The sequence below is a fragment of the Pyxidicoccus xibeiensis genome, assembly GCF_024198175.1.
Classification (GTDB): Bacteria; Myxococcota; Myxococcia; order Myxococcales; family Myxococcaceae; genus Myxococcus; species Myxococcus xibeiensis.
In genome coordinates, this window is record NZ_JAJVKV010000021.1 from 115344 (window position 1) to 157128 (window position 41785).

Genomic DNA, 41785 nt, shown 5'->3' on the forward strand with positions numbered 1-41785 from the left:
GAGCAGTGGTCCGTGGTGGACAACCTCTCCAATGGCCGCGTGGGCCTGTCCGTGGCCACCGGCTGGCACGTGCAGGACTTCGCCTTCAACCCGGGCAGCTACGAGGACCGGCGCAACATCCTGCTGCGCCACCTGGAGACGCTGCGCGCGCTCTGGCGCGGAGAGAAGGTGCGGCGCCTCGCTGGCGGAGGTGTCACCGTGGAGGTGGGCCTGCGCCCGAAGCCGGTGCAGAAGGAGCTGCCGGTGTGGCTCACCGCAACGTCCAACCCGGAGACGTTCCGGATGGCGGGCGAGCTTGGCGCGGGGGTGCTCACGGGCCTGCTGGCGCACTCCCTGGAGGAGCTGAAGCCGAAGGTGGCGCTGTACCGCGAGGCGTGGCGCCGCAACGGCCACCCGGGCCGGGGCCACATCACGTGCATGGTGCACACCTTCATCGGCGATGACGAGCAGGAGGTGCTGCGCACGGTGCGCAAGCCGCTGCTGAGCTACTTCCGTGGCTCGGCGGACATCATCGCCAGCCTGCTGTCGGCGCAGGGCTACAAGGGCGAGATCGACAAGCTCTCCGAAGACGACATCAACGCGATGTTGGAGCACTCGTTCGAGAACTACGCGCTGGCGACGGGGCTCATCGGCACGGTGGAGAGCGGCCTGAAGCGGATGCGCGACATGCGCGAGGCCGACATCGACGAAGCCGCGTGCCTCATCGACTTCGGCGTGGACGTACCGGTGGTGCTGGAGAGCCTGAAGCGGCTGGCCGCGCTGCGCGAGCGGATGGAGGCCGAGGCGTCCGTCCAGCGCGAGCAGGTGCGGGCGGAGGGGGAGCTGGGCGTGGGCGGGCTGCTGGAGCTGGCGCGCCAGTCGGGCGCCGTGCTCCTGCACACCTCCGCACGGCTGGCGCGCACGCTGGCGGAGCTGCCCCAGGCGCGCGAGTCCCTGGGGCCGGTGGGAGCCCTGGTCCTCGAAGGCGCGTCACCGGAGCTGGCCACCGTCCTGAACCGGGTCGCGGGCGTGGAGGTGCTGCTGGCGGGAGGCGCCGCCGAGGGAGCGCTGCTGCCGCGAACCCCGGAGGAGCGTGTACCGGCGGGCCTCCAGGCGTGGGTGCTGGACATGGCGGGACTGCCCGTGCCCGCGGGCGTCGTGGGCGAGCTGGCCTTCGAAGGGCCCGGCGTGCCGTGGGGCCTGTGGCGTGCCGCCGAGGAGGAGCGTCGGCGGCTGGTGCCTCACCCCCTGGAGGGCTCGGCGCGGCTCTACCGCTCGGGCCGTCATGCCCGCCTGCGCGCTGATGGTCGCGTGGAGCCGGTGAAGCTGCCCGCCGCGGACAAGGCCCCCGCCCTGCCCGCGCCGAAGCCGCGCGTCGACGTGCCCAGGCCGGCGACGGCGGCGGCGCCGCAGGGACCGCCGGCCATCCCCCGCGCGCCGAGGGACCAGCCGCTGCCGCTGTCCTTCGCGCAGCAGCGGCACTGGTACCTGCAGCAGATGGAGCCGAGCAGCACCGCGTACAACAACCCGTCCAACCTCCGCCTCGTTGGAGCGCTGGACCCGAAGGCGCTCCAGGCCGCACTGGACGAACTGGTCCGCCGTCACGAGGTGCTGCGCACCACGTACACGCTGTCGGACAGCGGCGCCGCCGTGCAGCTCATCCATCCGGGCGGCAGCCTGCCCATGCCCGTGGAGGAGGTGCCCGGCGCCACGCCCGAGGAGCGCGAGGCCCACATGGTCCGCCGCTGCCAGGAGCACGCCGCCCTGCCCTTCGACCTGGAGAAGGGGCCCGTGGTGCGCGCGCTGCTGCTGCGCCTGGGCGAGGACGAGCACGTCCTCAGCCTCATCCTCCACCACGCCGTCTCCGACGCGTGGTGCAACATGATTCTCGCGCGCGAGCTGACCCTCTTCTACGCCTGCTTCGGCGCGGGCCAGCCGTCGCCCCTGCCGCCGCTGCCCGTGCAGTACGCGGACTACGCGCTGTGGCAGCGCAAGTACCTGGAAGGCGCGGTGCTGGAGGAGCAGCTGCGCTGGTGGAAGGACCAGCTCACCGGCGTCCCCGTGCTGGAGCTGCCCACGGACCGGCCACGTCCCGCGGTGCAGTCGTACGCGGGCGACCTGCTCGCCCTCCAGTGGCCACGCGAGCTGTCCGAGCCGCTGCTGGCGCTGGGCCGCCGTGAAGGCGCCACGTCCTTCATGGTGATGATGGCGCTGTACCAGCTGCTGCTGAGCCGCTACTCGGGACAGGAGGACTTCGCGATTGGTACGCCCATCGCAGGCCGCACGCGGCCCGAGGTGGAGGGGCTCATCGGCTGCTTCCTCAACACGCTGGCCTTCCGCTCGCGGCTGGGCGGGGCGCCCACGTTCCGGGAGCTGCTCGGCCGGGTGAAGCAGCAGGCCCTGGGCGCCTATACGCGCCAGGACGCGCCCTTCGAGCGCCTGATGGAGCTGCTCCAGGTGCCCAGAGACCTGAGCCGCACGCCGGTGTTCCAGGTCATCCTCAACGTGCTGAACACGCCGGAGGCGGACACGTCCCCGGCCCCGCTCAAGATTGGTCAGGTGGACGTGTCCGCGGGCACGGCCAAGTTCGACCTGGGCCTGGAGGTCTGGGAGCGCCGCGAGGGGATGATCGTCCGCTTCGAGTACTCCACGAGCCTGTTCGACCGGGCCACCGTGGAGCGGATGGCCGAGCACCTCGTCGTGCTGGCGCGCGCCGTGGTGGCCTCGCCCGACCTGCCGATATCGCTCCTGCCGCTGCTCACCGAGGACGAGCGGCGCCAGGCGCTGGTGGAGTGGAACGCCACCGCATCGGACTACCCGCGCGAGGCGACCATCCAGGCCCTCTTCGAGCAGCAGGCCACCCTGCGTCCGGAGGCGACCGCGCTGGAGTTCGGAGAGCAGCGCCTCACGTACTCTCAGCTCGACACGCGTGCCAACCAGCTCGCGCACCTGCTGCGGTCGCACGGCGTGGGCCCGGATGCCCTGGTGGCCGTGTGCCTGGAGCGCTCGGTGGAGCTCATCGTCTCCCTGCTGGCCATCCTCAAGGCCGGTGGCGCCTACCTGCCGCTGGATGCGTCCTACCCCGCCCGGCGGCTGGCCTTCATGCTGGAGGACGCTCCGCCCCGCCTGCTCATCACCTCGCGCGAGCTGCGCCCGAGGCTGCCCGTGACCGAGGACGTCCCCTGTCTGTTCGTCCACGAGCTGCCGCTTCAAGTGCTGCCGCGCACGCGGCCGATGTCCGGCGCCACGTCGCGCCACCTCGCGTACGTGGACTTCACGTCGGGCAGCACCGGCCGGCCCAAGGGCGTCGCCGTGGAGCACCGGGGCGTGATGCGCCTGCTGCACGGCGCCCGCTACGCGCACCTGGGGCCCGAGGAGACGTTCCTCCTCATTGCCCCCGTCTCCTTCGACGCCTCCACACTGGAGCTCTGGGGGCCGCTGCTCTTCGGCGGCCGCCTCGTCATCTTCCCGCCCCAGTCCCCCAGTGATGTGGAGCTGCTGAGCAGCGTGCTCCAGCGCCACGGTGTCACCACGCTGCACCTGACCTCGGGCCTGTTCTCCCAGGTGGTGGACCTCAAGCCGGACAGCCTGCGCGGCGTGCGCCAGCTGCTCACCGGTGGCGACGTGGTGAGCGCGCCCCACGTGCGCAAGGTGGTGGAAGGAATGTTCATTCCGGTGACGGCCTGCTACGGCCCCACCGAGTCCACGCTGTTCACCTCCACGTACCGGATGACAGAGGCCGCCCAGGTGGGTGCCTCCATCCCCATCGGCACGCCCATCGCGAATACGCAGGTGTACGTGCTGGACGGGCACGGCCAGCCGGTGCCCCCTGGCATTCCCGGCGAGCTGTACATCGGCGGCGACGGTCTGGCGCGCGGCTACCTGTCCCGTCCGGACCTGACGGCGGAGCGCTTCATCCCCAACCCCTTCAGCGCCACTCCGGGCGAGCGCCTCTACCGCACCGGTGACACCGCACGCTGGCGGCGGGACGGAGTGCTGGAGTTCCTCGGCCGCGCGGACGCGCAGGTGAAGATCCGCGGGTACCGCATCGAGCTGGCCGAGGTCGAAGCCGCCCTGCTCATGCATCCCGAGGTGCGCGAGGCGGTGGTGCTCGCGCGCGAGGACGTGCCCGGAACGAAGCGCCTCGCCGGCTACGTCGTGGCTCCCGCCTCGCTCGACACCACCGCGCTGCGCACGTTCCTCCAGGAGCGGCTGCCCGAGTATATGGTGCCGTCGGCCCTGGTGCGCCTGGACGCCCTGCCGCTCACGGCCAACGCCAAGGTGGACCGCAAGGCCCTGCCCGCACCGGAGGCCGTGCGCACCACGGCGACGGAAGGCTTCGTGGCGCCTCGCAATGCCACCGAGGAAGCCCTGGCCGCGCTCTGGACCCAGGTGCTGCGCGTGCCGCGCGTGGGCATCCACGACAACTTCTTCCAGCTGGGTGGCGACTCCATCATGAGCCTCCAGCTCATCGCCCGCGCCCGGCAGGCCGGCCTGCACTTCACGCCCCGGCAGCTCTTCCAGCACCAGACCATCGCCACCCTGGCGCGCGAGGTGTCCACGCACCAGGGCGTCACCGCCGAGCAGACGCCCATTGTCGGCCCGGTGCCCCTCACCCCCATCCAGCTCGCCTTCCTGGAGGGGGGCAGCCCGGAGCCGCACCACTTCAACCAGGCGCTGATGCTGAGCCTGCGCGAGCCCGTGGAGCCCTCCGTGCTGGGGACGGCCCTGCGCAAGCTGGTGGAGCACCACGACGCCCTGCGCCTGCGCTTCGTCCAGGAGAATGGCGTCTGGAGCCAGCACAACGCCGGCCCCGAGCACGCCCCGTCGCTGCGACACGTCGACGTGTCCTCGCTCGCTCCCGCCGAGCGGGCTCGCAGGGTGGAAGCCGTGGCCACCGAGCTGCACTCCACCTTCCGCCTGGGCGAGCCGCTGCTGCTGCGCGCGGCCCTCTTCGACTTCGGCCCGGGAGCGCCGGCGCGCCTGCTGCTGGTGGCCCACCACTTCGTCGTGGACACCGTCTCCTGGCGCGTCCTGGTGGAGGACCTGGAGTCCATCTGCCGTCAGCTCCAGCGCGGCGGGCCTCCCGTCCTGCCTCCGAAGACCACGTCCTTCAAGGCCTGGGCGGAGAAGCTCCTCGCCTACGCCCGCTCGGAAGAGCTGGCGCGCGAGCTGCCCTACTGGCTGGACGAGGCCCGCACACTGTCGCGGCCCCTGCCCCGCGATAGGGCGGGGGGAGAGAACTCCGTCGCCTCGGCACGCACGCTCTCCACCCAACTGAACGCGGACGAGACGCGCCTGCTGCTGCGCGAGGTGCCCGCGGCCTACCGCGCCCGGCTCCAGGACGTGCTGCTGACGGCGCTCGGCCAGGCCCTGGCCGCGTGGTCGGGCCACCCGGGCTTCCTCGTGGACTCCGAGGGTCATGGTCGCGAGGACCTGTTCCCCGACGTGGACCTGTCCCGGACGGTGGGCTGGTTCACCGCCGTCCATCCGATGCTGCTTCAGGTGACTCCTGGCGCGAGCCCTGGCGACGCCCTGCGCAGCATCCGCGATGGACTGAAGACCCTGCCCGGAAACGGCCTGGGCTACGGCCTGCTGCGCTACCTTCGCCAGGACGAGGCCAGTGCCCGCTTGCGCGCGCAGCCCTCCGCGGAGGTGTCGTTCAACTACCTCGGGCAGGTCGACACCGCCGCGAGCGACGCCTCGCTGTTCACCCTCGCGTCGGAGTCCTCGGGGCCGCCCCTCAGCCCCCGTGCGCTCCGCGAGCACCTGCTCGACGTGACGGCCGTCATCCACGGCGGCCAGCTCCAGGTCGGCCTCACGTACAGCGAGAACCTCCACACGGAGGCCACGGCACGCACGCTGGCGGAGTCCTTCATGGACTCGCTGCGCGGGCTCATCGCCGGCAGGGCCTCGCCGGATGCGCTCCGGTACACCCCGGCGGACTTCCCGCTGGCACGCCTGGACGCGGCGGCGCTGGAGCGGGTGCTCCCCACGGGCCTGCCCGTGGAAGACGTCTACCCGCTGTCGCAGCTGCAGCAGGGCATGCTCTTCCACTCGCTGCTGGCACCCGGCTCGGGCGTCTACGTCACACAGCAGGCGTGGACGTTCGGCGCGGGCATCGACCTGGCCGCGTTCCGCCGCGCGTGGGAGACGGTGCTGGAGCGCCATGAGCCGCTGCGCACCTCCTTCGCCTGGGAGGGACTGGAAGAGCCCGTCCAGGTGGTGAGCCCACGCGCCGTGCTGCCCTGGGAGGAGCTCGACTGGCGCGGCCTCTCCGTGGCCGAGCAGCAGGCCCGCTTCGACGCGCTGATGGACAGCGACCGCGTCCGAGGCTTTGACCTCCACAAGGCGCCGCTGATGCGCCTGACGGTGATGAAGCTGGATGGCGGTGAGCACCGCGTCCTCTGGAGCTCGCACCACCTGCTGCTGGACGGCTGGAGCGTCGGCCTGCTGTTCAAGGAGCTGTTCGCCGCGTACGACGCCGCGGCCCGCGGCCAGCAGCCCGCGCTGGGAGCCGTGCCCACCTTCCGGAGCTTCATCGCATGGCTGCGCCAGCAGTCCGAGGAGCGCGCCGAGGCGTACTGGCGTCAGGCCCTCCGTGGCTTCACGTCGCCCACGCCGCTGCCAGGGGAGCTGCCCCCGCGCGCGGACCGCCCCTCGTCGCGCAAGGACATGCGGGCATTCCAGGTGGGCACGGCTACGACGCAAGCGCTCCAGGCCTTCGCCCGCCAGCACCAGCTCACCCTCAACACGGTGCTGCAGGGCGCATGGGCGCTGGTGCTCGCACGCCAGGTGGGCGAGGACGACGTCCTCTTCGGCGCCACCGTCTCGGGCCGCTCCGCGGACCTGCCCGGCATCGAGCAGATGGTGGGCCTGTTCATCAACACCCTGCCCATGCGCAGCCGCGTGGAGCCGGGGACGCCGGTGCTGACGTGGCTCGCCGCGCTCCACGCGGAGATGCTGGAGCTGCGCCAGTACGAGCACACCTCGCTGGCGCGCGTGCAGGGCTGGAGCGAGGTGCCGCGCGGCACGCCCCTGTTCGAGAGCCTGTACGTCTTCGAGAACTACCCCGTCGACGAGGCCGTGCGCTCGGGAGGCAATGTGCTCCCGATTCGCGACCTCACCACAGCCGAGCAGCCGGACGTGCCGCTCGTGGCTCTCAGCGCTCCCGGAGAGCGGGTGGAGCTGCGGCTGATGTACGACGCGGCGCGCTTCGACCCATCCGCCATGGAGCGGCTGCTGCGGCACTGGAACATGGCGCTGGAGTCCATGCTGGCCCGGCCCGATGCCCTGCTGGCCTCCGTGTCCCTGCTGTCGGAGGAGGAGCGTGAGCAGGTGCTCCGGCGGTGGAACGGCACCGACGTCGCGTACTCGCGCGAGGCGAGCGTCCACCAGCTCTTCTCGGCGCAGGCGGCTCGCACGCCGGACGCCATCGCGGTGGAGTCCGAGCAGGGCACCCTCACCTACCTGCAGCTCGACGAGCGCTCCAACCAGCTCGCGAACCACCTGCGCACGCTGGGCGTCACCCCCGGCATGCGCGTAGCGCTGTGCCTGGAGCGTGGCCTGGCGCTGCCAGTGGGCCTGCTGGGCATCCTCAAGGCCGGCGCCGCCTTCGTCCCGTTGGACCCGTCCTATCCGGCGGAGCGTCTGGACTCCATGCTCGCGCGGACCGCCGCCTCCGTCCTCGTGACGCAGCAGTCCCTGGCGGATGTCCTGCGTGGCCAGGTCTCCGCTCGAGTCCGGCTCGACTCGGAGTGGGAGCAGGTGGCCCGCCAGCCCGTGTCCGCGCCGCACGCCTTCGTCAGCGCCGACAGCCTCGCGTACGTGATGTTCACCTCGGGCTCTACCGGTGAGCCCAAGGGCGTTGCCATCCCCCATCGCGGCATCACCCGCCTGGTGATGAGCGGCACCTTCATCCACTTCGGGCCCGAGGAAACCTTCCTCCAGCTCGCACCCGTCTCCTTCGACGCGTCCACGCTCGAAATCTGGGGTGCGCTGCTGCACGGCGCGCGGCTGGTCCTCTTCCCGCCACACGCGCCTTCGCTCGAAGAACTGGGCGCCGCGCTGGTGCGCCACCGCGTCACCACGCTGTGGCTCACGGCGGCCCTGTTCGAGCAGATGGCCGTGCACCAGCCCGAAACCCTGGCCTCCGTGCGCCAGGTGCTGGCCGGTGGTGACGCCCTGCCCGCGCAGCGCGTGCGCGAGCACCTGTCACGCCTGGCTCCAGGCGCGGTGCTGGTCAACGGCTACGGCCCCACGGAGAACACCACCTTCACGACCTGTCACCGCATGGAGGCCGGCGCGTCGTTCCGCGCCTCCGTGCCCATCGGCCGGCCCATCTCCAACACCCGCGTCTACGTTCTGGACGCGCAATTGAAGCTGGTGGCGCCGGGCGTGTCCGGGGAGCTGTACACCGGTGGCGACGGCCTGGCCTGGGGCTACCTGGGCCGCCCGGACCTCACCGCCGAGCGCTTCGTCCCCAATCCCTTCGGCACGGGCGAGCGCCTGTACCGCACGGGCGACAAGGTGCGCTGGCGGGAGGACGGGACGCTGGAGTTCCTCGGCCGCGTCGACTTCCAGGTGAAGGTGCGTGGCTTCCGCATCGAGCCCGGAGAGGTGGAGAGCGTCCTGCGCCTGCACTCGCGCGTGCAGGAGGCCGTCGTCGTCGTGCGCGAGGACGCCCCCGGCGACAAGCGCCTGGTGGCCTACGCCGTCGCGTCCGACACGGACGCGGCGGACCTCAAGGACTTCCTGCGCCAGAAGCTGCCCGAGTACATGGTGCCCTCGGCACTCGTGTGCCTGGAGTCGCTGCCCCTCACGCCCAACGGCAAGATGGACAGGAAGGCCCTGCCCCCTCCGGACAGCGCCGCGGGGACAGCCGCCACCTGGGTGGCCCCGCGTACGCCGACGGAGCAGGTGCTGGCCGGATTGATGGCCCGGGTCCTGCGCGTCGAGCGCGTGGGCGCGGAGGACAACTTCTTCGCCCTCGGCGGTCACTCGCTGCTGGCCACCCAGCTCGTCTCTCAGGTGCGTTCCGAGCTGGGGGTGGAGCTCCCCCTGCGGGCCCTCTTCGAGGCCCCCACCGTGGCCGCGCTCGCCACACGCATCGACTCCGCGCAGGGAGCGACGCCGCGCTCCGTGGCACCTCCCATCACGCCCGTGCCGCGCACGGGTCCGCTGCCGCTGTCCTTCGCCCAACAGCGCCTGTGGTTCATCGATCGGCTCACGCCCGGCGGCGCCCAGTACAACATGCCCGCCTTCGTGCGCCTGGAGGGGCCGCTCGACCTGAGCGCCCTGAAGCGTGCGCTCGACGAGGTGGTGCAACGCCATGAGGCCCTGCGCACCACCTTCACCCGGCACGGAGACCAGCCCGTCCAGCTCATCGCTCCCGGCGTCGCGCTGCAGTTGGAGCGGGTGGACCTGAGCAGGCTGGACGCACAGGACGCCCCCGAGGAGCTGGAGCGCCGGCTGCGAGAGGAGCTGGTGCTCCCCTTCAACCTCGCCACCGGCCCGCTGCTGCGCGCGCTGCTGCTGAAGCTGGGGCCGGCCGACCACGTGCTGGCGCTCAACATGCACCACATCGTCTCGGACGGCTGGTCCATGGGCGTGCTGGTGCGCGAGCTGGCGGCGCTCTACGAGGCCTTCTCCCAGGACAGACCCTCTCCCCTCCCGCCCCTGCCCATCCAATACGCCGACTACGCCGTCTGGCAGCGCCAGTGGCTGCAGGGCACGGTGCTCGAGGAGCAGCTCGACTGGTGGCGCCAGTACCTCTCGGGCCTCGCCACCCTGGAGCTGCCCACGGACAGGCCTCGTCCGCCCGTGCAGACCTTCCATGGCGCGCGCGTCCCCGTCGCGCTGTCGCTCGCCACGTCCGGGAGGCTCAATGCCTTGTGCCAGCAGGAGGGGGCCACGCCCTTCATGGCCCTGCTGGCCGCCTTCCAGCTGCTGATGTCGCGCTACTCTGGCCAGCAGGACATCGCCATCGGCTCGCCCATCGCGGGACGCCAGCGCAGGGAGACGGAGGGGCTCATCGGCTTCTTCGTCAACACGCTCGTGCTGCGCGCCCGAGTGGATGACGGCGCCTCGTTCCGCCACCTGCTGCGTCAGGTGAAGGAGTCCGCGCTCGGCGCGTACACGCACCAGGACGTGCCCTTCGAGCGGCTGGTGGAGGAGCTGAGGCCCACGCGCGACCCGAGCCGCGGTCCGCTCGTCCAGGTCCTCTTCGCGCTGCAGAACGCGCCCATGCCCGAGCTGCGCACGCACCAGCTGGCGCTGCGCCCGGTGGAGCTCACGAGCCCCACGGTGAAGTTCGAGCTGGAGCTCGACCTCACGGACTCGCCCGAGGGCTACCTGGGCTCACTGAGCTACAACACGGACCTGTTCGAGCGCACCACCGCGCTGCGGATGGCGGAGCACTTCCTCTCGCTCGTGGAGCGCGTCGTCTCCCAGCCCGACGCGCCATTGGCCGCCGCCTCCCTGCCGACACCCGGGGAGCGGTAGCGGCCGCCTACGCCAGCGAGGCGGCCGCCTCGGCCAGCTTCTCCTGCGCTGCCTCCCACCGGGCATAGAGGCTCTCCAGCTCCTCCTTGCCCGCGCGGTGGGTGTCCATCAGCGGCTTGGCGCGCGCGAAGTCGTTGTAGAGGGCGGGGTCCGCCAGCTGGGCCTCGCGCGCCTTCTGCTCGGCCTCCACCGCGGCGATGCGCTCCTCCAGCTTCGCGATTTCCTTCTTGATGGGGCCCTCCACCACGCTGCGGCGCTGGCGCGCCTCGGCCTCCATGCGCTTGCGGTCCTTCTCCGTCACCGGCCCGCCCGTGGCCACCTTGTCGCCCCGGGCCACTGCCGCCGCCGTCTCCGCGGCCTGCCGGAGCTGTGACTGGTGGTACAGGTAGTCGTCCAGGTTGCCGGGGTGCGGCGTCAGCTTGCCCTCCGCCACCTCCCAGACGTGCGTGGACAGGCCGTTGATGAAGCTGCGGTTGTGGCTGACGAACAGCAGCGTGCCGCCGTAGCCCCGCAGCGCTTCAATCAGCATCTCGGACGAGTCCAGGTCCAGGTGGTTGGTGGGCTCGTCCATCAGCAGGAAATTGGAGGGCACCAGCAGCAGCTTGGCCAGCGCCACGCGCGCGCGCTCACCACCGCTGAGCACGCCAATGGGCTTCTCCACGTCGTCGCCGCTGAAGAGGAAGGCGCCGAGCACGCCGCGCACGTAGCTCTCCGGCTTGTCCGCCGCGAGGGGCTTCACCTCCTCGAGGATGGTGTTGTGCCGGTCCAGCTTGTCCGCGTGGTGCTGCGCGTAGTAGCCGACCACCACGTTGTGCCCGAGCTTCACGGTACCGGTGTCCGGTGCCAGCTCGCCCGCCACCATCTTCAGCAGCGTCGTCTTGCCCGCGCCGTTGGCGCCCACCACGGCGATGCGCTGCCCGCGCTCCAGGCGCGCGGAGAGGCCGTCGTAGACCGTCTGCGCCCCGTACTTCTTGGTGATGTTCTCCAGCGTCACCACGTCGCGGCCGCTCCGCTCCACCTCCGGGAAGCGGAAGCGCATGGTCGACCGCTCCTCCAGGACCTGCACCTTCTCCATCTTCTCCAGCATCTTGGCGCGGCTCTGGGCCTGCCGGGCCTTGGTGGCCTTGGCGCCGAAGCGGTCGATGAAGGCCTGCAGCTCCGCGCGGCGGGCCTCCACGCGCTCGGCGCGGGCCTTGAGCAGCTCCTTCTCCTCCGCGCGCAGGCGCTTGTAGTCGTCGTAGTTGCCGGCGTACTCGCGCACGCCCTCCAGCTCCAGCGACACCACGCGGTTGATCTGCCGGTTGAGGAAGTCCTTGTCGTGGGAGATGAGGACCAGCGCCTTGTTGGAGCGGCGCATGAAGTCGTCGAACCACGCCAGCGTGGGCACGTCCAGGTGGTTGGTGGGCTCGTCCAGCAGGAGCAGGTCCGGGTCCTGGAGCAGCAGGCCGGCCAGCGCCGCGCGCATGCGCCAGCCGCCGGACAGGGCGGAGGTGGGCTTGGCCAGGTCGGCGTCCTTGAAGCCCAGGCCCTTGAGGATGCGCTCGGCGTGGTGCCGGCCGTAGCGGTTCTCGAAGTCGTCCAGCTCCGCGTGCAGGTCCGACAGGGACTGGGCCAGTTCCAGCTGGTCCTCCTCGTCGGTGGCGGCGGCCAGGGCCCCCTCGGTTTCCCGCAGGCGGGCCTCCAGGGTGTCGCGGCCGGGGACGGTGCTCATCACCGCCTCCACCACGGTGCCCTCGGGCAGGCCGGCGATTTCCTGGGGCAGGTACCCCGCCCGGGCCCGGCGGCTGTACTGGACAGTCCCTGAGTCCGGGTGAACCACCCCGGCCAGGATCTTCATCAACGAGCTCTTGCCCGTCCCGTTGGCCCCGACCAGACCTACACGGTCCCTCGGTCCCAGAGTGAAGTTGTCGTTGTCGAAGAGGACCTTCTTCCCATAGGCGAGGCAGAGGTCCTGGGCGATGACGAGGCTCATGGCGGGCGGGGATGTAACAGCCCTGGGGGCCCTCGGGAACGTCAGATATGCCTGCTCGCCCGTCATGGGGCCTGGCAGGCCCTTTCCGGAACCAACCAGGGCCTGCCTATACTCCCGGCCACATGGCTGCCCCCTGCCCCCACTGTGGAAGCACCGACGGCGTCGACCACCTCTGCTCCGGCCAGAGCCTCCAGCTCCTCGGCCAGGTGCTCGACGGTCGTTACAAGATTGAAAGCGTCCTGGGCCAGGGCGGCATGGGCATGGTGTTCCGCGCCACGCAGACGTCCGTGCAGCGTCCGGTGGCGGTGAAGACGCTCAACCCGTCGCTGGCCGCCGCACCCCAGTTCTTCGAGCGCTTCCGCCGAGAGGCGGAGATTGCCAGCCGGCTGCGCCACCCGAACGTCATCACCATCTTCGACTTCGGCCGCGCGCCGGACGGCACCTGCTACTTCGTGATGGAGCTCCTGCAGGGCGAGAGCCTCAAGGAGATGGTGAAGCGCGAGGGGCCCATGTCCCTGCGCCGCGCGATAAGCCTCATCGAGCAGGCGACGCAGGGCCTGGCGCACGCGCACGCGGAGGGCTGCGTGCACCGCGACCTCAAGCCGCACAACATCATGGTGCAGCAGCTGAGCGGCAAGGACTTCGTCAAGGTCCTGGACTTCGGCCTCGTGAAGGCGATGGAGGCCGAGGAGGAGGAGCAGCTCACCTCCACCGGGCAGGTGCTGGGCACGCCGCAGTACATGCCGCCCGAGCAGGCCGGTGGCGAGGCGGTGGACCAGCGCTCGGACCTGTACTCCATGGCGGGCGTCCTCTACTTCTGCCTCACGGGCAGCTCGCCGTACGGCGCCAACACCGTGCGCAAGGCGCTCACCGCGTCGCTCACCCAGCCGGTGCCCCCGGTCAACAGCAAGCGCCAGGGCGCCCCGGTGCCGGCCGCGCTGGATGCGTTCTTCAAGAAGGCCCTGTCCCCCGAGAAGGAGGACCGCTACCAGAACGCGCAGGAGTTCACCGACGCGATGCTGGACACCGTCGCGGACCTGTCCGCCGAGGAGCTGGACGCCATGCCCAGCGGCGGCGCCTCCTCCGGAGCCAGCGAGCGCGGCAGTGGCAGCCGGAATGGCTCGGGCAGCCGCGCCGGCCGTCCTGGCGCCAGTGGCAGCGGAGTCCGCTCCTCGCGGGTGGGCGCGCCCTCGCTGGGCCGGGGCTCCACGCCCTCCAACGTCGTCGTCGCGCGCAGCCAGGCCGCGGCGGCGGGTGGCAGTGGCTCGTCCCCGAGCCGCGTGCGTCCCGCCGTCCCTCGCGCCGCGCCGCCTCCCCCGCCCCCGCCTCCCGAGCCGGAAGGCATGTCGATGGGCAAGAAGGTGGCCCTGGTCGCGGTGCCGCTGGTGCTGCTCGGCATCGGCGCCGCGGTGGTGCTGGGGAACCAGGGTGGCGGCACGCCCGCGAAGTCCAACGTGGTGGAGGTGCCGCGCGAGCAGCCCTCCACGCCGACGACGGTGTCCGGGACGGACCCGGGAAGCCAGGCCGCCGTGGCGCGGAACATCCTGGTGACGCTCAACTCGACGCCGGCCGGGGCCTCCATCTTCGAGGGCGAGGAGATGATTGGCACCACGCCCCTCACGCTCGAGCTGCCCCGCGACAAGGTGCACGCGCTCAGCTTCCGGCTCTCCGGCCACAAGAGCGCGGAGCGGACGCTCAACTTCAAGCGCATCGCCGGCGACAGCCAGACGGTGGACGTGGAGCTGGAGCCGGTGCGTACCGCCACGCCGACCCGTCCGGCGAAGCCGGCCAAGCAGGGCGGGCAGGACATCTCGGTCTTCGAGTAGCGGCAGCGCCCCGTCTGGAGTGCGAGGCCGCGTCCCGGGTGCGGGCGACGCGGCCCCTTCGCTCACATCAGCTTCGCGAGCTTCGGGAGCACCTCACCGCTCTTGCCGGTGACGTTGTATTCGAAGCGGCCGGAGTTCTCCGCCGGGTCCAGGTTGACGAGCCACGTCTCCCCGCCCGCCTCGCGCACCCGGTCGACGATGCCCGCGGCCGGGTACACGACGCCGGAGGTGCCCGCGGCGAGGAAGACGAACCGCCCGCCCGACGTGGAGCCCCGGTAGGCGAAGCTCTCTATCTTCTTCATGTCGGCGGGGTCCAGGTACTCGCCGAACCAGACGATGTGGGGCCGGAGGATTCCACCGCACTCGCGACACCCGGGCACCGTGCCCGCCGGGTACACGGTGGTGTCCTCGAAGGGTGCGCGCTGGCACTTGCTGCACCGCGTCTTGAACAGGGTGCCGTGCATCTCCACCACGCGCTCGCTGCCCGCGCGCCGGTGCAGGCCGTCCACGTTCTGCGTGGCCAGGAGGAAGCGGTCGCCCAGGTGGCGCTCCCAGGCCGCCAGCGCCGCATGGCCGGGGTTGGGCTGGACGCTGGCGGCGGCGGCCCGGCGCTGGGAGTAGAAGCGCCACACCAGGAGCGGGTCCTTCACGAAGCCCTGGGGCGAGGCCACGTCCTCGACGGGGTGGTTCTCCCACAGTCCGTCCATTCCACGGAAGGTCGGGACTCCACTCTCGGCGGAGACTCCCGCGCCCGTGAGGACGAGCAGCCAGGTATTCGAGTCGAGGATGAGCTGCTGCATGGGGCGCCTCTCGTGCGGCGGGAAATGATTCAGGGTATTGAGTGACGGCGACATCGCCCGGGCCTGACGTCCTGGCGACGCTCACCTTCGAGGTCCCCATCATGGCGGAAGTCACCCTGGATCTGCGTGGCATGCCGAAGGCAGAGGCCTACGCTGAACTGAAGCAGCACGTCCTGGCGGTGCTGGAAGGCATCGACGACGACATCGCGGGCATGGCCACCATGAGCTGCCTGCTGCACAACGCCTTCGGCCACCTGTGGACGGGCTTCTACCGGGTGGTGACGCCGGGCAAGCTGCTGCGCGTGGGCCCCTACCAGGGCACGCTCGGGTGCCTGGAGATCCACTTCGGCAAGGGCGTGTGCGGCACGTCCGCCGCGAAGGGCGAGACGGTGGTGGTGGCCGACGTGCACGCCTTCCCCGGCCACATCACCTGCGACGGGCGCTCGGCGTCGGAAATCGTCGTGCCGGTGTTCGGGAAGAACCGCGAGCTCATCGCCGTGCTGGACATCGACTCCGAGCACAAGGGCACGTTCGACGACGTGGACCGCCGCGCGCTGGAAGACCTGATGCGCTGGTTCCAGAAGTAGCGCGGCCCACGGCAGGCGGAGCCGGGTGGCTCCGCCGCTCCCCCCCTGCGTCAGGCCCGCCGGGCGTAGGCCACGGCGAGCTGGCCGGCGTAGCGGGAGTTGTTGGTGAGCAGCGCCAGGTTGGCCTTGAGCGTCTTGCCGCCGGTGCGCTTCGCCATCTCCGCCAGGAGGAAGGGCGTGACGGCCTTGCCGCGGATGCCCTGCCGGTCCGCCTCCGCGAGCGTGGAGGCGATGTGCAGCTCCACCTCGTTGCGAGGCAGGGCCGTCTCCTCGGGCGGGGGCACGGTGTAGAGCAGCCCGCCCTGGCCGAGCGTCTCGAAGCGGGCCCGGGCGATGCGCGCGGCGGTGTCCACGTCGTCCACGCGGTGGTCCAGCTTGAGGCCGGACGTCAGGCTGTAGAAGGACGGCAGCTCGTCGGTGCCCACGCCGATGACGGGCACGCCGGCGGTCTCCAGCAGCTCCATCGTCTTGGGCAGGTCCAGCACGGACTTGGCGCCCGCGCACACCACGGCGACGGGGTAGCGGGCGAGCGCGGCGATGTCCTGGGAGATGTCCCAGTGCTCGGAGGCCCCGCGGTGCACGCCGCCGATGCCGCCGGTGGCGAAGACGCGGATGCCGGCGGCGGCGGCCAGCTCGCAGGTGGCGCTCACGGTGGTGCCCCCGGAGGCGCGGGTGGCCACGGCAACGGCCAGGTCACGGGAGCTCAGCTTGAGCAGGCGCTCCTTGCCCTCGGCGAGCCGGCGCATGGCCGTCTCTTCCAGGCCGATGCACACCTCACCGTCCACCACGGCGATGGCGGCGGGGACGGCGCCGACGCGGCGGATGGCCTCCTCGCAGGCGCGAGCGGCGGCCAGGTTGTCCGGGTAGGGCAGTCCCTGGGCCACGACGCTCGTCTCCAGGGCCACGATGGGTTGCCCGGCGTCGCGAGCGCGCCGCACCTCGTCCGAAAATCGAAGGTCCATGGGCGCGCGTTTAACCCCGGGCGGGCATGCGGACAAGCGGGGCCGTGGGGGAAACGTCGGCTTGCACGCGCCAGCTCGGCGCCCTATGCCCTGTCCCGCCGTGTCCAGCTCCACCGCCTCCGCGTCTGCCCTCCCCGCCCGCTCCTTCTCCGCGTCCGACCTGGCCATCATCGGCGTGGTCATCGTCTGGGGCACCAACTACACGGTGGTGAAGGAGGCGCTGGGCACCATCCCCCCGCTCGCCTTCATGTCGCTTCGCTTCGCCATCGCCGCACTGGCCATGGGCGCGCTGCTGTGGGCGGTGGAGGGGTGGAAGCCGATGCCCCGGAAGGTGTTCCTCAAGCTGATGGCGCTCGGCCTGGTGGGCAACACCGTCTACCAGCTCTGCTTCATCCTCGGGCTGGCGCACACGACGGCGGCGAACAGCGGACTGCTGACGGCGGTGACGCCGGTGCTGGTGGCGGCGCTGGGAGCGCTGCTGGGCGTGGAGCGGCTGACGCGGCCGCTGGTGACGGGCCTGTCCCTGGCGGTGGCGGGCATGCTGCTGGTGGTGGGCGCGCGAGGCCCGGCCATGGGCGCGGCGACGTGGCTGGGCGACGGGCTCATCCTCGGGGGCTGCCTGTGCTGGGCCATCTACACCGTCGGCATCCGCTCGGTGGGCACGGAGGTGTCCGCGCTGCGCATCACCGCGACCACGATGCTGACGGGCGCGCCTGGCGTGGTGCTCGCGGGGGTGCCGGAAGTCCTCGCGCTGGAGCCCGCGAGCATCGGGTTCAACGCCTGGGCGGGCGTGGTGTACTCGGCGCTGGTGCCGCTGGTGCTCTCGTACTTCATCTGGGGACGCACGGTGCAGAAGGTGGGGAGCAGCCGCGCGGCGCTCTACAACACCGGCATCCCCGTGGTGGCCGCCCTCACCGCCTGGGCCGTGCGCGGCGAGCAGCCCACGGTGCTCCAGGCCGTGGGCGCGGGCCTCATCCTCACGGGCGTGGTGCTCAGCCGGAGGAAGTGACGGGCGCGCTCACCCGCGCCGGCCGCGCTCCACGGCGAGGCCGTACTCTTCAATCTTCTTGTCCAGCGTGGGCCGGCTGATGCCGAGCAGCGCCGCGGCGCGGACCTTCTTCCCTCCCGCCTCGCGAAGCGCCTCGGCGATGGCGTCGCGCTCCAGCCGCGCCAGGCGCTCCTGCAGTGTCTGGGGGCTGGAGGCCGCGCCGCCCTCCTGGATTTCCGGAGGCAGGTGCAGCGCCCCCACGCGGCTCCCGGCATAGAGCAGGCCGAGCCGCTCTCCCACCAGCTCCAGCTCGCGCACGTTCTGGGGCCATGCGTAGTCCACGAGCAACCGCCGTGCCTCCGGCCCCAGCGTCGGAGGCTCCTTGCGCGCCCGCCGCGCCGCGCGGGTGGTGAAGCCCTCCAGTAAGGTGAGCACGTCCGCCCGGCGCTCCCGGAGGGGTGGCACCTCCAGCTCGAAGCCCGCGAGGCCCCGGGCGAGCGCCGTCTCCACCTCTCCCCGGGTGGCCAGCAGCGGCAGGGGCGCTGGCGCGGTGGCCAGCACCCGCACGTCCACGGGCTCCTCACCGCCCTGCCTCGCGGGAGCGGACCTCCGGGCCAGCAGCCGCGCCAGCCGCTCCGCCGTGGGACGGGGCAGTGCCTGCACCTGCTGGAGCAGCAGCGAGCCCCCATCCGCGCGCAGCAGCGCGGAAGTCACCGGCGGCTGTCCGGGCGCACTCGCCTTGCCGAACAGCGCCTCCTCCACGGGCTCCTGGGGCAGGCGGCAGTCCACGATGACCAGCGGCCCCAGCGCCCGGGGCGAGTGCGCGTGGACCAGGCGCGCCAGCATCGTCTTCCCCGTCCCGGGCTCGCCGTGAATCACCACGGGGGCCGCGCTGGCCGCCGCGCGCTTCGCGCCGTCCACCAGCGCCTTGAGGGGCCGGGACGCGCCCGCCAGCGCCAGCGAGGAGGCCTCCGCCTCCACCCGCGAGCGCACCGCGGTGTACGCCTCGCCCCCCAGCCGCCCCAGCGCGGCCAGCAGCTGGCCCTCGCCATCGGTGAAGACCGGCTCGGCGCGAGCCACGTACAGCACGCCAAAGGGCCGGCCTCCCGAGGCCACCAGGGGCGTGCACAGCATGTCGTCGGCCTGGGTCAGCTCCTTGCGCTCTAGCGCGGCCTGGGCCAGCGAATGGGGCACGGCCAGCGCCTCCCCACCCACCACGGCCGCGGTGAGCAGGCCCGCACTGCTGCCCAGCAGCGCCGCCGCCCGGTCCGCGTTGAGGGCATGGGCCACCTCGTCCGCCAGCCGCCGCAGCACCATGGCCTCGCTGGTGGCGCCCATCAGGGCAATGCCCGCCGAGTACAGCGCCGCCGCCGTCCCCACGTGCGGCAGCACCTCCTCGATGGGCACATGGCCCGCGGACGTGGGCCCTCCCTCCACCAGCGTCACCGCCGGAGGCTCGAAGAGGGCCGTCGTGGTTCCCACACGCACACGGTCCCCGGGCTGCAGCACGACCTCGCCAGAGAGCCGCTCCCCGTTGACGAGCGTCCCGTTGCGCGAGCGGAGGTCGCGAATCCGCGCCTGCCCCTCCTGGAGGGTGATCAGCGCATGCCTGCGCGAGACCTGGTCATCCTCCAGCGGGATTTCACATGACGGGCTGCGACCGATTGTCGCTTCCGTCAGCACCTCGTAGCGGCGCCCCGCGGATGGACCGGTGAGCAGCAGGAGTGCGGGCATGGGTCGCGGAGCCTAGCGTTCCGCCGGACACGGGCAAGGACTCCCGGCCCGCCCCGTCCCGCTACATGGGCCTTTCGGCGTTGAGGAGCGCACGGATTTCGTGCTCGTCCAGCGTCCTGCCCTCACGGGCAATGGCCAGCGCGTTCACCTGGGTTTCCTCCACCTCCACGTGGGCACCCTTGCGCCACTCCGTGGTGTGCACCGCGCCATCCACCAGCTTGCCGACGACGCTGCCCTCGTCCCGGGCCATGACCTCCATCCACAGGTTCTCCACCACCGTGCTGCCATCCGGGTGGGTGTCGAAGGGGGCCCGCACCAGGAAGGTGAGCGGCTCCATCAGCCCCTTGCGCTGGAAGCGCGCGAGGAAGGACGGCAGCAGCGCCTGGGCCTCGCGGCGCATGGCCTGGGTCTGCTCCTCCGGCTCCTTCTCGAAGCGCTCGCGGTACGGCGACAGCAGCTCCGAGGTGTTGTGCCGCCCGCCCGGGGACACCACGGAGAGGAACAGCCCCTCGTGACCCTCGAACGTGTCCAGCGGCACGCCCAGCAGGTTGGTGCGGGCCTCCTCGGACGGCACCAGCATGAACGTCTGCCCCTCGCTGGTGCCCACCTGCGAGCGCAGCGCCGGCCCCTGCCCGAAGGCCAGGTCCGTGCACAGCTCGTGCAGGAAGCTCTCCGCCGCCAGCAGGTCGTCCTCCGCCAGGTGGAAGATCTCCAGGTCTCGCGCGCCGAACTTCTCCATCCCGTGCGAGTGGACCCACAGGGGCGTGTCACCCTCCGTGGCCTCCACCGCGTGCAGGTGGACGTGGTCCCGGATGTCGAAGTCCAGCTCGGTGATCTCCACCACGTCGTCGGGCTCGTGCAGCTTGAAGGCGGTGACGTCCACCAGCACGCCCTTGACGTGCTCCAGCAGCGTGCGCACGGCCCACAGCGCCTCGAACACCGGCAGCGTGGGCTGCGCGCCGCCCGGCTCCACCGACAGCCGGTAGAAGGCCTTGGAGCGCCCGAGCCGCTCGAAGGCCTCCGGGCTCCCGCTGAAGACCTCCTTGGAGAAGCGCGGCAGGTTCTCCGCGCCCACCGTCAGGCGCACCAGCACCTCCGAGTCGTCGCCCTTGACCTTGAAGCCCAGGCCGTCCTCGTCCGGAGTGAACTCCACCTCGTCCGTCGCGAAGGAGGCCCGCAGCGCGTCCAGCGGCGCGGGGCCCTCCTGCTCGGTTGCCAGCAGGTAGACCTCCATCACAGGTGCTTCTCGATCTGGCGAAAGAGGTCCACGCGGTCCACCAGGTTGGTCAGATAGTCGAGCTTGTCCGTGGCCAGCACGAGCACCGGCGACAGCCGGTAGCCGTCGAACCACTCCTCATACAGGGCATTGAGGCGCTGCAGATAACGGGTGGGGATGTCCTTTTCCATGGCGCGGCCGCGCAGGCGGATGCGCTCGCGCAGCGTCTGCACGGGGCAGCGCAGGTAGATCATGAGGTCCGGGGGCCGGAGCGACTCGGAGATGGTCTCGTAGAGCTCGCAGTACGTCTTCCAGTCGCGCTTGTCGATGAGCCGCTGCCGGTGGAGGTTCTTGGCGAAGATCTCCGCGTCCTCGTAGAGGGTCCGGTCCTGCAGGACGGTGCCCGTCGTCTTCTCCAGCTCCCGGTGCAGCCGGAACTTGTGCGTCAGGAAGAAGAGCTGCGAGCGGAACGCCCACGTCTTCATGTCCTTGTAGAAGTCGGCCAGATATGGGTTCTGGTCGTTGGGCTCGAAGGACGGGGTGAGCCCGTACTTCCGGCAGAGGAAGGACGTGAGCTCCGTCTTCCCGGCGCCGATGTTGCCCGCGATGGCGATGAACTTTTTCCTGGCCACGCTACCCCTGCTTGTAATCCCGCCGAGCAGCGCATACCAGAAACAAGGTGTGGGAGGCCGTGGTAGAAGAAGTGCATGCTCCGGCATCGTCCTGCCACCCCCACGCCCGGCGCGGCCATCCTCCGGGGTGTGCCTGCCTGCCCGGCCGCCCGGGAAGGGACGTGGGTGGGGCGTGCCCGAGGGCCCGGGCGCTCGCCGGCCCGACGCGTCGCCCCCATGGAGGGGGGCTGAGGGATGCGCAAGCTCTTCTGCATGCTCGTTGCTGGGGTGTGGTCCCCGATTTCCTTTGTGCTGGCCATCCTGGCCATGGTGGTGACACTGAACCCCGCGGCCTCGGTCTGGGTGGCCCGCAGGATCTGGTCGCCGGTGCTGCTGTGGGCGGGCGGCGCGACGCTGGAAGTCATTGGCGCGGAGAACGTGGACCCGAAGCGGCCCACCATCTACGTGGGCAACCACCAGTCCACCATCGACATCCCCGCGCACTTCCTGGCCGTCCCGGTCCCCTTCCGCTACGTGGCGAAGAGCCAGCTCAAGTGGGTGCCGTTCATCGGCTGGTATCTGGCACTCGCCGGCCACGTCTTCGTCAACCGCTCCAACCGCTCCAAGGCCATCGCCTCGCTGGATGCGGCCGCGGCGAAGATTCGCGCCGGGGTCAGCATCTTCCTCTACCCGGAGGGCACCCGCTCCCCGGACGGCCGCATCCTTCCCTTCAAGAAGGGGCCCTTCGCCCTGGCCCTCAAGTCCCGCGTTCCCGTCTGCCCCGTCACCATCGAGGGCTCAGGGAACCTGATGCCCAAGTCCACCTGGAACATCACCCCGGGCCCCATCCGCGTGAAGATTGGCAAGCCCATCGACACCACGCGCTTCGCCGAGAATGACCGCGAGGGGCTCGCCCGCGCCGTGCGTGAGGTCATCATCGCCGACAGCCTGTCGATGGGCGGCAAGGGCGGCGACGTGGACGACGCCGTCGCCGACGCGGGCGTCGAGGGTGTCGGCAAGGCGCGCGTTTCCTCCTCTACCTGAGACGTCCCCACCGTGAAGACGACCCGTCACCTCCGCTTCCGTCCCTGGGTCCGCGCCGCCGTGCTCGGCCTGGGCCTGCTGGCCACCGGCTGCTCCCACACCGCGCCCGCCACCGCGAGCAACCGCCCCGCGGACACCCGCGGCAAGGCCCGCGTCGTGCTGGACGAGAATCCGCCGGAGAAGGCGGTGGAGCTGCTCCGGGCGATGCAGCTGCAGACGCCGGATGACCTGGACGTGGCGCGCGCCCTCACCGAGGCCCACGTGAAGGCGGGCCGCACGGACGCGTGGATTGCCGAGCTGCAGGGCCGCATCGCCGCCCAGGAGCGCGCGGTGGACCAGTACATGCTCGGCCTGGCCCTCTTCTCGCGGGCGCGGGACGCGGGGGCGCCCACCGTGGCCGCCTTCGAGCGCGCCATCGCCCTGGCTCCGGAGACGGCCGAGTTCCACTACCGCCTCGGCGTCGCGCGCCTGGAGTCCGAGCAGTACGCCGCCGCCGTGGAGCCCCTGCGCCGCGCCACCACGCTGGCCCCGGAGCGCACCGCCTGGCGCCTGCCGCTGGCCAAGGCGCTGCACCGCACGGGGGACGCCCCTGGCGCGGTGGCGGCCCTGGGCTCCGTGGTGCGGGGCCGCCCGAGCCCCGGCGAGGTGACGACGGCGCGGGCGCTGATGGAGCAGATTGCCGACCCCTTCGCCGGCATCCCCAAGACGGCCGAGGCGAAGCTGGAGGAGGGCCTGCGCTACCTGAACGACCTGGACGCACCCCAGCACGCCATCCTCGCCTTCGAGGAGATCCTCCACGACTACCCGGACCTGGCGGTGGTGCACGCCCTGCTGGGCCTGGCCTACCAGCGCCTGGATGACGCCGGGCGCGCGGTGGACGAGTTCAAGCAGGCCATCGAGCGGGCTCCCCGGGACGGCAAGAACCACCTGTACCTGGGCGAGCTCTACCTCTCCCGCCAGCGCCCGGACGCGGCCCGTACGGCCTTCGAGCAGGCCGTGGCGCTCCATCCGCTGCTGGACGTGGCCTGGTTCCGCCTGGGCGACCTGCACCTGGAGCGGCGTGATTTGAACGCCGCCCGCGAGGCCTTCTCCGTGGCCGTGGCGCTGACGCCGGACGCGGTGCCTCCCCGGGGCAAGCTGGCGCTCGTGTACCAGCTCGAGGGGGACTACGCCGCCGCCGAGCGCGAGCTGCGGCACGTGGTCGAAAAGGACCCGGAGAACATGGAGTTCAGCCTGCGGCTGGGGCTGCTCTTCACCGAGCAGGCAATGAAGTCTTCACGCGCCGAGACGCGGAAGACAGCGTCCGGGGAGGCAGAGCGCTGGCTGGGCAAGGTGCTGGAGGCGCAGCCGGAGAACGCAGTGGCATCCCGGGCGCTCCAGCAACTCAAGGCGCAGTAGCCACCGCCGGGTCTGGGCCTCTACACTCAGCGTCCGATGAGCGACGGTCGCAAGCCTCCGAAGACAGCGCCCCCGACCTCCGCACCGCCGAGGACGCCGACGAGCCCGGGCATGCCCCGGGCGCCGTCCAATCCCGGCACGCTCCGGGTGATGTCCGCGGCGCGCTCCGAGCCCCTGCAGAAGGAGAAGGTGGAGGGCCCCATCGGCAAACGCCTCGCGGGCGAGGCCTCCAACCACGCGCTCAACGCGTTCTCCATCCTCAAGGAGCTGGTGGCGGACTTCCGCCAGCGGGACCGCTTCTTCAAGTACAAGGCCTCCATCGTCGCCGGCTGGCTGGCGATGACGGCGGCGAGCTTCGCCATCGCCTGCCCCGGCAGCTCCGTGGAGACGGGGGACATGGACGCGCGCCTGGTGCTCAGCGACAAGCTGGACCGGCCCTCCATAACCATCTTCAACGAGAGCGACGAGGCGTGGGAGGACATCACCGTCATCGTCAACGGGCAGTACCGCGGGGCTTCGCCGTCGGTGGCGCCCGGCGAGTTCATGACGATTACGCCCAAGCAGCTGATGGGCAGCAGCGGCGCCGCGCCGGCGGACCTGCGCTTCAACACGCTCGAGCTGCGCACACGCAGCGACAGCGCGGACCTCACCGAGCACCTCAAGGTGGAGTGGGAGCGTCTGCGCGGGCCGAAGCGCTAGCACCCCGTAGAAACACGAAGGGCGCCCTTCCTGGTGGGAAGAGCGCCCTCGCGTTGCCTCCGGCCCCTCCTCACGGAGGGGCGCGGAAAGCGGAACGGCTACTCAGCCTTCGTGGCGTCCGAGGCCGCGGCATCGCTGCCCTCGCCCTCGGTCTCGACGGGCGCGGCCTGCGTCGCGGGCCGGTCCACCAGCTCCAGCAGGGCCATCTCCGCGGCGTCACCGCGGCGGAAGCCCAGACGGATCAGGCGGGTGTAGCCACCGGGACGGGTCGCGTACCGGTCCTTGTACTCGCTGAAGACCTTCTGCAGCACGTCGCGGTCCTTCACCGTACGGGCCGCCAGACGCACGTTGGACAGGCCACCCTTCTTGCCGAGCGTGATGATGCGCTCCGCAATCTTCCGAGCCTCCTTCGCCTTCGGCACGGTGGTGCGGATGGCCTGGTGCTCGAGCAGCGAGGTGACCATGTTGTTGAGCATCGCGAGCCGGTGGCTCGTGCTGCGGTGAAGCTTCCTCTGTCCGACCTTATGACGCATCGTCGTGCTCCGGGCCCTCGTCGGGGCCCAACCACTCCGGCCGTATCAGGTACCGGGTGGGAAGGGCGGACCCGGCACGGGGCCCGCCACTGCCATTCGGGCCTGGAAGACGTCCCAGGCCCCCTCCCCTCACGCCGCTGACCGCCGTACCCGCGGACGCGTGGGGAGGTACTGCGAAACGACAGCTACGCCTTCGGCTGCGCGGGCGCGGGCGCCTGCTTCGGCGGCCAGTTCTCCAGCTTCATGCCCAGCGACAGGCCCATCTCCGCGAGGATCTCCTTGATCTCCTTCAGGGACTTGCGGCCGAAGTTCTTCGTCTTGAGCATCTCGGCCTCGGTGCGCTGCACCAGGTCGCCGATGCTCTTGATGTTCGCCTGCTGCAGGCAGTTGGCGGAACGGACCGACAGCTCCAGCTCGTCCACCGAGCGGAACAGGTTCTCGTTGAGCTTCGCCTCTTCCTTCGGCGCCTCGGCGACGACGGGCTCCTCCGTCTCGTCGAAGTTCACGAAGACGGTGAGCTGCTCCTTGATGATCTTCGCCGCGTACGCCACCGCGTCCTGGGGCGACACCGAGCCGTCCGTCCACACCTCGAGCGACAGCTTGTCGAAGTCGGTGACCTGGCCGACGCGCGCGTTGGTGACCTGGTAGTTCACCTTGCGGATGGGCGAGAACAGCGAGTCGATGGGGATGGTGCCGATGGGCGCACCCGCCACCTTGTTGGAGTTGGCCGGCGTGTAGCCACGGCCGCGGCGGCACGTCAGCTCCATGCGGAGCTTGCCGCCCTCGGAGATGGTGCAGATGTGGTGGCCCGGGTTGAGGATCTCCGTGTCCGGGTCGGTGATGATGTCACCGGCCTTGACCTCCTTGGGACCCTCCGCCTCGATGCGCAGCGTCTTCGTCTCGTTGGTGTGCATCCGAAGGAGGACTTCCTTCAGGTTCAGCACCACGTCCGTGACGTCCTCGGACACCTCGGGGATGGTCGTGAACTCGTGGTCCACGCCCTCGATCTTCACGGCGGTGATGGCCGCGCCCTGCAGCGAGGACAGGAGCACCCGGCGCAGCGAGTTGCCCAGCGTCGTCCCGAAGCCCCGCTCCAGCGGCTCGGCGACGAACTTGCCGTACGTCGGCGTCAGGCTGTCCTGGTCCACTTCCATGCGGCGCGGCTTGATGAGGTCACGCCAGTTCTTCGCAACGAACGTATCAGCCATGGTGTACGACTCCTCGTGACATGCGCCACCACCGACTTACCCACCAGGCTGGCGGGAGGATGGGCACGTGGGGACTGCCACTGCGACTGCGATAAAGCACGACGCCCCGGCCTCGTCGGCCAGGGCGTCCACTGCCACGTCCAAGCCCTGTGGGGCCGGCGCGGAGGCTACTTGGAGTAGAGCTCCACGATGAGCTGCTCCTGGATGGGCATGGTCAGGTCCTCGCGGTTCGGCGGGGTCGTGACGGTGCCCTTGAACGCCTTCTTGTCCAGGGAGATCCACTGCGGAACGCCACGGCGGTCCACCGTCTCCAGCGCCTCGGAGATGCGGAGCACCTTGCGGCTCTTCTCCACCACCTCCACCGCGCTGCCCGGCTTCACGGAGAAGGAGGGGATGTTCACCTTGCGGCCGTTCACCTGGAAGTGACCGTGGCGGACCAGCTGGCGCGCCTCGTTGCGCGTGTCCGCGAAGCCCATGCGGAACACCACGTTGTCCAGGCGGAGCTCCAGCTGCTGCAGGAGGTTCTCACCCGTCTTGCCCTTGGCGGCGGAGGCGCGGTGGTAGTAGCCGCGGAACTGGTTCTCCAGCAGGCCGTACATGCGCTTGACCTTCTGCTTCTCGCGCAGCTGCACGCCGTAGCCGGAGAACTTCACGCGACCCTGGCCGTGCTGGCCCGGGGGATAGGGGCGGCGCTCGATGGCGCACTTGTCCGTGTAGCAACGGTCGCCCTTGAGGTACATCTTCAGGTTTTCGCGCCGGCAGATGCGGCAGGCGCTGGCGGTGTAACGAGCCATTGACAGGTCCTTGAGGTGATCTGGAGCCGCCCCCACACCATGGCGGGAGGGCGGCCCGGACGAAGAGGTTAGACGCGGCGGCGCTTGGGCTGACGGCACCCGTTGTGCGGGATGGGCGTCACGTCGCGGATGAGGTTGATCTTCAGACCGGCGGCGGCCAGCGCGCGCAGCGCCGACTCGCGGCCCGCGCCCGGGCCCTTCACGAACACGGACACGTTCTTCAGGCCGTGCTCCATCGCCTTCGCCGCGGCATCACCCGCGGCCACCTGCGCCGCGAACGGCGTGGACTTGCGACTTCCCTTGAAGCCACGCGCCCCGGCCGACGACCAGGAGATCACGTTCCCGGAGATGTCCGTGATCGTGATGATGGTGTTGTTGAACGTGGACTGGATGTGGACCACGCCATTGAGGATGTTCTTCTTGCCCTTGCGCTTGGCCTTCTTCGCGGCAGGGGCTTCGGCACCCTCGGCGCCCGCGGGCGCCGCAGCCGAAGTATTGGTCTCGTCAGCCATGTGCGTTGCTGCTCCTGAGAGGAGGTGATCGACGCCGGCACCTTACGGGCCGGCGCTGCGGTTTACCGGGCCGGAGCGGCAGGCTTCGCCCGGACGATGCCACGCTTCGGACCCTTGCGGGTACGCGCGTTCGTATGGGTCCGCTGGCCACGCACCGGCAGGCCCTTGCGGTGACGGAGGCCGCGGTAGCAGCCCAGGTCCATCAGACGCTTGATGTTCATGGTGACCTCGCGACGCAGGTCACCCTCCACCTTGTAGCTGGCCTCGATGATCTCGCGGATCTTGCGGGCCTGCTCCTCGGTGAGGTCCTTGGTCCGCGTGGTGGGATCGATGCCCGCCGCGGCGATGATGTCTTGGGCGGACTTGTTGCCGATCCCGTAGATGTACTGGAGCGAGATCACCGCCCGCTTGTTGGGCGGCAGGTCGATGCCGGCGATACGAGCCATCTTCGATCTTCCTTACTTGAGTGGAGTTGGTCTGGAGCCAACGGCCGTCTGGCCGCTAGCCCTGGCGCTGCTTGTGACGCGGGTTGGAAGCGCAGATGACGCGCACGATACCCTTGCGACGAACGACCTTGCACTTGTCGCAGATCTTCTTGACGGACGCCCGAACCTTCATGGGAGCGAACTTCCTTCCTCAGCTAAAGAAATGCCCATCGGGCAGCCCGCCATTCCCCGGCGGGGCGCCCGGTCTACTTCGCCCGGTACGTGATCCGTCCGCGCGTCAGGTCGTAGGGAGACAGCTCGACCTTCACCTTGTCACCCGGGAGGATGCGGATGAAGTGCATCCTCATCTTGCCCGAAATGTGCGCGAGCACCTTGTGGCCGTTGTCCAGCACCACGCGGAACATCGCGTTGGGGAGGGGCTCCATCACGGTCCCCTCGACTTCGATGGAATCATCCTTCGGCAAGCGGCAGACTCTCTTCCCGGACCACGAACCTCTTGGAAGCGCGGCGGGATAGCACTTTGGTCCGCAAGTGGCAAGCGCCGCGCGATCTAAAACTTGGATTCCTACCAACCCCTCATAACAACACGCTATTTCACCCGCAGTCACGGCGGCCTTCAAGCCCTCCGGGTGAGCACCTCGGGGCCATGGTCCGTGATGAGGACGGTGTGCTCGAAGTGGGCGGAGAGCTTGCCGTCCATCGTCACCGCCGTCCAGTCATCCTCGAGGATGGCCACCTCGTCGCTCCCCTGGTTCACCATGGGCTCCACCGCCAGGACCATCCCCGCCCTCAGCTTCATGCCCGAGCCTGGCTGCCCGTGGTTCGGCACCGAGGGCTGCTCGTGCAGCTTGCGGCCAATCCCATGGCCGGTGAAGCCCCGGGCGACCGAGTAGCCCCGCGCCTCCACGTGATGCTGCACCGCGTGGCCGATATCCCCCAGCCGGTTGCCCGGCCGCATGGCCTGGATGCCCTTGTGAAGCGCCTCCCGCGTGGCCTCCAGCAGCGCCCGGGCCTCGGCGCTCACCTTCCCCACCGGCACCGTCCTCGCCGCGTCCCCGAACCACCCGCGGTACACCACCCCGAAGTCGAGCTTCATCAGGTCGCCTTCGGCCAGTTTCCGCCGCTTGCTGGGGATGCCGTGCACCACCTCCTCGTTGACGGAGGCGCACAGCACGCAGGGGAAGCCCAGATACCCCTTGAAGGCCGGCCGCGCGCCCTTCTCGGCCGTGAGCTTCGCGGCCAGGGCGTCCAACTCCCAGGTCGTGACGCCCGGCGCCACGGCCGCCTCGAGCGCGTCCAGGACCTCACAGACGATTCGCCCCGCCTGCCGCATCAGGGCAATCTCGTCCCGGCTCTTGAGTTCCACGGCCATGGGTGTCCCGGGCCCACCCGGGCCCCGGAAGAAGGGGTGGCCAGCAGGAGGGAGCGCCGCAAGCGCCCCCTCCCCGTCCGCCTGCCCGGGTTCCGCTCAGCCCTTCCCGGCCGCGGCCTTGATTTCCTCGTAGATGCCCTCGGGCGAGCCGACGCCATCCACGCTCTTGAGCACGCCCTTCTTCGCGTAGAAGTCCTTCAGCGGCGCCGTTTCGGCGTCGTACTTCTGAAGGCGCCTCTCGATGACCTCGGGCATGTCGTCCGGCCGCTGGACGAGCCCCGTGTTGCACTTGTCGCAGTAGCCCGCCCGCTTCGGGGGGCTCTGGTACACGTGGTACACGCTGCCGTCCGTCGGGCACACGCGCCGGCCCGAGCCGCGCTCCACCAGCTTCGCGTGCGGCACCTCCAGGGAGATGACCGCGTCGAGCTGCTTGCCCAGCCGCGCCAGCATCTTGTCCAGCGCATCCGCCTGGCCGGGCGTCCGGGGGAAGCCATCCAGCACGAAGCCCTTGGCCACGTCCGGCTGCTTCAGGCGCTCCTCGACGATGCCGATGACAACCTCGTCGGGCACGTACTGGCCCGAGGCCATCAGCGGACCCGCGACCTTCCCCAGCTCCGTTCCATCCGCGACCGCCTTGCGGAGGATGTCACCGGTGGAGATCTGCGGGATCTGGAAGTCCGCATACAGCTTCTTCGCCTGCGTGCCCTTCCCCGCGTTCGGCGGCCCCAACAGGATCAGGTTCATGTGCTCCTCTCAGCTCCGAAGGAAGGCACAGAGGTCATCGGACACAAACCTCCGAGCGCCCCCCGTGTGCACCACCGAATAACCCCAGAACGACATTACCCTGGAACGACGAGGCGCCCCTCCCCGCGACGGGGAGAGGCGCCCGGATGATACGAGCGGTGACTCAGGCCGCCACGCGCACCCGGCCGCGGATGCGCGGGCCGCGCGGACCGGCGAAGCCCTCGTAGTTGCGGCTGATGAGGTGGCCCTCGATCTGCTGCACCGTGTCCAGCGCCACGCCCACGACAATCAGCAGCGCCGTGCCGCCGAAGGTGAAGTTCACCCCCAGCAGGCCGCTGATGATGGACGGAATCACGCAGATGACGGCCAGGTAGATGGCGCCGCCGAACGTGAGCCGGTTGAGCACGCGCTCGATGTACTCCGCCGTCTGGCGGCCCGGGCGGATGCCGGGGATGTAGCCACCCTGCTTCTTGATGTTGTCCGCCACGTCATCCGGCCGGAACGTCAGCGCCGTGTAGAAGTACGCGAAGAAGATGACCATCAGGACGAACAGCCCGTTGTAGATCCACAGGTTGCCCTCGATGGCGCGCTGGAAGTCCTGGAGGAACGGGAACCAGGTGCCCAGCGTCGCGGGGAAGGACAGGACCGCGCCGGCGAAGATGGGCGGAATCACGCCCGAGGTGTTCACCTTCATCGGGAAGTACGTCGCCTGGCCCGCGAACATCCGCCGCCCGGCCATCCGCTTGGCGTACTGGATGGGGATGCGCCGCATGCCCCGCTCCACGTAGACCACCGCGCCGATGATGAGGAGCATGAACACCAGCAGGGCCAGCACCTCGGCCACTGCGATGACCTCCTGACGGGTCAGGTCCAGCAGCGTCTTGGCACCCGGCAGCACTCCGGCCACGATGCCCGCGAAGATGATGAGCGAGATGCCGTTGCCGATGCCGCGCTCGGTGATGCGCTCACCCAGCCACATGATGAAGGCCGTGCCGGCCGTGAGGCTGATGACCGTCATGAAGGTGAACCAGGCGCTGTCGTCCGGGACGACCACCTGGTTGAAGCCGCTCTGGCCCCCGTCGGAGCGGCCGAGCGAGGCCAGCCACCGGGAGATGCCGATGCCCTGGACGACGGACAGGACGATGGTGCCGTAGCGCGTGTACTGGTTGATCTTCTGCCGTCCGCCGGCGCCCTCCTTCTGGAGGCGCTCGAGGCTGGGCACGACCACGGCCAGCAGCTGCATGATGATGGAGGCGCTGACGTACGGCATGATGCCCAGACCGAAGATGGACATCTGCTCCAGCGCGCCGCCGGAGAAGAGGTTGAACAGCGACACGAGGCCGCCCGATTGCTTCTGGGCGTCCATGAACGCGTTCATCGCCGCACGGTCCACACCGGGCGTGTTGATGAAGATGCCGATGCGATAGACGGCGAGCAGCAGGAGCGTGTACGCAAGACGGCTGCGCAGCTCCGCGATACGGAAGACGTTGGCGAAGGCGTTCAGAGCCACGGGGTAGCCATCCTCTTCGTGAGGGTTCTGCCAGGACGACAAAACGCCCCTGTTCCACGGACGGGAAAGGGGCGCAGAAGCCTACACAAGCGAAATGGCGCGCACCACCATCAAGTGATGCGCGCCGGACACGCTCAGGCCTTGGGCTGCCGGGGCGCCTTGACGCCCTTGCCGGCGTGCGCCTTGGCGGCCGCTTCCGGCTTGTGGGCCATCAGCGGGAGCTCTTCCACCGCGCCACCCGCCTGCTGGACGGCCGACTTCGCCGCCTCGGAGGCCTTGTGGACGCGGATGGTGACCTTCTTCGTCAGCCCGCCCTGCGCCAGCAGCTTCACGCCGTGGTAACGGCCCTTCACCAGGCCCGCCTGCTTCAGCGTCGCCTCGTCCACCGTGGCGCCCGCGTCGAAGTGCTGCTCGACGTCGGCCAGGTTCACCACCGCGTAGATGGTGCGGTTGGGCGAGTTGAAGCCGAACTTCGGGAGCCGGCGCTGCAGGGGGCTCTGGCCGCCCTCGAAGCCCTCGAACCGCATGTTGCCGGAACGAGCCTTCTGGCCCTTGCCACCGCGGCCGGCCGTCTTGCCCAGGCCGCTGCCCTGGCCGCGGCCCACGCGCTTCTTGCGGTGCCACGAGCGCGACGGACGCTTCAGATTGTTCAGAGTGCTCATCGTCTCAGTCCTCTCGTGACTCAGGCCTTCGACTGCTTGGCCTGGTACGCGCGCGCCCGTTCCTTCAGAGCGACCTTGCGCGGCTTGCGACGCTTCGGCGCCGGAGCCTCGCCGGAAACCGTCTCCAGGGTGACCAGATGCTTCACCTTGAACACCATGCCGCGCACCGCCGGCGTGTCCTTCAGGAGCCGCTCCTCACCAAACTTCTTCAGGCCCAGCCCGCGGATGGTGTCCAGCATCTCGCCGGACGCACCCGAAAAGCTCTTGACCAGCTTCACCTTGAGCGCCATGGACTAGCCCCTCTGCTCGCCGGCCAGCTTGGCCGCTTCGACGTCCTTGCCACGCAGGCGCGACACCTGCTCCGCGCTGCGCAGCATCTTCAGGCCCGCGACCGTCGCCTTCAGCACGTTGTGCGGATTGCGCGACCCCTGGCTCTTGGTCAGGATGTTGCGGATGCCCGCCGCCTCCAGCACCGCGCGAACCGCGCCGCCGGCGATGACGCCCGTACCCTGGCTGGCCGGCTTCAGGAGCACCCACCCGGCGCCGAAGTGCCCGAGCACCTCATGCGGGATGGTGTGACCCATCAGGGGCACCCGGAACAGGTTCTTCTTCGCGTTCTCGCCACCCTTGCGGATGGCCTCGGGGACCTCGTTGGCCTTGCCCAGGCCGACGCCCACGTGTCCGGCGCCGTCCCCCACCACCACCAGGGCGGCGAACGAGAAACGACGGCCGCCCTTCACGACCTTGGCCACGCGGTTGATGTTCACCACGCGGTCGGTGAGGTCCAGATCGTTCGGATTGATCGGAGTTGCCACTTGGGGGATTCCTTTCGAATTCTTAGAACTTCAGCCCGGCCTCGCGCGCGGCGTCGGCCACGGCGGCGATGCGCCCGTGATAGGGGAAGCCGTTGCGGTCGAACACCACCGCCTCGACGTTGGCGGCCTTGCACTTCTGCGCAATCAGGGTGCCCACCCGCTTCGCATCCGCCTTCTTGTCGCCCTCGTCCTGACCCTTCAGGTCCTTGGACAGCGACGAAGCGTACGCGAGCGTGCGGCCCGTGGAGTCGTCCACCACCTGGGCGTAGATGTGCTTGAGGCTCTTGTAGACCGTGAGCCGCGGCCGTTCGGTCGTCCCGGACAGCTTCTTGCGGATGCGGTTCTTCCTCTTGAGGCGCTGATCGATCTTCGTAGGCATGGCTGCTTCCTTTTCCGTCCGGCGGCGATGCGGCCTTCCGCCACCGGATGATGCCGCCAGGCCCCGAGGGCCCGGCGAATTTTGGAACACTCAGGACAGCCGGGACGACTAGGTCGTACCGGTCTTGCCCTCCTTGCGGCGGATGCGCTCCTCGGAGTACTTGATGCCCTTGCCCTTGTAGGGCTCGGGCGGACGCAGCGAGCGGATGTTCACCGCCGTGGCGCCCAGCACTTCCTTGTCCGCGGAGCGGAGCGTCAGACCCACCGTGGGAAGGCTGTCCTCGGTACGGGGCGCCTTGTCGACCTCGGCCGTCACACCCTCGGGGAGGTTGAAGACCACCGGGTGCGAGTAGCCCAGCGAGAAGTGGATGGCCTTGCCCTTCACCTCGGCGCGGAAACCGACGCCACGGATGTCCAGCTTCTTCTCGAAGCCCGTGGACACGCCCTTGGCGGCGTTCGCGAGGATGGTGCGGGTCAGGCCGTGCAGGCTGCGCGCCTCGCGGGAGTCATCCTCGCGCAGCACGTTCACCTGGCCGTCCTTGACCTCCACCTTGACCTTGGCGGGAAGCTTCACCGACAGCTTGCCCTTGGGGCCCTCGAAGTTCACCTGCTGGCCGGCGACGACGGCCTTCGTCTTGTCGCCGAGCTTGATCGCCAGTTTTCCAATCCGACTCATGGTTGCCTCGGTCCTGTCTGCCCGGGGGGCGCACCCTCGCGGGGCGCCACTCCTGGGCGGCTGGCTAGTAGACGGTGCAGAGCAGCTCGCCGCCGACCTTCTGCTTGCGAGCCTCGGAGTCCACCATGATGCCGCGCGAGGTGGAGAGGATGGAGACGCCCAGGCCGCCGAGAACCTGCGGAATCTCGCGCACCGCGACATAGCGGCGCAGACCGGGCTTCGACACGCGGCGGATGCCGGTGATGGCGGGGGCACGGTCCGGGCCGTACTTCAGCCCGACGACGATGTTGTTCTGCGGCTGGAGCTCCTCGACGGAGTACTCGCCGATGTAGCCCTCGTCCTTGAGGACCTTGATGATCTCGAGCTTGAGCTTCGAGTGGGGAATGACGACCTTGTCGTGCCGCGCGCGGGAGGCGTTGCGCAGGCGGGTCAGCATGTCGCCGACGGGGTCATTGACCGGCATGGGATACCTTCTCAGAGGCAGGGCCCCGTCAGGGTGCCCCGCGTTCGCAACCGCTCCGCCTGCCGGGCCCATCCCGGGGGTTCGCAGCGGCTGCCACTTCGTACAGCGGAACTTCGAGCGCGTGCTTCCTTCCGGGAGCACGCCCAGGGCGCCCTGCCTGCCCTCACGGGCCTGCCAGGCGCCCTGCCCTTCCGGCTACCAGGACGACTTGGTCACGCCGGTGATCTCACCGCGCAGCGCGCGGTGACGGAGGCAGATGCGGCACATCTTGAACTTGCGCAGGAAGGCGCGCGGCCGGCCGCACAGCGGGCAGCGGTTGTACTGGCGCACGGCGAACTTCGGCTTGCGCTTTGCCTGGGCAATCTTGGAGAGCTTGGCCATGTGTCGTGGAGTCCTTGGCTCGAGGCTTACTGGCGGAACGGCATGCCGAAGTGACGCATCAGCGCCAACCCCTGCTCGTCGTTCGCCGCGGTGGTGACGAAGCTGATGTTGAGCCCCTTCACCTTCTCGATCTGGTCGTAGTTGATCTCAGGGAAGATGATCTGCTCGCGCACGCCGAGCGTGTAGTTGCCCTTCCCGTCGAACGCCTTCGGGGACACGCCCTTGAAGTCACGCACGCGCGGCAGCGCCACGGTGATGAGGCGGTCCATGAACTCGTACATGCGCTCGCCGCGCAGCGTGACGGCGGCGCCGATGGCCTGGCCCTGACGCAGCTTGAAGTTGGCGATGGACTTGCGGGCGCGGGTGACGATGGGCTTCTGGCCGGTGATCGCCGCGAGCTGGTCGACCGCCGACTCCAGGATCTTGTTGTTGGCGAGCGCCTCGCCCAGACCCATGTTGACGACGATCTTCTCCAGGCGGGGAACCTGCATCGGGTTCTTGAGGCTCAGCTCCTTCATCAGGGCGGGGACGCCCTCCTTGAAGAAGCGGAGCTTCATGCGCGCCGGCTTGGACTCGAGGCCCTCCTCGATGTTCGCCGCGAAGCCAACCTTCTTGGCCTCTTCCTTCTTGCCGCGCTTCGCCTTCTTTTCCTTCTGATCGGCCTTCTTCTCGTCAGCCATTGTCCTGTCCTCTGCTTCGGGGCGCCGTCGTGGACCCAGCGCGCCCGATCAGTCCTTCATATGGAATCTGGAAACACCGCGAAGGTCCCGGATGCTCCCCGGGCCCTCAGTGCCTGCACGCCCGCCTGCCCCTCCACCCGGGTGGGCAAAGGGCGCGCATACATGCACCAACGCGGACACCTAGTCAATCAGCGCGTCGCAGCTCTTGCAGAACCGCTTCTTCTTGCCCTCTTCACCCTCGGTACGGAAGCCGACGCGCGTCGGCTTGTCGCACTTGGCGCACACCACCTGCACATTGGCCAGGGCGATGGTGCCGGGCTTCTCGACGATGCCACCCTCCGGGCTCTGCGGCGTCTTCTTCATGTGCCGCTTCACCAGGCGCAGGCCCTCGACCGTGACGCGCTCGGCGTCGCGATCAATCTTCAGCACCTTGCCGCGCTTGGTCGCCGTGGTCTTCTCGGAGGCCTCGGCCCCGGCCATGACCTGGACCGTATCTCCTACCTTCAGCTTCTGCATGGCTTCCTCTCTCTGGCTGCTCGCCGTCCGGCCTGCCGTCCTCTCAGAGGACCTCGGGCGCCAGCGAGATGATCTTCATGAACTTACGGGCGCGGAGCTCACGGGCCACCGGCCCGAAGATGCGCGTACCAATGGGCTCCATGTCCTTGTTGATGAGGACCGCGGAGTTGCCATCGAACTTGATGTAGCTGCCGTCGGGGCGACCCACCTCGCGCTTGGTGCGGACGATGACGGCCTTGGCCACGTCACCCTTCTTCACCTTCGAGTTGGGCAGCGCCTCGCGCACGGACACGACGATGACATCGCCGATGGACGCGTACTTGCGCTTCGAACCGCCGAGCACCTTGATGCAGAACACCTTCTTCGCGCCCGAGTTGTCGGCAACGTCGAGCACGCTCGTCATCTGAATCATCTGGGAATCTCCTGTCGCCGGTGACCACCCCGCGCCGCCTCACGGCCGCGCGGGAGAGGCGTGCGTGCTAGACGTTCTTGCTCTTCTCCAGCACCTCGACCACCCGCCACCGCTTGTCCTTCGAGGCAGGCTTGGTCTCGGCGATCCGGACCCGATCACCCTCGTTGATGGTGATCTTCTTGGGGTAGTCGTGGTCCTCCACGTGCGCCTTGTACTTCTCGCGCAGGCTCATGATCTTCCCGTACTTCGGGTGCGGAGCACGGCGCTGGACGGTCACGACAACCGTCTTCTGCATCTTGTTCGAGGTGACGATACCCACGCGCGTCTTGGGACGGCCACGGGTAGAGGTCTCGGGAGCGGACGTCTCGGTCGCTTCAGCCATCTTCGGTCTCACTGTCTCTCATGCACCCGGGCCTTCACGGCCCGGATGGCCTCACGTGCCCACGCCTGGCGGGAGCACGCTCGGGGATTGGTTTCTTCAGCCCTGCTTGGCCGCCGAGACCTTCTGGGTCAGGACGGTCAGGACGCGAGCCAGGTCGCGACGGTGCTGGGTACGCTCGGCCGGGTTGTCCAGCGAGCCGGTGCGCCGCTTCAGCTGGTCCTGGAACAGCGTCTCGCGCAGCTCCGCCGCACGCCGCTTCAGGTCCTCCGCGGACAGTTCCTTCAGTTCCTTCGCAGTCGCCATTTCAGTCTCCACATGCGCGCGGGAGCCTTCCCGTGAGGGCCGGCCCCCGCCGCTCGGTGCCTACTAGAGGCTCAGGTCCGCGCGGGTCACAATCTTCGTGAGCACCGGCAGCTTCGCCTGCGCCAGCTTCAGCGCCCCGGTGGCCACCTCGCGCGTCATCCCCTCCATCTCGTAGAGGATGCGCCCGGGCTTCACCACCGCGACGTAGTACTCCACGCCGCCCTTGCCGGTACCCATTCGGGTCTCGGCCGGCTTCTTGGTGATGGGCTTGTCCGGGAAGATACGAATCCAGATCTTGCCGCCGCGCTTCACGTGGCGGGTCATCGCGATACGGGCCGCCTCGATCTGCCGGGAGGTGATCCACCCCGGCTGCAGGCTCACCAGACCGTACTCACCGTAGGTCATGTCGCTGCCACGGTGAGCCGCGCCAGGCGTGCGGCCCTTGTGCATCTTTCGGTACTTGGTACGAGCAGGCTGAAGCATCGTCGCTGTCCTTGGCCGCCCTGTGCCGGAAGTCCCTCTCGGGAGCCCCCGGCGCGGGTGGGCTGATTACCGGTTGGAGGGCATGGGGGCCTGGCCACCCTTGCCCGGGAGGACCTCGCCCTTGCAGACCCAGACCTTGCAGCCAATCTTGCCGTAGGTCGTCTTGGCCTCGGCGAAGCCGTAGTCGATGTCCGCACGCAGGGTGTGCAGGGGCACGCGGCCCTCGCGGTACCACTCGTAGCGCGCCATCTCCGCGCCACCGAGGCGGCCCGAGCATGCCACGCGGATGCCCTTGGCGCCGAACTTCATCGCCGTCTGCAGGGCCTTCTTCATGGCGCGGCGGAACGCGATGCGGCGCTCGAGCTGGGTGGCGATGTTCTCGGCCACCAGCTGCGCGTCCGTCTCGGCCTTGCGGACCTCGACGATGTTCAGGAAGACCTCGTTCTTGGTGAACTGCTGCAGGTCCTTCTTCACCGTCTCGATGCCCGCGCCACGCTTGCCGATGACGATGCCCGGCCGCGCGGTGTGGACGTTGACCTTGACCTTGTTGGCCGCGCGCTCGATCTCCACCTTGGACACGCCCGCGTGGTTCAGCGACTTCTTCACGAACTCGCGGATGCGGATGTCCTCATGAAGCCACTGCGCGTAGTTCTTGTGCTCGAACCACTTGGAGTCCCAGGTCTTGATGACGCCGAGCCGGAACCCGATCGGATGAACTTTCTGTCCCAACGTGAATCTCCTTGAAGCGTCCGGGCGGGGCCCGACGGGTCCTTACTTCTTCGCCTCGGCCAGCACCAGATGGATGTGGGCGGTCTTCTTCTTGATGGGGGTCGCCCGGCCCATGGCGCGAGGCATGAAGCGGCGCTGGGTGGGCCCCTGGTCCACGGAGATGGTCTTCACGTAGAGCGTGTCCACGTCGACCTGCCCCTTGGACTTGTCCGTCGCGTTGGCCACGGCGCTCTTGATGAGCTTCTCCACCGGCTTGGCCGCGGCGCGCTTGGTGAACTTCAGAATGTTGAGGGCAGCCTCGACAGGCTTGCCCCGGATGAGCGCCGCAACGGTGGAAATCTTGCGGGGGCTCATGCGCAGGAAACGCAGATGTGCAGTCGACTCCATGGTGCTCTCCTCAGGCTCTCAGGCAAACCGCCAGGCTACTTGCCCGGGGCCTTGGCGACCTTCTTCTCCGCCGAGTGACCGCCGAACGTACGCGTCGGGGCGAACTCGCCGAGCTTGTGGCCCACCATGTTCTCCGTGACGAACACCGGGATGAACTTCTTCCCGTTGTGCACCGCGAAGGTGTGACCGACGAACTCCGGCAGGATCGTGGAACGACGCGACCACGTCTTCACGACCGCCTTCTTGTTCGTCTTGATCATGTCCTCGATCTTCTTGACGAGGAAGTCGTCGACGAACGGACCCTTCTTGATCGAACGAGCCATGACTTGGGAATCCTCTTACTGGCTGCGGGCGCCCTGGCGCCGGCCGCTCACGATGAACTTGTCAGTACGCTTGTTGGTGCGCGTGGTGAGGCCCTTGGTCTTCTTGCCCCACGGCGACACCGGGTGCGGGTTACCCTGACCGGACTTGCCCTCGCCACCGCCGTGCGGGTGGTCGACGGGGTTCATCGCCAGACCGCGGACGGTGGGACGGATGCCCAGCCAGCGGCTCTTACCCGCCTTGCCGACGCGGATGATCTCGTGCTCGATGTTGCCGACCTGGCCCACGGTGGCGCGGCACTCGATGAGGACCATGCGGACGGTGCCGGAGGGCATGCGCACCTGCGCGTAGCGGCCCTCCTTCGCCATCAGCTGGCCGGACGTGCCGGCGGAGCGGATGACCTGGGCGCCACGGCCCGGCTTCAGCTCCACGTTGTGGATGACCGTACCCACCGGGATGTTCTGCAGCGGCAGGCTGTTGCCAGGCCGGATGTCCGCCGTCTCGCCGGCGAACACGGTGTCACCCACGCTCAGACCCACCGGAGCGAGGATGTAGCGCTTCTCGCCGTCCGCGTAGTGCAGCAGCGCGATGTTGGCGGTGCGGTTCGGGTCGTACTCGACGGCCGCGACCTTGGCAGGCACGCCATCCTTGTCCCGACGCTTGAAGTCGATGACGCGGTAGCGGCGCTTGTGACCACCACCCTGGTGCCGGCGGGTGATGTGCCCGTGAACGTTGCGGCCGCCCGAGCGCTTCAGCGGCTCGGTCAGACCCTTCTCGGGCGAGTCCTTGGTGATGTCCGCGAAGTCGGACACCGTCATCAGACGGCGGGCGGCGCTTGTCGGCTTGTACTTCTTGATGCCCATGGTGTGTTCCTCGTCAGGGAGGCTCGACGCCGTAGCGTCAGGCCGCCCCTCCCTCGAAGAGCTCGATCGAATCGCCCTGCTTGAGGGTCACGACCGCCTTCTTGAAGTTGGGCCGCTTGCCGATGCTCCGGCCCACCCGCTTGACCTTGCCGCGGACGACGTTGGTACGCACGCCCTCGACGGTGACCTTGAAGAGCGTCTCCACCGCGCGAGCCACGTCATGCTTGGTGGCCTTGCGGTCGACGATGAACGAGTACTGCCGGAACTTCTCGCGGGCCTTGTCCAGCTTCTCGGTGATGAGCGGGCCCTTGATGACGTCGGTGAGATTCATGACAGCGCCCCCTCGAGGGTCTTCGCCGCCGCGGAGGTCAGGACGATGTGCGAGTGCCGCAGGACGGACTCGAGGTTCAGGCCCTCGGGCGGCAGCACGTCGAACTTCGCCAGGTTCCGCACGCTGCGGTGCAGGTTGGTGTTGCCCTTGTCGTCAATCACCAGCGCGTTCTGCAGCTTCAGGCGCTTGGTGAGGACCTCGAAGGCCTGCTTGCTCTTCGGCGCGTCCAGCGAGAAGCCGCTCAGGATGATGAGCGTCTTCTCCTGGGCCCGGAGGGACAGCGCGGCCCGGAGGGCACCGCGGCGCACCTTGCGGGGCGGGCGGTAGAAGTAGTCGCGCGCCTTGGGAGCCATCGCCTTGCCGCCGCCCACCCAGTGGGAAGCGCGGATGGAGCCCTGACGGGCGCGGCCGGTGCCCTTCTGCTTCCAGGGCTTCTTGCCGCCGCCGCTGACCAGCGAGGTGTTCTTCACCCCCACCGTGCCGCGACGCCGGTTGATCTGCTGCATCTTCGCCACCTCGTAAAAGAGGTGGGTGTTCGGCTCGGCGCCGAACACGTCGTCGGAGAGCTCGATCTCCGACACCTTCTTCAAGTCAAGGTCGACAACGTCAAACTTCGCCATGGCACTTTCCTCGCGGGGGTCGGAGTGAAACCACTCGGACGCCCACCCGCTTCCTAGGACTTGATCTCGACGTCAACGCCGGCCGACAGATCCAGCTTCATGAGCGCATCCAGCGTCTGCTGCGTGGGCTCGAGGATGTCGAGCAGGCGCTTGTGCGTGCGGATCTCGAACTGCTCGCGGCTCTTCTTGTCCACGTGCGGCGACCGCAGCACCGTGAACTTGTTGATGCGCGTCGGCAGGGGGATCGGACCAGCCACCTTCGCGCCCGTGCGCTTGGCCGTCTCGACGATCTCCCCGGCACTCTGGTCCAGGAGCTTCGAGTCGTACGCCTTCAACCGGATGCGGATCTTCTGTGTCGCCATTCGCAAGAACCTCTTAGAACGAACCCTGCCTGTGCCTCGGGCGGCGCTACGACTTACGTCCCCTGGATTTCACAGAGCCGTTTCTTCGGAACGAAGGGGCGCGGTGATTACCATCCCGCGCCGGGGGGATGCAACTGGATTTCCTCCGGCTCCCTGAAAAATCCCCAGGATGGGGCCCCAGGGAGCCGGTAGGGGCACTGCTACTCGATGATCTCAGCCACGACGCCGGCGCCCACGGTACGACCGCCCTCACGGACGGCGAAGCGCAGCTCCTTCTCCATGGCCACCGGGGTGATGAGCTCCACCTCGATGGCGATGTTGTCGCCCGGCATCACCATCTCGACGTTGTCCGGCAGCTTCACCGTGCCCGTCACGTCCGTGGTGCGGAAGTAGAACTGCGGACGGTACCCCTTGAAGAACGGGGTGTGACGGCCGCCCTCTTCCTTCGACAGCACGTAAATCTGCGCCTTGAACTTGGTGTGCGGGGTGATGCTGCCCGGCTTGGCCAGCACCTGGCCGCGCTCCAGGTCCTCACGCTTCAGGCCACGCACCAGCGCGCCGATGTTGTCGCCCGCCATGCCCT

General features: G+C 69.4%; 43 protein-coding genes and 1 pseudogene (1 of these 44 running past the window's edge). 7 read left to right on the top strand and 37 right to left on the bottom strand.

Annotated elements, in window-relative coordinates; all coding sequences use genetic code 11:
• Window positions 1-10482, top strand: a pseudogene (locus LXT23_RS45440) (amino acid adenylation domain-containing protein); its annotated part reaches 4095 nt to the left of the window's first position; the annotation flags it as partial.
• A 7-nt stretch (window positions 10483-10489) separates the two neighbouring features.
• Here LXT23_RS45440 and LXT23_RS45445 read toward each other — a convergent pair.
• On the bottom strand, window positions 10490-12454 hold the full coding sequence (locus tag LXT23_RS45445) for an ABC-F family ATP-binding cassette domain-containing protein (protein ID WP_253986785.1): 1965 nt from the start codon (window positions 12452-12454) through the stop codon (window positions 10490-10492).
• Window positions 12455-12708: 254 nt separating this feature from the next.
• Here LXT23_RS45445 and LXT23_RS45450 point away from each other — a divergent pair, with 254 nt between their 5' ends.
• On the top strand, window positions 12709-14280 hold the full coding sequence (locus LXT23_RS45450; RefSeq protein ID WP_253986816.1) for a protein kinase domain-containing protein: 1572 nt from the start codon (window positions 12709-12711) through the stop codon (window positions 14278-14280).
• A 62-nt stretch (window positions 14281-14342) separates the two neighbouring features.
• Here LXT23_RS45450 and LXT23_RS45455 read toward each other — a convergent pair whose 3' ends face one another.
• Window positions 14343-15080 carry an NAD-dependent deacylase gene (locus LXT23_RS45455; protein WP_253986786.1) on the bottom strand — a complete coding sequence of 246 codons (738 nt, stop codon included), beginning with the start codon at window positions 15078-15080 and terminating at the stop codon, window positions 14343-14345.
• A 101-nt stretch (window positions 15081-15181) separates the two neighbouring features.
• Here LXT23_RS45455 and LXT23_RS45460 point away from each other — a divergent pair, with 101 nt between their 5' ends.
• Window positions 15182-15667 (top strand): GAF domain-containing protein, encoded by a 486-nt coding sequence (locus LXT23_RS45460; RefSeq protein ID WP_253986817.1) that lies wholly within the window; start codon window positions 15182-15184, stop codon window positions 15665-15667.
• A gap of 50 nt (window positions 15668-15717) precedes the next feature.
• Here LXT23_RS45460 and LXT23_RS45465 read toward each other — a convergent pair whose 3' ends face one another.
• Window positions 15718-16629: a pseudouridine-5'-phosphate glycosidase gene (locus LXT23_RS45465; RefSeq protein WP_253986787.1), complete on the bottom strand. Its 912-nt coding sequence runs from the start codon at window positions 16627-16629 to the stop codon at window positions 15718-15720.
• Between the two features lie 85 nt (window positions 16630-16714).
• Here LXT23_RS45465 and LXT23_RS45470 point away from each other — a divergent pair, with 85 nt between their 5' ends.
• Window positions 16715-17638, top strand: a complete 924-nt coding sequence (locus LXT23_RS45470) for a DMT family transporter (protein ID WP_253986788.1) — start codon at window positions 16715-16717, stop codon at window positions 17636-17638.
• Between the two features lie 9 nt (window positions 17639-17647).
• On the opposite strand, the gene LXT23_RS45475 is transcribed toward LXT23_RS45470, so the two are convergent.
• The 3 genes from LXT23_RS45475 to LXT23_RS45485 form a co-directional block, all read right to left on the bottom strand.
• Window positions 17648-19351: an FHA domain-containing protein gene (locus tag LXT23_RS45475; RefSeq protein WP_253986789.1), complete on the bottom strand. Its 1704-nt coding sequence runs from the start codon at window positions 19349-19351 to the stop codon at window positions 17648-17650.
• Window positions 19352-19412: 61 nt separating this feature from the next.
• The gene (locus LXT23_RS45480) at window positions 19413-20585 is read right to left on the bottom strand and encodes a DUF2314 domain-containing protein (RefSeq protein WP_256561811.1); all 1173 of its coding nucleotides are present in this window, start codon (window positions 20583-20585) and stop codon (window positions 19413-19415) included.
• Window positions 20585-21199, bottom strand: coding sequence for a deoxynucleoside kinase (locus tag LXT23_RS45485; protein WP_253986791.1), 615 nt, complete (start codon window positions 21197-21199; stop codon window positions 20585-20587). Before LXT23_RS45485 ends, LXT23_RS45480 begins: the two co-directional genes overlap by 1 nt.
• A 234-nt stretch (window positions 21200-21433) precedes the next feature.
• Here LXT23_RS45485 and LXT23_RS45490 point away from each other — a divergent pair, with 234 nt between their 5' ends.
• The 3 genes from LXT23_RS45490 (at window position 21434) to LXT23_RS45500 (ending at window position 24319) form a co-directional block, all read left to right on the top strand.
• Window positions 21434-22222 (top strand): lysophospholipid acyltransferase family protein, encoded by a 789-nt coding sequence (locus LXT23_RS45490; protein WP_253986792.1) that lies wholly within the window; start codon window positions 21434-21436, stop codon window positions 22220-22222.
• A 12-nt stretch (window positions 22223-22234) separates the two neighbouring features.
• The gene (locus LXT23_RS45495) at window positions 22235-23620 is read left to right on the top strand and encodes a tetratricopeptide repeat protein (RefSeq protein WP_253986793.1); all 1386 of its coding nucleotides are present in this window, start codon (window positions 22235-22237) and stop codon (window positions 23618-23620) included.
• 111 nt (window positions 23621-23731) lie between these two features.
• Window positions 23732-24319, top strand: a complete 588-nt coding sequence (locus LXT23_RS45500; RefSeq protein WP_253986794.1) for a hypothetical protein — start codon at window positions 23732-23734, stop codon at window positions 24317-24319.
• Window positions 24320-24417: 98 nt separating this feature from the next.
• On the opposite strand, the gene rplQ is transcribed toward LXT23_RS45500, so the two are convergent.
• From rplQ to LXT23_RS45655, 31 genes are all read right to left on the bottom strand, one after another.
• Complete coding sequence (gene rplQ / locus LXT23_RS45505; RefSeq protein WP_253986795.1) at window positions 24418-24852, bottom strand: 50S ribosomal protein L17; 435 nt, start codon at window positions 24850-24852, stop codon at window positions 24418-24420.
• A gap of 185 nt (window positions 24853-25037) precedes the next feature.
• The gene (locus LXT23_RS45510) at window positions 25038-26060 is read right to left on the bottom strand and encodes a DNA-directed RNA polymerase subunit alpha (protein WP_253986796.1); all 1023 of its coding nucleotides are present in this window, start codon (window positions 26058-26060) and stop codon (window positions 25038-25040) included.
• Between the two features lie 167 nt (window positions 26061-26227).
• Window positions 26228-26854, bottom strand: coding sequence for a 30S ribosomal protein S4 (rpsD, locus tag LXT23_RS45515; protein ID WP_253986797.1), 627 nt, complete (start codon window positions 26852-26854; stop codon window positions 26228-26230).
• A gap of 68 nt (window positions 26855-26922) precedes the next feature.
• Window positions 26923-27366 carry a 30S ribosomal protein S11 gene (rpsK, locus tag LXT23_RS45520; protein WP_163989290.1) on the bottom strand — a complete coding sequence of 148 codons (444 nt, stop codon included), beginning with the start codon at window positions 27364-27366 and terminating at the stop codon, window positions 26923-26925.
• Between the two features lie 62 nt (window positions 27367-27428).
• Window positions 27429-27812 (bottom strand): 30S ribosomal protein S13, encoded by a 384-nt coding sequence (gene rpsM, locus LXT23_RS45525; RefSeq protein WP_011553358.1) that lies wholly within the window; start codon window positions 27810-27812, stop codon window positions 27429-27431.
• A 55-nt stretch (window positions 27813-27867) separates the two neighbouring features.
• Window positions 27868-27984 (bottom strand): 50S ribosomal protein L36, encoded by a 117-nt coding sequence (gene rpmJ / locus LXT23_RS45530; RefSeq protein WP_002633586.1) that lies wholly within the window; start codon window positions 27982-27984, stop codon window positions 27868-27870.
• A 73-nt stretch (window positions 27985-28057) separates the two neighbouring features.
• The gene (gene infA / locus LXT23_RS45535; protein ID WP_002614803.1) at window positions 28058-28276 is read right to left on the bottom strand and encodes a translation initiation factor IF-1; all 219 of its coding nucleotides are present in this window, start codon (window positions 28274-28276) and stop codon (window positions 28058-28060) included.
• Between the two features lie 152 nt (window positions 28277-28428).
• Window positions 28429-29184 (bottom strand): type I methionyl aminopeptidase, encoded by a 756-nt coding sequence (gene map, locus LXT23_RS45540; RefSeq protein ID WP_253986798.1) that lies wholly within the window; start codon window positions 29182-29184, stop codon window positions 28429-28431.
• A 96-nt stretch (window positions 29185-29280) separates the two neighbouring features.
• Window positions 29281-29928, bottom strand: coding sequence for an adenylate kinase (locus LXT23_RS45545; protein WP_253986799.1), 648 nt, complete (start codon window positions 29926-29928; stop codon window positions 29281-29283).
• A 163-nt stretch (window positions 29929-30091) separates the two neighbouring features.
• Entirely contained in the window at window positions 30092-31438 is a 1347-nt protein-coding gene (secY, locus tag LXT23_RS45550) for a preprotein translocase subunit SecY (RefSeq protein ID WP_253986800.1), read from the bottom strand.
• 134 nt (window positions 31439-31572) lie between these two features.
• On the bottom strand, window positions 31573-32100 hold the full coding sequence (rplO, locus tag LXT23_RS45555; protein WP_253986801.1) for a 50S ribosomal protein L15: 528 nt from the start codon (window positions 32098-32100) through the stop codon (window positions 31573-31575).
• Window positions 32101-32120: 20 nt separating this feature from the next.
• Entirely contained in the window at window positions 32121-32390 is a 270-nt protein-coding gene (gene rpmD, locus LXT23_RS45560; protein ID WP_253986802.1) for a 50S ribosomal protein L30, read from the bottom strand.
• A gap of 3 nt (window positions 32391-32393) precedes the next feature.
• Complete coding sequence (gene rpsE / locus LXT23_RS45565) at window positions 32394-32915, bottom strand: 30S ribosomal protein S5 (protein ID WP_253986803.1); 522 nt, start codon at window positions 32913-32915, stop codon at window positions 32394-32396.
• 22 nt (window positions 32916-32937) lie between these two features.
• Complete coding sequence (rplR, locus tag LXT23_RS45570; protein WP_253986804.1) at window positions 32938-33294, bottom strand: 50S ribosomal protein L18; 357 nt, start codon at window positions 33292-33294, stop codon at window positions 32938-32940.
• A gap of 108 nt (window positions 33295-33402) precedes the next feature.
• Window positions 33403-33969: a 50S ribosomal protein L6 gene (gene rplF, locus LXT23_RS45575; RefSeq protein ID WP_253986805.1), complete on the bottom strand. Its 567-nt coding sequence runs from the start codon at window positions 33967-33969 to the stop codon at window positions 33403-33405.
• 64 nt (window positions 33970-34033) lie between these two features.
• Window positions 34034-34432: a 30S ribosomal protein S8 gene (gene rpsH, locus LXT23_RS45580; protein ID WP_253986806.1), complete on the bottom strand. Its 399-nt coding sequence runs from the start codon at window positions 34430-34432 to the stop codon at window positions 34034-34036.
• Between the two features lie 195 nt (window positions 34433-34627).
• On the bottom strand, window positions 34628-34813 hold the full coding sequence (locus LXT23_RS45585) for a type Z 30S ribosomal protein S14 (RefSeq protein ID WP_253986807.1): 186 nt from the start codon (window positions 34811-34813) through the stop codon (window positions 34628-34630).
• Window positions 34814-34839: 26 nt separating this feature from the next.
• On the bottom strand, window positions 34840-35493 hold the full coding sequence (gene rplE / locus LXT23_RS45590) for a 50S ribosomal protein L5 (RefSeq protein WP_456107035.1): 654 nt from the start codon (window positions 35491-35493) through the stop codon (window positions 34840-34842).
• A gap of 180 nt (window positions 35494-35673) precedes the next feature.
• Window positions 35674-36009 (bottom strand): 50S ribosomal protein L24, encoded by a 336-nt coding sequence (gene rplX / locus LXT23_RS45595; RefSeq protein WP_253986808.1) that lies wholly within the window; start codon window positions 36007-36009, stop codon window positions 35674-35676.
• Window positions 36010-36052: 43 nt separating this feature from the next.
• Entirely contained in the window at window positions 36053-36421 is a 369-nt protein-coding gene (gene rplN / locus LXT23_RS45600; RefSeq protein ID WP_002633598.1) for a 50S ribosomal protein L14, read from the bottom strand.
• A gap of 67 nt (window positions 36422-36488) precedes the next feature.
• Window positions 36489-36815, bottom strand: a complete 327-nt coding sequence (gene rpsQ, locus LXT23_RS45605) for a 30S ribosomal protein S17 (protein WP_253986809.1) — start codon at window positions 36813-36815, stop codon at window positions 36489-36491.
• Window positions 36816-36899: 84 nt separating this feature from the next.
• Window positions 36900-37118, bottom strand: coding sequence for a 50S ribosomal protein L29 (rpmC, locus tag LXT23_RS45610; RefSeq protein WP_253986810.1), 219 nt, complete (start codon window positions 37116-37118; stop codon window positions 36900-36902).
• A gap of 51 nt (window positions 37119-37169) precedes the next feature.
• Window positions 37170-37589 (bottom strand): 50S ribosomal protein L16, encoded by a 420-nt coding sequence (rplP, locus tag LXT23_RS45615; RefSeq protein WP_163989320.1) that lies wholly within the window; start codon window positions 37587-37589, stop codon window positions 37170-37172.
• A gap of 66 nt (window positions 37590-37655) precedes the next feature.
• Window positions 37656-38318 carry a 30S ribosomal protein S3 gene (gene rpsC / locus LXT23_RS45620; protein WP_002633602.1) on the bottom strand — a complete coding sequence of 221 codons (663 nt, stop codon included), beginning with the start codon at window positions 38316-38318 and terminating at the stop codon, window positions 37656-37658.
• 42 nt (window positions 38319-38360) lie between these two features.
• A complete protein-coding gene (gene rplV, locus LXT23_RS45625; protein WP_253986811.1) occupies window positions 38361-38705 on the bottom strand; it encodes a 50S ribosomal protein L22 in 345 nt (114 codons plus the stop codon).
• Window positions 38706-38740: 35 nt separating this feature from the next.
• A complete protein-coding gene (gene rpsS, locus LXT23_RS45630) occupies window positions 38741-39028 on the bottom strand; it encodes a 30S ribosomal protein S19 (protein WP_002633604.1) in 288 nt (95 codons plus the stop codon).
• A gap of 15 nt (window positions 39029-39043) precedes the next feature.
• Entirely contained in the window at window positions 39044-39889 is an 846-nt protein-coding gene (rplB, locus tag LXT23_RS45635; protein WP_253986812.1) for a 50S ribosomal protein L2, read from the bottom strand.
• 37 nt (window positions 39890-39926) lie between these two features.
• A complete protein-coding gene (locus tag LXT23_RS45640) occupies window positions 39927-40220 on the bottom strand; it encodes a 50S ribosomal protein L23 (protein WP_169349368.1) in 294 nt (97 codons plus the stop codon).
• Window positions 40217-40840, bottom strand: coding sequence for a 50S ribosomal protein L4 (rplD, locus tag LXT23_RS45645; RefSeq protein WP_253986813.1), 624 nt, complete (start codon window positions 40838-40840; stop codon window positions 40217-40219). The genes LXT23_RS45640 and rplD overlap by 4 nt, the downstream gene beginning before the upstream one ends.
• Before the next feature lie 53 nt (window positions 40841-40893).
• Window positions 40894-41202, bottom strand: coding sequence for a 30S ribosomal protein S10 (rpsJ, locus tag LXT23_RS45650; RefSeq protein WP_002633608.1), 309 nt, complete (start codon window positions 41200-41202; stop codon window positions 40894-40896).
• Window positions 41203-41402: 200 nt separating this feature from the next.
• Window positions 41403-41785, bottom strand: a 383-nt coding sequence (locus LXT23_RS45655; protein ID WP_456107036.1) for an EF-Tu C-terminal domain-related protein, incomplete at its 5' end; no start/stop codon positions are given.

Coding starts and splice junctions, on each gene's coding strand:
- LXT23_RS45445 (WP_253986785.1), bottom strand. CDS start 12,454: ATGAGCCTCGTCATCGCCCAGGACCTCTGCCTCGCCTATGGGAAGAAG.
- LXT23_RS45450 (WP_253986816.1), top strand. CDS start 12,709: ATGGGCATGGTGTTCCGCGCCACGCAGACGTCCGTGCAGCGTCCGGTG.
- LXT23_RS45455 (WP_253986786.1), bottom strand. CDS start 15,080: ATGCAGCAGCTCATCCTCGACTCGAATACCTGGCTGCTCGTCCTCACG.
- LXT23_RS45460 (WP_253986817.1), top strand. CDS start 15,182: ATGGCGGAAGTCACCCTGGATCTGCGTGGCATGCCGAAGGCAGAGGCC.
- LXT23_RS45465 (WP_253986787.1), bottom strand. CDS start 16,629: ATGGACCTTCGATTTTCGGACGAGGTGCGGCGCGCTCGCGACGCCGGG.
- LXT23_RS45470 (WP_253986788.1), top strand. CDS start 16,715: ATGCCCTGTCCCGCCGTGTCCAGCTCCACCGCCTCCGCGTCTGCCCTC.
- LXT23_RS45475 (WP_253986789.1), bottom strand. CDS start 19,351: ATGCCCGCACTCCTGCTGCTCACCGGTCCATCCGCGGGGCGCCGCTAC.
- LXT23_RS45480 (WP_256561811.1), bottom strand. CDS start 20,585: ATGGAGGTCTACCTGCTGGCAACCGAGCAGGAGGGCCCCGCGCCGCTG.
- LXT23_RS45490 (WP_253986792.1), top strand. CDS start 21,434: ATGCGCAAGCTCTTCTGCATGCTCGTTGCTGGGGTGTGGTCCCCGATT.
- LXT23_RS45500 (WP_253986794.1), top strand. CDS start 23,732: ATGCCCCGGGCGCCGTCCAATCCCGGCACGCTCCGGGTGATGTCCGCG.
- rplQ (WP_253986795.1), bottom strand. CDS start 24,852: ATGCGTCATAAGGTCGGACAGAGGAAGCTTCACCGCAGCACGAGCCAC.
- LXT23_RS45510 (WP_253986796.1), bottom strand. CDS start 26,060: ATGGCTGATACGTTCGTTGCGAAGAACTGGCGTGACCTCATCAAGCCG.
- rpsD (WP_253986797.1), bottom strand. CDS start 26,854: ATGGCTCGTTACACCGCCAGCGCCTGCCGCATCTGCCGGCGCGAAAAC.
- rpsK (WP_163989290.1), bottom strand. CDS start 27,366: ATGGCTGACGAGACCAATACTTCGGCTGCGGCGCCCGCGGGCGCCGAG.
- rpsM (WP_011553358.1), bottom strand. CDS start 27,812: ATGGCTCGTATCGCCGGCATCGACCTGCCGCCCAACAAGCGGGCGGTG.
- rpmJ (WP_002633586.1), bottom strand. CDS start 27,984: ATGAAGGTTCGGGCGTCCGTCAAGAAGATCTGCGACAAGTGCAAGGTC.
- map (WP_253986798.1), bottom strand. CDS start 29,184: ATGGCCGTGGAACTCAAGAGCCGGGACGAGATTGCCCTGATGCGGCAG.
- LXT23_RS45545 (WP_253986799.1), bottom strand. CDS start 29,928: ATGAACCTGATCCTGTTGGGGCCGCCGAACGCGGGGAAGGGCACGCAG.
- rplO (WP_253986801.1), bottom strand. CDS start 32,100: ATGAGCACTCTGAACAATCTGAAGCGTCCGTCGCGCTCGTGGCACCGC.
- rpmD (WP_253986802.1), bottom strand. CDS start 32,390: ATGGCGCTCAAGGTGAAGCTGGTCAAGAGCTTTTCGGGTGCGTCCGGC.
- rplR (WP_253986804.1), bottom strand. CDS start 33,294: ATGCCTACGAAGATCGATCAGCGCCTCAAGAGGAAGAACCGCATCCGC.
- rplF (WP_253986805.1), bottom strand. CDS start 33,969: ATGAGTCGGATTGGAAAACTGGCGATCAAGCTCGGCGACAAGACGAAG.
- rpsH (WP_253986806.1), bottom strand. CDS start 34,432: ATGCCGGTCAATGACCCCGTCGGCGACATGCTGACCCGCCTGCGCAAC.
- LXT23_RS45585 (WP_253986807.1), bottom strand. CDS start 34,813: ATGGCCAAGCTCTCCAAGATTGCCCAGGCAAAGCGCAAGCCGAAGTTC.
- rplE (WP_456107035.1), bottom strand. CDS start 35,493: ATGGCTGACGAGAAGAAGGCCGATCAGAAGGAAAAGAAGGCGAAGCGC.
- rplX (WP_253986808.1), bottom strand. CDS start 36,009: ATGCAGAAGCTGAAGGTAGGAGATACGGTCCAGGTCATGGCCGGGGCC.
- rplN (WP_002633598.1), bottom strand. CDS start 36,421: ATGATTCAGATGACGAGCGTGCTCGACGTTGCCGACAACTCGGGCGCG.
- rplP (WP_163989320.1), bottom strand. CDS start 37,589: ATGCTTCAGCCTGCTCGTACCAAGTACCGAAAGATGCACAAGGGCCGC.
- rplV (WP_253986811.1), bottom strand. CDS start 38,705: ATGGAGTCGACTGCACATCTGCGTTTCCTGCGCATGAGCCCCCGCAAG.
- rpsS (WP_002633604.1), bottom strand. CDS start 39,028: ATGGCTCGTTCGATCAAGAAGGGTCCGTTCGTCGACGACTTCCTCGTC.
- rplB (WP_253986812.1), bottom strand. CDS start 39,889: ATGGGCATCAAGAAGTACAAGCCGACAAGCGCCGCCCGCCGTCTGATG.
- LXT23_RS45640 (WP_169349368.1), bottom strand. CDS start 40,220: ATGAATCTCACCGACGTCATCAAGGGCCCGCTCATCACCGAGAAGCTG.
- rplD (WP_253986813.1), bottom strand. CDS start 40,840: ATGGCGAAGTTTGACGTTGTCGACCTTGACTTGAAGAAGGTGTCGGAG.
- rpsJ (WP_002633608.1), bottom strand. CDS start 41,202: ATGGCGACACAGAAGATCCGCATCCGGTTGAAGGCGTACGACTCGAAG.